Annotated in this window: 47 protein-coding genes, 10 tRNA genes, 1 other RNA gene and 3 pseudogenes (1 of these 61 only partly in view); 30 read left to right on the top strand and 31 right to left on the bottom strand. The window is 70.1% G+C overall.

The window, feature by feature from the left end:
* The 6 genes from ACFYWS_RS37690 to ACFYWS_RS37665 all read right to left on the bottom strand — a co-directional run.
* Nucleotides 1-824, bottom strand: partial view of a PP2C family protein-serine/threonine phosphatase gene (locus ACFYWS_RS37690; RefSeq protein WP_389284017.1) — the 5' portion only. 238 nt of this gene lie to the left of the window's left edge; the window shows 824 of its 1,062 coding nt (coding positions 1-824); it begins with the start codon at nt 822-824; the stop codon falls past the left edge of the window.
* 245 nt (nt 825-1,069) lie between these two features.
* Nucleotides 1,070-1,143: transfer RNA gene (locus ACFYWS_RS37685), tRNA-Met, on the bottom strand.
* 62 nt (nt 1,144-1,205) lie between these two features.
* Nucleotides 1,206-2,429 carry an alginate lyase family protein gene (locus tag ACFYWS_RS37680; protein WP_389284016.1) on the bottom strand — a complete coding sequence of 408 codons (1,224 nt, stop codon included), beginning with the start codon at nt 2,427-2,429 and terminating at the stop codon, nt 1,206-1,208.
* A 219-nt stretch (nt 2,430-2,648) separates the two neighbouring features.
* Entirely contained in the window at nt 2,649-3,539 is an 891-nt protein-coding gene (locus tag ACFYWS_RS37675; RefSeq protein ID WP_389284014.1) for a hypothetical protein, read from the bottom strand.
* Nucleotides 3,536-3,874, bottom strand: coding sequence for a PadR family transcriptional regulator (locus ACFYWS_RS37670; RefSeq protein ID WP_389284012.1), 339 nt, complete (start codon nt 3,872-3,874; stop codon nt 3,536-3,538). Before ACFYWS_RS37670 ends, ACFYWS_RS37675 begins: the two co-directional genes overlap by 4 nt.
* A 53-nt stretch (nt 3,875-3,927) precedes the next feature.
* The gene (locus tag ACFYWS_RS37665) at nt 3,928-4,335 is read right to left on the bottom strand and encodes an arsenate reductase ArsC (protein WP_389284011.1); all 408 of its coding nucleotides are present in this window, start codon (nt 4,333-4,335) and stop codon (nt 3,928-3,930) included.
* 129 nt (nt 4,336-4,464) lie between these two features.
* Here ACFYWS_RS37665 and ACFYWS_RS37660 point away from each other — a divergent pair, with 129 nt between their 5' ends.
* A complete protein-coding gene (locus ACFYWS_RS37660; RefSeq protein WP_389284009.1) occupies nt 4,465-4,773 on the top strand; it encodes an ArsR/SmtB family transcription factor in 309 nt (102 codons plus the stop codon).
* Nucleotides 4,770-5,867, top strand: a complete 1,098-nt coding sequence (arsB, locus tag ACFYWS_RS37655; protein WP_389284007.1) for an ACR3 family arsenite efflux transporter — start codon at nt 4,770-4,772, stop codon at nt 5,865-5,867. Before ACFYWS_RS37660 ends, arsB begins: the two co-directional genes overlap by 4 nt.
* A gap of 7 nt (nt 5,868-5,874) precedes the next feature.
* Here arsB and ACFYWS_RS37650 read toward each other — a convergent pair whose 3' ends face one another.
* Nucleotides 5,875-6,255, bottom strand: coding sequence for an ArsR/SmtB family transcription factor (locus ACFYWS_RS37650; protein WP_389284005.1), 381 nt, complete (start codon nt 6,253-6,255; stop codon nt 5,875-5,877).
* Nucleotides 6,256-6,338: 83 nt separating this feature from the next.
* Here ACFYWS_RS37650 and ACFYWS_RS37645 point away from each other — a divergent pair, with 83 nt between their 5' ends.
* The 10 genes and pseudogenes from ACFYWS_RS37645 to ACFYWS_RS37600 all read left to right on the top strand — a co-directional run bounded on the left by ACFYWS_RS37645 (nt 6,339) and on the right by ACFYWS_RS37600 (nt 15,170).
* A complete protein-coding gene (locus ACFYWS_RS37645) occupies nt 6,339-7,688 on the top strand; it encodes an FAD-dependent oxidoreductase (RefSeq protein WP_389284003.1) in 1,350 nt (449 codons plus the stop codon).
* A gap of 151 nt (nt 7,689-7,839) precedes the next feature.
* On the top strand, nt 7,840-9,150 hold the full coding sequence (locus ACFYWS_RS37640) for a DUF1254 domain-containing protein (RefSeq protein WP_389284002.1): 1,311 nt from the start codon (nt 7,840-7,842) through the stop codon (nt 9,148-9,150).
* Between the two features lie 18 nt (nt 9,151-9,168).
* On the top strand, nt 9,169-10,515 hold the full coding sequence (locus ACFYWS_RS37635; protein ID WP_389284000.1) for a DUF1254 domain-containing protein: 1,347 nt from the start codon (nt 9,169-9,171) through the stop codon (nt 10,513-10,515).
* Between the two features lies 1 nt (nt 10,516).
* On the top strand, nt 10,517-11,197 hold the full coding sequence (locus tag ACFYWS_RS37630; protein ID WP_389283998.1) for a GAP family protein: 681 nt from the start codon (nt 10,517-10,519) through the stop codon (nt 11,195-11,197).
* A 32-nt stretch (nt 11,198-11,229) separates the two neighbouring features.
* Nucleotides 11,230-12,921, top strand: a complete 1,692-nt coding sequence (locus tag ACFYWS_RS37625) for a SulP family inorganic anion transporter (RefSeq protein ID WP_389283996.1) — start codon at nt 11,230-11,232, stop codon at nt 12,919-12,921.
* Nucleotides 12,922-12,991: 70 nt separating this feature from the next.
* Nucleotides 12,992-13,096: pseudogene (locus ACFYWS_RS37620) on the top strand (alkyl sulfatase dimerization domain-containing protein); the annotation flags it as partial.
* Between the two features lie 55 nt (nt 13,097-13,151).
* A pseudogene (locus ACFYWS_RS37615) lies at nt 13,152-13,499 on the top strand (hypothetical protein); the annotation flags it as partial.
* 25 nt (nt 13,500-13,524) lie between these two features.
* Nucleotides 13,525-14,028, top strand: coding sequence for a hypothetical protein (locus ACFYWS_RS37610; RefSeq protein ID WP_389283994.1), 504 nt, complete (start codon nt 13,525-13,527; stop codon nt 14,026-14,028).
* A 33-nt stretch (nt 14,029-14,061) separates the two neighbouring features.
* Nucleotides 14,062-14,880, top strand: coding sequence for a hypothetical protein (locus ACFYWS_RS37605; protein WP_389283992.1), 819 nt, complete (start codon nt 14,062-14,064; stop codon nt 14,878-14,880).
* Between the two features lie 74 nt (nt 14,881-14,954).
* Nucleotides 14,955-15,170, top strand: a complete 216-nt coding sequence (locus ACFYWS_RS37600; RefSeq protein ID WP_389283991.1) for a hypothetical protein — start codon at nt 14,955-14,957, stop codon at nt 15,168-15,170.
* Between the two features lie 4 nt (nt 15,171-15,174).
* On the opposite strand, the gene ACFYWS_RS37595 is transcribed toward ACFYWS_RS37600, so the two are convergent.
* The 3 genes from ACFYWS_RS37595 to ACFYWS_RS37585 form a co-directional block, all read right to left on the bottom strand.
* Nucleotides 15,175-15,462, bottom strand: coding sequence for a hypothetical protein (locus tag ACFYWS_RS37595; protein ID WP_389283990.1), 288 nt, complete (start codon nt 15,460-15,462; stop codon nt 15,175-15,177).
* Nucleotides 15,463-15,469: 7 nt separating this feature from the next.
* Nucleotides 15,470-15,934, bottom strand: coding sequence for a hypothetical protein (locus ACFYWS_RS37590; protein ID WP_389283988.1), 465 nt, complete (start codon nt 15,932-15,934; stop codon nt 15,470-15,472).
* Nucleotides 15,935-16,079: 145 nt separating this feature from the next.
* Entirely contained in the window at nt 16,080-16,481 is a 402-nt protein-coding gene (locus ACFYWS_RS37585) for a hypothetical protein (RefSeq protein WP_389283987.1), read from the bottom strand.
* A gap of 17 nt (nt 16,482-16,498) precedes the next feature.
* Between ACFYWS_RS37585 and ACFYWS_RS37580 the strand changes: the two are divergent.
* Nucleotides 16,499-16,979: pseudogene (locus tag ACFYWS_RS37580) on the top strand (site-specific integrase); the annotation flags it as partial.
* A gap of 34 nt (nt 16,980-17,013) precedes the next feature.
* Here the strand turns inward: ACFYWS_RS37580 and ACFYWS_RS37575 are convergent.
* The 5 genes from ACFYWS_RS37575 to ACFYWS_RS37555 all read right to left on the bottom strand — a co-directional run bounded on the left by ACFYWS_RS37575 (nt 17,014) and on the right by ACFYWS_RS37555 (nt 22,368).
* A tRNA-Lys gene (locus ACFYWS_RS37575) sits at nt 17,014-17,086 on the bottom strand.
* A 99-nt stretch (nt 17,087-17,185) separates the two neighbouring features.
* A complete protein-coding gene (locus ACFYWS_RS37570) occupies nt 17,186-18,682 on the bottom strand; it encodes an amino acid permease (RefSeq protein WP_389283986.1) in 1,497 nt (498 codons plus the stop codon).
* A 141-nt stretch (nt 18,683-18,823) separates the two neighbouring features.
* Nucleotides 18,824-21,073, bottom strand: coding sequence for a DEAD/DEAH box helicase (locus ACFYWS_RS37565; protein WP_389283984.1), 2,250 nt, complete (start codon nt 21,071-21,073; stop codon nt 18,824-18,826).
* Nucleotides 21,074-21,305: 232 nt separating this feature from the next.
* The gene (locus tag ACFYWS_RS37560) at nt 21,306-21,854 is read right to left on the bottom strand and encodes a hypothetical protein (RefSeq protein WP_389283983.1); all 549 of its coding nucleotides are present in this window, start codon (nt 21,852-21,854) and stop codon (nt 21,306-21,308) included.
* Between the two features lie 163 nt (nt 21,855-22,017).
* Nucleotides 22,018-22,368, bottom strand: a complete 351-nt coding sequence (locus tag ACFYWS_RS37555; RefSeq protein WP_389283982.1) for a metallopeptidase family protein — start codon at nt 22,366-22,368, stop codon at nt 22,018-22,020.
* A 58-nt stretch (nt 22,369-22,426) separates the two neighbouring features.
* Between ACFYWS_RS37555 and ACFYWS_RS37550 the strand changes: the two genes are divergently transcribed.
* From ACFYWS_RS37550 to ACFYWS_RS37535, 4 genes are all read left to right on the top strand, one after another.
* Nucleotides 22,427-24,016, top strand: coding sequence for a metallophosphoesterase (locus ACFYWS_RS37550; protein ID WP_389283980.1), 1,590 nt, complete (start codon nt 22,427-22,429; stop codon nt 24,014-24,016).
* Between the two features lie 80 nt (nt 24,017-24,096).
* Nucleotides 24,097-24,169: transfer RNA gene (locus ACFYWS_RS37545), tRNA-Glu, on the top strand.
* A gap of 51 nt (nt 24,170-24,220) precedes the next feature.
* Nucleotides 24,221-24,295 (top strand) — tRNA-Asp (locus ACFYWS_RS37540).
* Nucleotides 24,296-24,318: 23 nt separating this feature from the next.
* Nucleotides 24,319-24,392 (top strand) — tRNA-Phe (locus ACFYWS_RS37535).
* A 71-nt stretch (nt 24,393-24,463) separates the two neighbouring features.
* Here ACFYWS_RS37535 and ACFYWS_RS37530 read toward each other — a convergent pair.
* On the bottom strand, nt 24,464-25,552 hold the full coding sequence (locus ACFYWS_RS37530) for an ABC transporter permease (protein ID WP_389284039.1): 1,089 nt from the start codon (nt 25,550-25,552) through the stop codon (nt 24,464-24,466).
* Between the two features lie 128 nt (nt 25,553-25,680).
* On the opposite strand from ACFYWS_RS37530, the gene hrpA reads away from it, so the two are divergent.
* Both hrpA and ACFYWS_RS37520 read left to right on the top strand, forming a co-directional pair.
* Entirely contained in the window at nt 25,681-29,712 is a 4,032-nt protein-coding gene (gene hrpA / locus ACFYWS_RS37525; RefSeq protein WP_389283978.1) for an ATP-dependent RNA helicase HrpA, read from the top strand.
* Nucleotides 29,713-29,806: 94 nt separating this feature from the next.
* Nucleotides 29,807-29,881 (top strand) — tRNA-Asp (locus ACFYWS_RS37520).
* 650 nt (nt 29,882-30,531) lie between these two features.
* On the opposite strand, the gene bldC is transcribed toward ACFYWS_RS37520, so the two are convergent.
* Together bldC and ACFYWS_RS37510 are read right to left on the bottom strand one after the other, a co-directional pair.
* On the bottom strand, nt 30,532-30,738 hold the full coding sequence (gene bldC, locus ACFYWS_RS37515; protein ID WP_003949541.1) for a developmental transcriptional regulator BldC: 207 nt from the start codon (nt 30,736-30,738) through the stop codon (nt 30,532-30,534).
* A gap of 487 nt (nt 30,739-31,225) precedes the next feature.
* On the bottom strand, nt 31,226-32,098 hold the full coding sequence (locus ACFYWS_RS37510; protein WP_389283977.1) for a hypothetical protein: 873 nt from the start codon (nt 32,096-32,098) through the stop codon (nt 31,226-31,228).
* Between the two features lie 234 nt (nt 32,099-32,332).
* Between ACFYWS_RS37510 and ACFYWS_RS37505 the strand changes: the two genes are divergently transcribed.
* Both ACFYWS_RS37505 and ACFYWS_RS37500 read left to right on the top strand, forming a co-directional pair.
* Nucleotides 32,333-33,454, top strand: coding sequence for a Leu/Phe/Val dehydrogenase (locus ACFYWS_RS37505; protein ID WP_389283975.1), 1,122 nt, complete (start codon nt 32,333-32,335; stop codon nt 33,452-33,454).
* 263 nt (nt 33,455-33,717) lie between these two features.
* Nucleotides 33,718-33,981: a DUF3073 domain-containing protein gene (locus ACFYWS_RS37500; protein ID WP_389283973.1), complete on the top strand. Its 264-nt coding sequence runs from the start codon at nt 33,718-33,720 to the stop codon at nt 33,979-33,981.
* A 129-nt stretch (nt 33,982-34,110) separates the two neighbouring features.
* Here ACFYWS_RS37500 and purM read toward each other — a convergent pair whose 3' ends face one another.
* From purM to purS, 7 genes are all read right to left on the bottom strand, one after another.
* Nucleotides 34,111-35,184, bottom strand: a complete 1,074-nt coding sequence (purM, locus tag ACFYWS_RS37495; RefSeq protein ID WP_389283972.1) for a phosphoribosylformylglycinamidine cyclo-ligase — start codon at nt 35,182-35,184, stop codon at nt 34,111-34,113.
* A gap of 33 nt (nt 35,185-35,217) precedes the next feature.
* Nucleotides 35,218-36,744, bottom strand: coding sequence for an amidophosphoribosyltransferase (gene purF / locus ACFYWS_RS37490; protein ID WP_389283971.1), 1,527 nt, complete (start codon nt 36,742-36,744; stop codon nt 35,218-35,220).
* 84 nt (nt 36,745-36,828) lie between these two features.
* Entirely contained in the window at nt 36,829-37,677 is an 849-nt protein-coding gene (locus ACFYWS_RS37485) for an META domain-containing protein (RefSeq protein WP_389283970.1), read from the bottom strand.
* A gap of 58 nt (nt 37,678-37,735) precedes the next feature.
* A complete protein-coding gene (locus ACFYWS_RS37480; protein ID WP_389283969.1) occupies nt 37,736-38,530 on the bottom strand; it encodes a sterol carrier family protein in 795 nt (264 codons plus the stop codon).
* Nucleotides 38,531-39,020: 490 nt separating this feature from the next.
* Nucleotides 39,021-41,270, bottom strand: coding sequence for a phosphoribosylformylglycinamidine synthase subunit PurL (gene purL / locus ACFYWS_RS37475; RefSeq protein WP_389283968.1), 2,250 nt, complete (start codon nt 41,268-41,270; stop codon nt 39,021-39,023).
* Complete coding sequence (purQ, locus tag ACFYWS_RS37470) at nt 41,267-41,950, bottom strand: phosphoribosylformylglycinamidine synthase subunit PurQ (protein ID WP_389283966.1); 684 nt, start codon at nt 41,948-41,950, stop codon at nt 41,267-41,269. The genes purL and purQ overlap by 4 nt, the downstream gene beginning before the upstream one ends.
* Nucleotides 41,947-42,219, bottom strand: coding sequence for a phosphoribosylformylglycinamidine synthase subunit PurS (gene purS, locus ACFYWS_RS37465; RefSeq protein ID WP_266712288.1), 273 nt, complete (start codon nt 42,217-42,219; stop codon nt 41,947-41,949). Before purS ends, purQ begins: the two co-directional genes overlap by 4 nt.
* Before the next feature lie 285 nt (nt 42,220-42,504).
* Here purS and ACFYWS_RS37460 point away from each other — a divergent pair, with 285 nt between their 5' ends.
* From ACFYWS_RS37460 to ACFYWS_RS37425, 8 genes are all read left to right on the top strand, one after another.
* Nucleotides 42,505-42,825, top strand: coding sequence for an Lsr2 family protein (locus ACFYWS_RS37460; RefSeq protein ID WP_389283965.1), 321 nt, complete (start codon nt 42,505-42,507; stop codon nt 42,823-42,825).
* Nucleotides 42,826-42,957: 132 nt separating this feature from the next.
* Nucleotides 42,958-43,029: transfer RNA gene (locus ACFYWS_RS37455), tRNA-Gly, on the top strand.
* Nucleotides 43,030-43,081: 52 nt separating this feature from the next.
* A tRNA-Gly gene (locus ACFYWS_RS37450) sits at nt 43,082-43,154 on the top strand.
* A 128-nt stretch (nt 43,155-43,282) separates the two neighbouring features.
* Nucleotides 43,283-44,260: an ABC transporter ATP-binding protein gene (locus tag ACFYWS_RS37445; RefSeq protein WP_389283963.1), complete on the top strand. Its 978-nt coding sequence runs from the start codon at nt 43,283-43,285 to the stop codon at nt 44,258-44,260.
* Nucleotides 44,257-45,042, top strand: coding sequence for an ABC transporter permease (locus ACFYWS_RS37440; protein ID WP_389283961.1), 786 nt, complete (start codon nt 44,257-44,259; stop codon nt 45,040-45,042). Before ACFYWS_RS37445 ends, ACFYWS_RS37440 begins: the two co-directional genes overlap by 4 nt.
* Nucleotides 45,043-45,053: 11 nt before the next feature.
* Nucleotides 45,054-46,316, top strand: coding sequence for a sensor histidine kinase (locus ACFYWS_RS37435; protein ID WP_389283959.1), 1,263 nt, complete (start codon nt 45,054-45,056; stop codon nt 46,314-46,316).
* Complete coding sequence (locus ACFYWS_RS37430; RefSeq protein ID WP_389283957.1) at nt 46,313-46,921, top strand: response regulator; 609 nt, start codon at nt 46,313-46,315, stop codon at nt 46,919-46,921. Before ACFYWS_RS37435 ends, ACFYWS_RS37430 begins: the two co-directional genes overlap by 4 nt.
* 44 nt (nt 46,922-46,965) lie before the next feature.
* Nucleotides 46,966-47,041: transfer RNA gene (locus ACFYWS_RS37425), tRNA-Gly, on the top strand.
* Nucleotides 47,042-47,100: 59 nt separating this feature from the next.
* On the opposite strand, the gene ACFYWS_RS37420 is transcribed toward ACFYWS_RS37425, so the two are convergent.
* The 6 genes from ACFYWS_RS37420 to ffs form a co-directional block, all read right to left on the bottom strand.
* Nucleotides 47,101-48,006 carry a phosphoribosylaminoimidazolesuccinocarboxamide synthase gene (locus tag ACFYWS_RS37420; RefSeq protein ID WP_389283955.1) on the bottom strand — a complete coding sequence of 302 codons (906 nt, stop codon included), beginning with the start codon at nt 48,004-48,006 and terminating at the stop codon, nt 47,101-47,103.
* Between the two features lie 98 nt (nt 48,007-48,104).
* Nucleotides 48,105-49,592: a N,N-dimethylformamidase beta subunit family domain-containing protein gene (locus ACFYWS_RS37415; RefSeq protein ID WP_389284037.1), complete on the bottom strand. Its 1,488-nt coding sequence runs from the start codon at nt 49,590-49,592 to the stop codon at nt 48,105-48,107.
* 220 nt (nt 49,593-49,812) lie between these two features.
* On the bottom strand, nt 49,813-51,882 hold the full coding sequence (locus ACFYWS_RS37410; RefSeq protein WP_389283954.1) for a hypothetical protein: 2,070 nt from the start codon (nt 51,880-51,882) through the stop codon (nt 49,813-49,815).
* Between the two features lie 307 nt (nt 51,883-52,189).
* Nucleotides 52,190-53,449, bottom strand: a complete 1,260-nt coding sequence (gene purD / locus ACFYWS_RS37405) for a phosphoribosylamine--glycine ligase (RefSeq protein ID WP_389283952.1) — start codon at nt 53,447-53,449, stop codon at nt 52,190-52,192.
* Between the two features lie 102 nt (nt 53,450-53,551).
* Nucleotides 53,552-55,783, bottom strand: a complete 2,232-nt coding sequence (locus ACFYWS_RS37400; RefSeq protein ID WP_389283950.1) for a DNA polymerase III subunit gamma and tau — start codon at nt 55,781-55,783, stop codon at nt 53,552-53,554.
* Nucleotides 55,784-55,849: 66 nt separating this feature from the next.
* Nucleotides 55,850-55,948: signal recognition particle sRNA small type (gene ffs / locus ACFYWS_RS37395), an RNA gene on the bottom strand.
* A gap of 120 nt (nt 55,949-56,068) precedes the next feature.
* Between ffs and ACFYWS_RS37390 the strand changes: the two genes are divergently transcribed.
* Nucleotides 56,069-56,156: transfer RNA gene (locus ACFYWS_RS37390), tRNA-Ser, on the top strand.
* Nucleotides 56,157-56,583 lie beyond the last annotated feature (427 nt).

The raw sequence follows: 56,583 nt of genomic DNA, 5'->3' as shown, positions 1-56,583 counted from the left end.
CAGCTGCCGAGTTCGCCCATGCCGAGCGGCAGCGCCGCCTCGCACGGGTCGAGCGCGCGTACGGTGCCGTCGCCGAGCAGCAGCAGCGGGCTGGGGTGGCCGCGGTTGAGGACACGGACGAGCTCGACGCCGTGCGGGATCTCGGCGAGCACCGCGGTGGTGAAGCCCTCGAAGTCGTCGATGCCGCTGCGCCGGGTCCCCTCGCGGGCCAGCGCCCGCTCCAGCCGTTGGGCGACCGCCTCAAGGGAACCCTCCTGCTCGGCGGCCTCCCGGAACGCGCCGATGACGACGGCGACCGCGGCGACCGCGCCCATGCCCTTGCCGCGCACGTCACCGACGATGATCCGGATGCCGTGCGGGGTGTCCTGGACCGCGTACAGATCGCCGCCGATGAACGCGCCGGCCTGCGCCGCCTCGTAGCGCGCCGCGATCACGAGGCCGCCGAGCCGCCGGGCCGGCTCGGGCAGCACCGCCAGCTGTGCGGCCTGCGCGATCTCCCGGGCGGAGGCCAGCTGCTCGTAACTCCGGTACACGATCCGGTTGAGCACACAGGCCAGGAGGCAGACGGTGGCCACGGTGACGACCTCGGTGACGAAGACGGAGTCGAGGTTCTCCGTGAAGCGCAGGTGCACGGCGGTGATCACACCGATCGACACCACGCCCGTCAGGATCGTCGCGCCGAGCGAGAAGAAGGGGGCGGCCACCAGCGGCGCCGCACTGAACAAGGGGGCGCCGGGGAAGCCGCTGGGGGTGACGTACTCGTAGACCGCGCCGCCGATGACGAGCAGCAGGGGCAGCAGCCGCAGGAAGAGGCGGGTGCTCACGGCCTCGGAGCCGTGCCGCCTCCGTCTCCCGCCGGTGCCTCCTGTTCGCTGCCCCACCACTCGTCTCCTGCCGTTCCCTGCCAGCTTCCGGCGTCTCACCAAGAGTTCCCGCACGGGGGCGCGGTGGCGAGCAGGGGTGGGCCGTACGAGTGGGGAACGTGACGTGCGGCACAGCCGTGTCGCGGCCGTTCGGCATAAAAAAACCGAGGCCGGAATCTCGATGAGATTCCGGCCTCGGTCTTCAGTAGCGGGGACAGGATTTGAACCTGCGACCTCTGGGTTATGAGCCCAGCGAGCTACCGAGCTGCTCCACCCCGCGCCGTTGTGTTCACAACTCTACGCCATCAGGGGGAGTGAACGCGAATCGCTTCGCGTGACGGCTCACGCGGCGGCGTGCGTGAGCGTCTCCCACGCCACGAACAGGTCGTCCGTCCCCTCCGGCCGCTGCTTTTGGGTGAGCTTCTCGGTCTGCGGGAGGTCCATCTTCAGCCGCCCCTGAAGGTGCTGGAGGCCCACCTCCGTGTCGGGCCCCATGTCCCGCTGCACCTTCCCGCCGCACAGCCAGGACGGGGCCTTGGTGCCCAGCTGGTACTTGGAGTGCAGTTCGAGCGCGGCGGCGAGCCGCTCCTTCACCTCGCCGTACAGGTCGACGCCCTGGTGCCAGGCGGTCTCGGCCATGTGGGAGGTGGCGGCGAGGGAGTAGCTGGCGTGCTTGAAGTTGCGGCAGGTCTCCTGCGCGAGCCCGTCCTTGAAGGTCTTCTGCCCGAACCAGTACGTCCGCAGTTCCTTCGGGGTGTCGATGTCGCTGCCCTTCGGTTTCACCGGCAGCTTCCCGTCGGACGACAGATAGAAGTACGCGGGGACGCGGGCGCGGAAGTGCCCGACGGCCTCGTCGAAGGCGCTCTGGTCGTTGAGGTGGACGGCCAGGCTCATCGCCGCGTCGGCCATCACCAGGTCCCAGTTGCCGTTGAAGTCGGCGGAGCCGCCCCGCACTTCGGGCAGATAGACCTCGCGCAGCATCCGCTGGAACTTCAGCTCCTGCCCGTCCGGCCAGTCCTTGTACGTGTACTGCATCAGCTCGGCGGCCTTCGCCCAGGACGTGCCGGCCCAGGCGGCCTGGAGCCCCGCGTTGTCCGCGGTGTGCCCGGTGACCTTGTCCGCCCAGGCGTTCATGATCTGGACGGCCTTGGCGGCGTGGGCCTTGTCGCGGGTGACGTTCCACAGCAGGGCCTGCGTATAGGCGGCGATGGCGTCCTCCCGCTCCTCGACGCAGCCCTGTCCGGCCTTGGCGTCGAAGGGGCACTCCACGGTCGCGTACGGCTTGGCCTTGTAGTCGAGGTCGGCGTACTTGCTGTCGCTCATCTCCTTGTACGCGGAGATCCACGGCTCCTGCTTACGGGCCACGTGGTCGCGGACCGCGGCCAGTTGGCCCTTGCCGACCAAGACGCCGGGGTGTGCGAAGGGGCCGCCGGAGGGCCGGTGCTCGGGGTGCGCGCCCACGTCGGAGTCGGTCCGCGTTGTCCCGCCGCACGCGCTCGCGGCCGCCACCAGCAGGGGTACGAGGCCCCCCAGAAGAACGCGTCGCGTCCGTACGCCCGCTGCCATGCAACACCTCCGGTCGGATCACTGGCAGCCTGACGCCTACAGGTGGCCTCCGCAGGATCTGTTGCGCCGGTCGGGAACGGGGGCGTGCCCCTCCTTCCCGGACGTACGCCCGGGAAGGGGCGCTCGCGGTGGACGCCGAGCGGAGCCCAGGTGATCTGCCGGTCGAGGTGACGAACGGCGCCGGCCGCACCGAGGAGATCGGCGCGGCCGCCTGTTCCTCTACGCCGCCGGGGTCACCGTGCCGGGCCGGCCTCCGCGGCGCAGTCGGAGGACCACGGCTGCGGCGGCGAGCGCTCCGAGGGCCATGAGGATCTCGTCGCCCTGCGCGTACCCGGAGAAGTACAGGGTCGCGAGGAACGGCGCTGCGGCGCCGGCGAGCCGGGCCGTGGTGCGGAGCCGGGCGAAGGACCGGCGGCCCACCAGGAACAGGGCCGCGGCGGCCGGAATTCCCAGCCGCCAGGGCAGGAGCAGACCGATTCCGAGCGGGTCGATCACGGTGACCGCGGCTACCAGGAGGACCGCCCACACCACCAGGGCGAGCACCCCTGCCGTCCGGCGCACGCGGGGCGCCGGGCGCAGATCGGGCGGACAGAGCAGGGGAAGCGCCGCGACCAGGACGGGTACGACCAGGAAGCCCACGAGGTCCCATCGCGCATGGGCCGGCATCCCTGTCATGTGGAGGAACGCGCCCGAACTGCCCACCGCCCCCACGATCGAGCACAGCAGCCCGAAGCGGTACCACCCGGCGAGCGCGACCACCGCACCGATCAAGGTCAGCAGGTAGCAGCCGTTCATGACGGTCGCGAGCGCCCCCACGCCCTCGGCGCCGATGACGTACCAATCGGCGGCGCTTTCAACGAGGTTGAACGCGGCGTACGCGCCCGTCGCGGCCAGACCGAAGGGGGCGACGGCGGCGAAGAACCGCCCGGCCGGGCGGGACGAGCCGATGCCCAGGCGCAGCCGAAGGGCGTGCGCGGCGATGTCGGCCGCTTCGCGGAGGCGGGCGCGGCGCCCGGCTCCCTCGGTCGCCTCGCCGTACGACTCGGCGATCTCGTCGCCGAAGTCGCGGCGGAAGCTCACGGGATACAGGCGCAGCAGTACCGGATTCACGCGGTGGCCTCCTTGCCCGCGACGCCCAGACGCCGGGTGGCCTCGCGCGCCGTGGCCGCGAGCCGCTCGGCTTCGACGGCGAGCGCGGCACGGCCGGGAGAGGTCAACGTGTAGCTGCGGCGCAGCCGGCTGTCGACGACCTCCTCCTTGTGCACTTCGATCAGTTCCTGCTGCAGCAGGCGCTCCAGCGCCCCGTACAGCGTGCCGGTCCGCATCTTCACGCGGCCGCCGGAGATCGCCTCCACCTCGCGCGCGATCGCGTAGCCGTGGCGTGGCTCGTCTGCGAGCGCGGTGAGGACAAGCAGGGTCGGTTCCTGCATCACACGGTCAGTCATGAAAGCAGCATACTCCGTTCACCGACATATGACGGAGTAGGTAGAGCGGTGCGTCAGGACCCCGGGGCGATCTCGGCGATCAGCCCCTCGACCCTCACCTTGATCTCGTCGCGGATGGGGCGGACGGCCTCGACGCCCTGACCGGCCGGGTCCTCCAACTGCCAGTCGAGGTAGCGCTTGCCGGGGAAGACGGGGCAGGCGTCGCCGCAGCCCATGGTGATGCAGACGTCCGACTCCTTCACCGCATCCACGGTCAGGACCTTCGGGCTCTCGGCGGAGATGTCGATGCCGACCTCGGCCATGGCCTCGACGGCGGCCGGGTTCACTTCCCTGCCAGGGCTGGAACCGGCCGAGCGGACCTCGACACGGTCGCCCGCCAGGTGGGCCAGCCAGGCGGCGGCCATCTGGGAGCGACCGGCGTTGTGGACACAGACGAAGAGCACAGAGGGCTTGTCGGTCATCAGAAGTCTCTCTTGATCTTGTGAGCGCCGCCGAAATCTCGCGAGCGCGGCCGAACGGCGAAGTCGGGGGGCCGACCAGGCATCGGCACCCGGTGCCATCAGCGGCCACTGATGTGAGAATATCAGCGCATGATGACGTCAGTCGAGACTGACCTGATCCGAGTCCTCGCCGACCCGCTCAGGCTCCAGATCGTGAACCTGCTCTCCCACGAGACGCTGTGCACCACGCACCTGGTGGAGGAGACCGGCGCCCGCCAGACGAACCTCTCCAACCACCTGAGAGTCCTGCGCGAGGCCGGGGTCGTCGAGACCGAGCCGTGCGGCCGCTACACGTACTACAAGCTGCGCCCGGACGTCATCGCCCGGCTCGCCGACCAGTTCGCCGACCTGGCCGAGTCCGCCCGCACCGCCGCCGACAACAAGAGGGCCTGTTCGTGACCCGCACCGAAGCACCCGCCACCACGACGGCCGAGGACTCCTCGATCGTCGCGAAACTCTCCACCCTCGACCGCTACCTCGCCGTCTGGATCCTGCTCGCGATGGGCATCGGCCTGGGCCTCGGCCGCCTGATCCCCGGCCTGAACGACGCGCTGTCGAAAGTCGAGATCGGCGGCATCTCCCTGCCGATCGCCATCGGCCTGCTCGTGATGATGTACCCGGTGCTCGCGAAGGTCCGCTACGACAAGCTGGACACGGTCACCGGCGACAAGAAGCTCATGGTCTCGTCGCTGGTCATCAACTGGATCGTCGGCCCGGCCGTGATGTTCGCGCTGGCCTGGATCTTCCTTCCCGACCTGCCGGAGTACCGCACAGGACTCATCATCGTCGGCCTGGCCCGCTGCATCGCCATGGTCATCATCTGGAACGACCTGGCGTGCGGCGACCGCGAGGCCGCCGCCGTCCTGGTCGCGCTCAACTCCGTCTTCCAGGTCATCGCGTTCAGCCTGCTCGGCTGGTTCTACCTCGACCTGCTGCCGCAGTGGCTCGGCCTCGGCGACGGCCAGGGCCTCGACGTCCCCGTATGGCACGTCGCCCTGAACGTCATCGTCTTCCTCGACATCCCGCTCGTCGCCGGATTCCTCACCCGCCGTATCGGCGAGAAGAAGATGGGCCGCGAGACGTACGAGTCCAACTTCCTCCCGAAGATCGGCCCTTGGGCCCTCTACGGCCTGCTCTTCACGATCGTCATCCTCTTCGCGCTCCAGGGCGACGCGATCACCTCGCAGCCGCTGGACGTCGTCCGGATCGCACTGCCGCTGCTGGTCTACTTCGCGGTGATGTTCTTCGGGAGCTTCCTGCTGGGCAAGGCGATCGGCCTGTCCTACGAGCGCACCACCACGCTCGCGTTCACGGCCGCGGGCAACAACTTCGAGCTGGCCATCGCCGTCGCCATCGCCACCTTCGGCGTCACGTCCGGACAGGCACTGGCCGGGGTCGTCGGCCCGCTGATCGAGGTGCCGGTCCTGATCGGGCTCGTCTACGTGGCGCTGGCCTGGCGCAAGAAGTTCGCGACGCCCGGGGACACGGCCTAGCCGGGGCCTAACCGCGCAGATCGAGCATGGCCGACATGGCCGCCACCACCGAGGGCGCGACGCTGTAGTACACCCAGGTGCCGCGCCGCTCGGAGGTGAGCAGCCCGGCGTCCTTCAGCTTCTTCAGGTGGTGGGAGACGGTCGGCTGCGAGACGCCGACGTCCGAGATGTCGCACACGCACGCCTCGCCGCCCGCGTACGAGGCCACCTTGGAGAACAGCCGTAGCCGCACCGGGTCCGACAGTGCCTTGAACATCGCGGCCATCTTCTCGGCGTCGGCCACGGACAGCTCGCCCGCGGTGATCGGCGGGCAGCACGGCACGACCGGCTCCGGCCCCGCACCGTCCGACTCCAGGACCGTCAGCTCCACCGTCTGAGAATTCGACATACGTCTATGTTGACGCCTGTCGATACAGGAGGCAAGCTCTTCTGTATCGACATCAATCGAATCAGCCGAGGAGAGTCGCCGCCATGACCACACCCGCCACCACCCGCACCGAGGACCTCCCCGTCGTCGTCATCGGGGCCGGCCCCATCGGTCTGGCCGCGGCTGCCCACCTCGTCGACCGGGGTATCCAGCCGCTCGTCCTCGAAGCCGGGCCGACAGCAGGCGCCACCGTGCGCGAGTGGGCCCACGTCCGCCTCTTCTCCACCTGGGGCGAGGTCGTCGACCCGGCCGCCGAGAAGCTCCTCGCGCCGACCGGCTGGACCCGCCCCGACCCGGACACCTACCCCTCCGGCGGCGACTGGGCGAACGACTACCTCCAGCCCCTCGCCGACGCCCTCGGCGACAAGATCCGCACCGGCGCCACCGTCACCGGCGTCTCCCGCTCCGGCCGCGACCGCGTGGTCGACGCCGACCGCGCGGCCCAGCCCTTCGTCGTCCACATCACCCACGCCGACGGCCGCGAGGAGCGCGTCTTCGCCCGCGCCGTCATCGACGCCTCCGGCACCTGGACCACCCCGTCCCCGGCAGGCGGCAGCGGCCTGCCCGCGCTCGGCGAGAAGGCGGCCTCCGACCACATCACGTACCGCGTCCCGGACCTCAACACCCCGTCCGTACGCGCCCGTTACGTGGGCAGGCGCACCGCGATCATCGGCTCCGGCGCCTCCGCCTTCACCGCCCTCGCCCACCTCGCCGACCTGGCCAAGTCCGAGGACGGCGCGGACACCAAGGGCGTGTGGATCCTGCGGCGCGGCATCTCCGGCTCGACCTTCGGCGGCGGCGAGGCCGACGAGCTGCCCGCCCGCGGCGCCCTCGGCCTGGCTGCGAAGGCCGCCGTCGACGAAGGGCACGCGGACGCGGTCACCGGCTTCCGCACGGAGGCCGTGGAGCGGACGGCCGAGGGGCGCCTGGTCCTGATCGCCGAGGACGGCCGCCGCCTCGACCCGGTCGACGAGATCATCGTGCTGACCGGCTTCCGCCCCGACCTGTCCTTCCTCTCCGAACTCCGCCTGAACCTCGACGAACGCCTCCAGGCCCCCGTCGAACTGGCCCCCCTGATCGACCCCAACCAGCACTCCTGCGGCACCGTCTACCCGCACGGCCACCGCGAGCTGTCCCACCCGGAACAGGGCGTCTACCTGGTCGGCATGAAGTCCTACGGCCGCGCGCCGACCTTCCTCGCGATGACCGGCTACGAGCAGGTCCGCTCGGTCGTCGCCGCACTCGCCGGAGACACGGACTCCGCCGACCGCGTCGAACTCACCCTCCCCGAAACCGGCGTCTGCGGCGGCGCGGGCCTCTTCGACACCCCCGACGCCAACCGGGCCGAGGGCGGCGGCTGCTGCGCTCCGGCTCCCGCCTCCGGGGGCTGCTGAGCGCCGACCGAAACCCACCACCCTGTGGGGCTCGAACCCACAACCACTGACATTTCCATGTCGGACGACCGGCCACCCCTTCATGGTGGAGATGCGGCATACACCCACTGGTGCGAAGTTGATTGCACCAGTCCATCGGGAAGCGGGTTGTATGCATCTGTCACCGGAAGAGGCGCGCGCGACCGCGACCGAGAGCTGGATATGGGGCTTCGCCCTGTTGGAGAACTACCGGACGCTGTATCCGCAGGCGATCGACGCCGACGACCCCCGGTACGTGGGCGGGTTCGGTCACTTCCGGCACTACTCGCGGCCCTTCACCCCGGCCAACACGGACGTAGTGACCCCGAACAACGACACCCCGTACTCGTGGGCCTGGCTGGACCTGCGGGCCGAGCCCTGGGTGGTGTCTGTACCGGCCGTGGACCGGTACTACGTGCTGCCCTTCCATGACCTGGACACGTCGTACGTGGGTTATGTCGGGGCACGTACGACGGGACAAGAAGCGGGTGACTACCTCGTCGCGGGGCCCGGCTGGAGCGGCGCGGTACCGGACGGGATCGCCGGGGTCCTGCGGGCCGACACCTTCCTGGTCGGGATCCTGGGGCGCACCTACCTGGCGGGCCCCGACGACGTCGAAGACCTGCAGGCCATCCAGGAGCGGTACGGTCTGCGACCGCTCTCCGCATTCCTCGGCCGGCCGTCGCCGCCCCCGGCGGACGAGCCGGTCTGGCCGGTGTGGCGGGAGGAGGACCTCGCCTCGGTCGAGTTCTTCACGCTGCTCGACTTCCTGCTGCGGTTCTTCCCGGTCCTGGACGGCGAGCGCGGGCTGCGGGACCGGCTCGCGGCGCTCGGGGTGTCCGGCAGCGGCGAGTTCGAGCCGTCGGCCCTGGCGCCGGAGATCCGTACGGCGGTGGAGCAGGGCATCGCGGATGCCCGCGCCCGCCTGGATGCGGCGAAGGCGGACACGGCCGACTCGACCCACTGGTTCGGCACCCGCGCCGAGCACGGCGACGACTACCTGACCCGGGCCGTGGGCGTGGACAAGGGCCTGTACGGTCTGCCGGCCGCCGAAGCCTGGTACGCGGGCTGGCTCCAGGACGACCAGGGCAACCGACCGCCGAACGCCGCCGCACACGACCACACCGTCCACTTCGCGCCCGGCGCCCTGCCGCCCGCCCGGTTCTTCTGGTCGGCCACCATGTACCGGCTGCCCGAGCGCCTGCTGGTCGACAACCCGATCGGCCGCTACTCGATCGGCGACCGCACCCCCGGCCTCGTGTACGACGACGACGGCGGCCTGACCCTGTACGTACAGAAGGACCGCCCCGCCGACCCGAAGCAGGACGCGAACTGGCTGCCCGCTCCCGACGGCCCCTTCACCATCGCCATCCGCGTCTACGGCCCGGACGCCTCGGTCCTCGACGGCACCTGGTCCATGCCCACGCTCAGCGTCCACGCCTGACCGGAGGTACCCGCCGCCATGCCCCGACCGACCGGCCTCACCGCACTGGCCACCGACGCGTACGTCTACGGCTACCCGCTCGTCTTCGACGTGTCGATGATCTCGGCCTCCCTGCACAAGGGTTTCGGCTCCTTGCAGCCCACCCCGTTCAACGAGTTCGGGCACTCGGGCCAACTCGCCACACCGGACGCCCACTTCGTGTCCGTGAACAACGACACCGTGTACTCCATCGCCCCGCTCGACCTGTCCGGCGGGCCGATCCGACTACAGGTGCCAGACACCGACGGGGCGTACTACGTCCTGCAGTTCGTCGACGCGTGGAGCAACAACTTCGCCTACGTCGGCCGGCGCGCCACCGGCACCGCCGAGAGCGCATGGCTGATCACGCCTCCCGGCTGGACGGGACAGGCGCCCGACGACGTGCGCGGCGTGATCGAGGCACCGACCACTGTGGTGTCGATCGTGGGGCGCAACGCCTGCGACGGGCCGGCCGACATGCCCCGCGTCCAGGCCCTGCAGAAGGGGTTCACGCTCGCCGCCCCGCCCACGTCCGGCACCGGGCTGCCCACCCCGGATCCGGACGTCCCACCGGCACTGCGCTTCTTCGAGCAGCTCCGCGTCTGGATGGCCGCCTTCCCGCCCTCCGCACCCGACCGGACGTACCAGGAACGCTTCGCCCCGCTGGGACTGCTGAAGGAAGGTCCGTCGCCGTACGTCGACGCCGACCCCGCCCTCGTACAGGCACTGACCGAAGGGCTCGCGGCCGGCAAGGAACAGGTGGAGGCGGCCACCAAGAAGCCCAGAGGCAGTGAACAACCGCCTGGCTCCTGGGAGTTGAACCCTCACCTCTTCGACTACAACCTCGACCACTTCGGCGTCGGCACCCTCGACTCCCCGCAGTGGAAGCTCGCCGACCGCGAGGCGTCCTATCTCCTGCGGGCTGCCGCGGCCCGCGCCGCGCTGTGGGGCAACCACGGCTACGAGGCGGTGTACGCGCACACCTTCACCGACGCCGACGGCGAGCAGCTCAACGGCGCGCACGCCTACACGCTGCGCTTCGACCAGCCGCCGCCCGTCGACTCGTTCTGGTCGATCACCATGTACGACACCCCCGACTACTTCCTGGTCGGCAACCCCCTGGACCGCTACTCGATCGGCGACCGCACCCCGGGCCTGTCGCACGCCGACGACGGCTCACTGACCCTGCGCATCCAGCACACCGAGCCCGCCGAAGGACCGGCGAACTGGCTGCCCGCGCCGGCCGGGGACTTCCGCCCGATGATCCGCCTCTACACGCCGAAACCGCAGGTCCTGGACGGGAGCTACACCCTCCCCCGTATCGCGAAGACCGGGAAGGCGGACTGACATGGGAGACGCGATCGGCCAGATGCTGGCCTCCGCGGTGGGCATCGCCATCAGCCCGCTCCCTCTCATCGCAGTGATCCTCATGCTGGCCACGCCCAAGGGCCGGGCCAACGGCATTGCTTTCACGGCGGGTTGGGTGTGCTCGCTCGCCGCCCTGGTGACGGTTGTCGTCGTGGCGGGTTCCGGCGCGGACGCCGCCACGGGCGACGGCGAACCGGCCACCTGGACGCTGTGGCTCAAGCTCGCGCTCGGCGTGCTGTTCCTGCTCATGGGCGCCAAGCAGTTCAAGGACCGGCCGAGGGAGGGCCACGAGGCGGAGCCGCCGGGCTGGATGAAGGCGATCGACTCCTTCACGCCGGGCAAGTCGGCCGGGCTCGCCGCCGCGCTCGCCGTCGCCAACCCCAAGAACCTCGTCCTCGCGGTCGGCGGCGCGGTCTCCATCGCCTCCAGTACGGCCTCGCCTGGCGGCAAGACGGTCGCCGCCGTCCTCATGGTCGTCATCGCCTCGCTGTGCACCGCGCTGCCGCTCGGCGTGTACCTCCTGGGCGGTGCCAAGTCCGCCAAAGTACTGGGCGATTGGAAGGCGTGGATGGCCGCCCACAACGCGGCGATCATGACGACGGTGCTCGTCGTCCTCGGCGTGAAGTACATCGGCGACGCCATCAGCGGCCTCTCCGGCTGAGCATGCGGCAACTCATCAAACGGCGCCCCTCCGTGAAGAAGCCTCTGGGCAAACCGACACCGTCCGACGTCAGCTCCGGCTTCGTCACCGGCCTGTTCTCCATCCCCGAGGGCATGGCGTACGCGGCGATCGCCGGGTTCAACCCGGTCGCCGGGCTGTACGCGGGCGTCGTCCCGGCGATCGTCGGCTCGCTGACCTCCCGCACGGTCCTGATGGTCACGACGCTGACCAGCGCCATCGCGCTCACCTCGCAGAGCGTCCTGTCCGACGCCGGGCTCGACCCGAAGAACGCGGGCAACATCGCCACCCTCACCGTCATGGCGGGCATCGTCATGCTGCTGATGGCGGTGCTGCGGCTCGGCGCGGTGATGAGCTTCGTATCGAACGCGGTGATGACCGGCTTCTCCACCGGCATCGCCCTGCAGATCATCACCGGCGTCCTCAAGGACGCCACCGCCTACAAGCCCCAGGGCCACAACCGCCTTTACCAGCTGGGCGACTGGCTCGCGCACATCGGCCAGTGGCAGCTCGCCGCCACCCTCGTCGCGGTCACGACGGTCGCCGTCTGGGCCCTGTCCCGTCTCGTACGCCGCCTGGAAGCCGTCGCGCTACTGATCGCGATGGTGGTGGCGAGCGTCGCCGTGGCCCTGCTCGGCACGGACGTCGAACTGGTCCGCGACATCGCCCACATCCCGGCCGCCCTGCCCGGCCTCTCCGCCCCCGACCTGTCCGCCGTCCCGCACCTGCTCGGCGGCGCCGTCGCCGTCGCCCTGGTCGGCCTCGCCCAGGCCGCGGGCATCGGCCCCTCCGTCCCCAACCCCGACGGCTCCCGCTCCTCCGTCAACGGCGACTTCGCCGCGCAGGGCCTCGCCAACGTGGCGGGCGGCCTCTTCCAGGCACTGCCCTCGGGCGGCTCCCTCTCCCGCACCGGCGTCGCCGTCTCCGCCGGGGCCCGCACCCGCTGGGCAGGCGTCTTCTCCGGCATCCTGCTCGCGCTGATCGTCCTGATCTGCGGCTCGCTCGCCGAACACATCCCGATGCCGGTGATCGGCGGCCTGATCCTGGTCGTCGGCGGCGAACTCATCTGGGGAAAGCGCCAGGACATCCTGCTGGTCCTGCGCACGTCCTGGATGTCGGCAGGCGCGATGATCCTCACCTTCCTCGCCACCACCCAACTCCCCCTCCAGCAGGCCATCATCCTCGGCGCGGTCCTCTCCCTCCTCCTGTACTGCGCCCAGGCCGCCCGCCGCGTCCGCCTCGTCGCCCTCACCCGCGACGGCACCGACTGGCAGACCGGCGAGCCGCCCGCGAGCCTGCCGCCCGGCGAGGTAACCGTCCTCTACTACGACGGCGTCAGCTTCTTCGCCGAGATGAACCGCATCGAGGCGATGCTCCCGCGCCCCGACACCGCCCACCGCGCCGTCCTGATCCTCGTCATGCGAGGCGTCCCCGACGTGCCGTCCTCCTCCGTGGTCAAGGTGCTGCGCCGCTACGTCCACGGCCTCGACGCCCACGGCGGCCGCCTGATCCTGGCCGGCGCCGAACCCGGCCTCGTCCACCTCCTGACCACCACAGGCCTGGCCGACGATCTCGGCCCCGGCGGCATCGTCCCCGCCGAGGGCGCACTCCTCGCCCCGCTGGAACGGGCCGTGGCCGAGGCCGAGTCCTGGATCGCCCGACAACCCGAACCCCCTGCCCACCCCATCGAGCGGAGCGAAAGATGACCACCTACGTCGACGCCATGGGCGGCCCCGAAGCGGCCCCGAAACGGCCCTGACGAAGGCCCGCGAGTACGTGGCCGCGGGCGACCCCCGCTTCGCCGCCACCCTCCTCAACCACATCATCTTCGCGACCACCGACAACACCGAGGCGAAGCAGACCCTGGCCGACGTCTACGACGGCCTCGGCCACGGCGCGGAGAACGGCCCCTGGCGCAACTTCTACCTGACCTCGGCACTTCTACATCGGGGGCGCGAAGGGCATCGACAGCCTCACACTGTTGTGGCTCGCCGGGAACTCGAAGTCGAAGATCACGGTCGTCGCGCCGGGGACGCTGGCGCAGCAGCCGGCCGAGGCCCGGCAGGCGATCGACCGGTGCCGCGAGCGGATCGTCGAGATCGTCGAGCTGGGCGCCGAGGAACTGCACACACCGGCGTACCACGCCCGAAACCGGTGGATGGTCGATCGCTCGGACATGGTGATCGGGTTCCCCAGGGAAGGCACGGAGGGCACGTCCGGAACCTGGCAGACGATCAACTACGGCGCACAGCAGGGTAAACCTCGTCTGATCGTGCCCGTATGACCCGCTCGGCGGGCACTATGAGGAGATGAGCACGCACGACAGTGCCGTCGGCGCCACCACGCTCAAGAGACTCCGGCGGCGCCGCGGTTGGTCCCTGCGCGACACCGCGAACGCCCTGATCGTCACCGCTGCGCAGCTCGGGCAGCCGCTCGATTCCTGCCTCGCCAGCGTGCAGAGATCAGTCGCGCGGTGGGAGAGTGCGACGGCGCCCATCCTGCCGAGTGAGCGCTATCAACTGCTGCTCGCGCACCGGTACGCGCAGGATGCCTCCGGGCAGGCTTCGCTCGGCCCCGGCTCGGACTTCGCCGAGCTGCTCGACGCGCTCGCCCACCTCGGAGAGAGCGAGCAGCACCTCGACGAGCTGCGCACGCTGCTCGTACGCACATCCACAGATGCCGGCGGCGGGCTGCTCGCACTGCTCGGCCCGACGACCGAGGCCGCTCTGTCGGCCGCCCTTGCTGATCCGTCCCGTGTCGACGAGGGGGTGCTCGACGCGATGCGCGTCTCGATCAACCTCGTCAACGGGTAAGTGGGCAGCATCCCGTTCGTACGCCTACAGCTCATGCTCGCGCCGGTCGTCGAGTCGTGCCGACGTCTGCTCGACGAGGCCGCGGCAGTCCCCGACGTGTTCGTGCCTGATCTTCAAACGGCCGCCGCACAGGCGTACACCCTCGCCGGACGGTTCGCGTTCGAGACCCGCGACGATCAGGCATCGCAATCGCTCTACTCCGCAGCCACGACAGCGGCCGGTGCGATCGGGGCTCCGTGGCGACGGGCCATGGTGCACATGAGTCACGCGCTCGTCACGCTGTACTCGACCCCCGGGCTCGATCCCGCGAAGGCACTCGTCGACGCCGCGGTGCGTGACGCACGAGCCGGTGAGAGCGTGACCGTTCGCGCCCGTGCCCATGCTCTGCAGGCAGAAATCGCGGCCCGGGCCGGGTCGGGCAAGCACGCGAAAGCTGCGCTCGCGCTCGCCTGGTACGACATGGAGAGCAGCCGCGACGGCGACCCGGCGGCAGCGACGACGAGCTTCTCGCCCGCTCACCTGCGAGGCTTCGAGAGCGTGACCTCGCTCTACGTCGGCGACGCGTACCAGGCACACGACTACTTCGCGAAGTCGGCGGCCTCCTTGTCCGCCCCGCGCGAGCGGGTGCAGCGAGCCATTGTGTCGACCGACCAGGCAGCCGCGCGTATCCGCCTCGACGATGCGCAAGCGGCGGCCGCGCTGCTGCACAAGTGCGTCGACGCCGCCGCCTCGACCGGCGGCCGGGTGGCTACCATCCGTCTGCGCCAAGCCCGCCGCGACCTGCGGCCGTGGCGGCGCGAGGACTTCGTCGCCGACCTCGACGACCACCTGTTCGACACTCTCGGCGCATAGCCGCTGCACGCGGACACATCGGATAACGGTGAGCGGCAAGGGCTGTGCGTTTGGAGATCACCGGGCACCGTGGCTTGTCCGCTCAGGTTGAGCGGACGGTTCGCGACGCCCTCGACCACGACTGGGCCGCCCAACACACCACAGCGGGTGCACCCACCCTGCTCGTGCAGCCCGACCCGTACGTCGGGCTGCTCCCCGAACACCTCCTGACCGTGGTCCTCTGGGCCGCCGGTCTCCCCAGCAACCACCAACGGCAGCGGCGGTCACCTGCCGGAGGTGACCAGAAATAGTTGGCTAGTGGCTCTTGTCGAGTTCCTCGTTGACGGCCGAGGCGAAGATGACGCCGGCGAGCCAGGCGTCCTTGTCGGGTCCCTGCGCGGGGATGATCAGACGCCGACGAACCCATGGATCTTGCTGGTTCGGCAGGTCGACGGTGCTTTCTACCCAGACACCGTCCCCGTCCTCCGAGAAGGAGAGATCGCGGAGCGTGGCTCCGCGATCCGTAAGATCGGCGGCCAGGCCGTCGACGACCTCCGACCGGAACTCCTCGAGATAGTCCCCGTATTCGGTGATCAGTGCCATTCCACTCCTAGCAGCCGCAGTCGTAGTAGTAGGCCGTGATGATGCCGACCGGGCGGTGGTCCTTGGACCGGGAGTCCACTCGTTCCGTGAACACCACCTTCATGGCGCCGGCACGGACGTTGCTGAAGGTGTTGCTCTGGAGCTTGCACGTGGTCTTGCTGCCCTTGGACGCGCACTTTCCGCGGTCCAATGTCTTGTCGATGTCGCGTTTCATGTTCGACCAGCTGGAGATCTGGTCGCCGTGCCCGGATTCGATGTGACGCTTACCGAACCCGTCGATGCTCGCTGCGTCCTTCTGCCCTACGCGCAGCGGGAGGTCTTCGCCATCAGGGCCGAAGTGGGTGGAGTACACGCTCCAGTCGATGGGGTTGGGATTAGTGGCTGCCTGCGCCGGCGCGACTGATGCGCCGAAGAAGCCGAGCGCGATTCCCAACGCCGCGATGCCGACACGCTTCTTTGTAGCCGAGAACATCAAACTCCCCGTGGTGATGCTGGTGCTGTTGACCGCCGATCTGGTCAGTGATGCGGCGGCCGGTCGCCGATCATCCTTCTTTCGAGATCAGGTCGGGTCAAGCATGTTGGGGCCCCGCTCGGGTGCGTGTGAGGAGTCCTTCGTGTCACCGCTTGGGGTGTCGGATGGGCTCGGGGCGCACCTGCTGTGCAGCTGTGGTGACGCTGGCAGGCGCTGTGAATCGAGGGCGCATGCCATGGATGCTGCGGGCTTGTGCGGCACGGGCCAGTGGGCTGGGCGCCGAACGGGCGGCAAGACGTTGAATTCGCCAGGTGAGGACCCTGGCCGGGTGCTCGGCATCAGCCAGAGCACGTCGGCCAACGGCCGTGCGCAGAATCTGCTCGGGGATGTGTCCGGCCTCCTCTGCCTGGACGAGCGTTGTGGTGAGCGCGTCGAAAGAGGCATCCTCAACGATCTTCTCGGCGCACTCGGGCACGACCTGGCGGACCAGGTCGATGTGTCGTTCGACCGTGCGCTGGGGCGGTCGTTGCTGGGCGAGCGCCGCCATGGGCCCGGTGCCTCGTACTGCGCGAGCACAAGGCCCGCCAGGACAAGGAACGCAAGAAGTGGGGCCCAGCCTGGCAGAACACCGGCAAGGTCTTCACCCAGGAAGACGGCTCCTGGCTGCACCCCGAGACGCTCTCCGCGACCTTCCGCCGCATCCTCGCCACCACCGACCTGCCGCCCATCACGCTCCGGGCTGCGCCACGTGGCCGCGACGCTCACGCACGGCGGAGGCGGCGACATCCACACGGTGAAGGCAACTCTGCGGCACTCCACCATCGCGCTGACCTCGGACACGTACACGAGCCTGCTGCCGGAACTCGACCGCGAGATCGCGGAGAAGGCGACGGGCCTGATCCCCCGCGCCCGCGTGCCGAAGCCTGCCGCTCCGGAGCCGCCCGTCCGGCCCTCAGCCGACCCGTCCGCTCACGCATCGCTCACGCAATGGCTCGCGAACGAAGAAGCGCCCGAGCCGACCGAAGCCGACCCGAGCGCTAATTAGCAGGTCAGAGGGGGTAACCCCTCCCCCACATCCGTAGACCCTGTGGGACTCGAACCCACAACCAATGGATTAAAAGTCCACTGCTCTGCCAATTGAGCTAAGGGTCCCCACGCCGACCTGAGCCGACGCACCCCCGAGCATAGCCCGACGAGGCCGGGACGCCGATCGGGTATCGGCTTACCGGGCCTCGCGCGCCGGACGGATCGTCAGCGCAGGAACCAGTGCCGGGCCGAGACCGCCCACCAGGTGCCCGCGAAACCGAGGACCACGAGGACCGCGACCGGGGCGTAGTTGAAGGTCTCCCAGGTGACCGGGGAGACCTGGGGCAGCATGAAGAGGATCGTGATGACGACGACCCAGGCCACCGCCACCACACCGATCGGCGTCGACCACCGGCCCAGGTGCCACGGACCCCGCTCGAACGCGTCACCCTTGCGCAGCCGCAGCAGCGTCGGGATGACGTACGCGATGTAGAGGCCGATGACGGCGATCGAGGTCACCGCCGCGTACGCCGTGACGTTGATCAGATAGGGCAGGCCGAGGACCAGGGCTCCTGCAGCAGCCAGCCAGACGGCCGCGACCGGCGTGCGGGTGCGCGGGCTCACCGTGTGCCACACGCGGGAGAACGGCAGGGCGCCGTCGCGCGAGAAGGCGTAGATCATGCGGGAGTTGGCGGTCACGGACGCCATCCCGCAGAACAGCTGAGCCCCGATCACGACGAGCAGGAGCAGCTTGCCCGTCGTCGCTCCCAGCGCGTCCAGAAGGATCTGCGCGGGCGGCGCGCCCGTGGGTGAGTTCAGCGCGCCCTCGTACGACTGGATCGCGAAGGTGAAGCCGAGCAGGAGCACGAAGCCCGCGATCCAGGACGTCCAGATCGAGCGGACGATGCCCTTCGGTCCCGCCGTGGACGCGTCGTGCGTCTCCTCCGTCATGTGCGCCGACGCGTCGTACCCGGTGAAGGTGTACTGCGCCATGAGCAGCCCGATGAGGACGACGTACATGCTGCTGCCCCAGCCGGTGTTGTTCACGAACTCGCCGAAGACGAAGGACGCCGACTGATGGCTGTCCGGCACGAAGGCGAGCGCGCCGACGATCAGCGCGACGCCCAGCACGTGCCACCACACGCTGACACTGTTGAGGAAGGCGACGATGCGTACGCCGAAGGTGTTCAACAAGCCGTGCAGCAGCAGGATCCCGGCGAAGAGGAGGATCGTGCGGCCGGGTGTCACCTCGAAGCCGAACTGGAGGTTCAGGTACGCGCCCAGGAAGGACGCCGCGCCGAAGTCGATGCCGGCGGTCACGGCCACCTGTCCCAACACGTTGAACCAGCCGGTGAACCACGCCCACGCCGCCGCGCTGCGCTCCGGCGCGAGCCGATGCGCCCAGAAATACAGCCCCGCCGACGTCGGATACGCCGAGCAGATCTCGGCCATCGCCAGGCCCACGAAGAGGGTCATCAGGCCGACGCCGACCCAGCCCCAGGTGATGAGCACGGGGCCGCCCGTGTTCATGCCGAACAGGTACAGGGTCAGGCAGCCCGAGAGGACGGAGATGATCGTGAAGGAGACGGCGTAGTTCGAGAAGCCCGACATGCGGCGGGCGAGGACCTGCGTGTAGCCGAGCTGGGCGAGGCGCTCCTCGTCGGAGCCCGCGGCCACGGCCGACTGCTGCCCGTCAGTGGCTCTGCTGGCATCACTTGTCATGCCAGCAGCGATTCCCTCACCGGGGGCGCCGCATGCGGCCGATCAAGGCCCAACTCCCGTACGGGGGACCCAAGATGAGAAAAGGCCGCGGCCCCACCCCCGTGAGGGAGTGGGGCCGCGGCCCTGTTACTTCAGAGAAGGTCAGCCGTTGCGCTTCCAGCGCGGCTTGTCGTCGCGGCGGCCGAAGGAGGAACCGGTGCCGGTGCCCGCGCCACGGTGGTCGTCACGACGGCCGTAGGGACGGTGGCCGGCGGCCGGACGGTCGCCACCCTGGCGGTCACGGTTGAACGGACGGTCGCTGCCCCGGTGACCGCCGGAGGGACGGTCGTCGCGGCGGAAGCCGCCACGGTCGTTGTCACGGCGCTCGAAGGAACGGCCGCCGCGGTCGTCGCGGTTGAATCCGCCCTTGTCGCCGCCACGGTCGTCACGGCGGAAGCCGCCACGGTCCCCGCCACGTTCACCGCCGCGGTCGTCACGACGCTCGAAAGAACGGCCACCACGGTCGCCGCCGTCACGGCGGTCGTCGCGGCGGAAGCCGCCCTTGTCGCCGCCACGGTCGTCACGGCGGAAGCCGCCACGGTCGCCGCCGCGGTCGTCACGACGCTCGAAAGAACGGCCGCCACGGTCGTTGTCGCGACGCTCGAAGGAGCGCCCACCGCGGTCGTTGTCCCGGCGGAAGCCGCCCTTGTCGCCGCCACGGTCGTCGCGACGGAAGCCGCCACGGTCGCCGCCGCGGTCGTCACGACGCTCGAAAGAACGGCCACCCTTGTCGCCGCCACGGTTGTCACGGCGCTCGAAGTTGCCCCGGTCGTCGCGGCGCTGACGCGGCTGGTCCGAGTACGAACGGTCCGAACGCTCGGCGCGCTCCTTCTCCTCGGCGGCAGCGGCCGCCTTGGCGACCTGCTCGGCGGCGGCCTCCTGCGCGGCGGTGACCGCCGCGGCGACGCCCTCCTCGTCCTCGCCGCGGTCACGGGCGGCGCGGGCGGTGAGGCGGTCGGCCTGCTCGCGCAGCTCGGCGGCGCGACGGGTGGCGCGCTCCAGCTGCTTGGTCAGGTCGGTGACCTCGCGCTCGGCCTGCTGCGCGGCGTTGCCCGCGGACTCGGCCTCGACCTCGGTCATGGACCGGGCGCCGGTGATGTCGGCGACCTCCGGGTCGAAGGCGGCGCCGCCCTGGATGATGTGACGCCCGGCGTCGACGCCCGCGTCCTCCATGAGGCGGAAGATCTGGCGGCGCTGGTGCGGCAGCGACAGGGAGACGACCGTGCCGGTGCGGCCGGCACGGGCGGTGCGGCCCGCGCGGTGCAGGTAGTCCTTGTGGTCGCCGGCCGGGTCCACGTTCAGGACCAGGTCGATGTCGTCGACGTGGATGCCGCGGGCGGCGACGTCGGTGGCGACGAGGGCGTTGACGTAGCCCTTCTTGAAGTCCTCCAGGACGCGCGTACGGGCGCCCTGCGTCATGCCGCCGTGCAGCGCGTCGGACTTCACGCCCGAGTCGCGGAGCTGCTCGGCGATGCGGTCGGCGCCCAGCTGGGTGCGGACGAAGATGATGGTGCGGCCCTTGCGGGCGGCGATCGCCGCGGTGACCGGCGCCTTGTCCTTGGGCTTCACGACGAGGATGTGGTGCGACATCGTCGTGACGTTGCCCTGGGCGCTGTCGACCTCGTGGCTGACCGGGTCCTTCAGGTAGCGGGAGACGAGGGTCTTGATCTCGTTCTCCATCGTGGCGGAGAACAGCATGCGCTGGCCGCCGGCCGGGACCTGGTCGAGCAGCTCGGTGACCTCGGGCAGGAAGCCCAGGTCGGACATCTGGTCGGCCTCGTCGAGGACGGCGACCTCGATGTTGCTCAGGTCGCAGGCGCCGCGGTTGATGAGGTCGCGCAGGCGGCCCGGGGTGGCGACGAGGATGTCGACGCCACGCTCCAGGGCGTAGATCTGGTTGCCCATCGACGTACCGCCGCAGACGACCTTCATCTTCAGGCCGACCTGGTCGCCGTACGGCTGCAGGGCGTCCGCGACCTGCATCGCGAGCTCGCGGGTCGGGGTGAGGATGACGGCGCGCGGCTTGTGCTTGTCGCTGCGGGCGCCGGCCAGGCGGGCCATCGTCGGCAGACCGAACGAGAGGGTCTTGCCGGAGCCGGTGCGGCCACGGCCGAGGATGTCCTTGCCTTCCAGGGCGTCCGGGATGGTCGCGGCCTGGATCGGGAACGGGGTGGTCACACCGTTCTGCGCGAGCTTGCGCACGACGGCCTCGGGGAGACCGAGGTCCGCGAAGGTGGTGGTGGGCTCGTCGTTCTCGATGACCTCGACCGTGTCGAGGTCGGTGTTGACCGTGTCGGTGTCGATGTCGTTCTCGACGGCCTGGTCAGCGAAGTTTTCAGTGGAAATGGACATGCGAAATGCGAAACCTTCCGGAGTCTCGGCACGCGCCCGCAACTCCGTGTATTCGCAATTCAGCAAATCGACCGCCTCAATGCGGTCCAGCCACGGCAAGGGAGAGTACGCGCCACGCGGCGCTCTCTTAACGGCGCCGGGCAAATGGGATCAAACGATCTACCACCATACTCACCCCCCACCCCCCGAGGCAAACCGGATCGTTGAGACCCGGCTCACACACCGTCCCCGGTCAGGCGGGGTCCCCGGCCTGCGGCCGCGGTTCGCTGGCCCGCGCCCCCGCGCTCTCCTGGTGCGCCGACGACGAGGGCTCGGCGGTCGGCGGTGACGAGGAGGGGGCGGGGGACGACTTCGTGGGCGAGGGAGTGGTCGTCGCGCTGGGCGGGGTCGGCCGCTGCGAGGGCCGCTGCGACGCGCCGCGGGTCGGCGAGGTGGGCGCCGAGGGCGGGGTGGCGGCCTTCGTGGGCGTGGTGGGGGACGCGGACGAGGGCGCGGCCGGGGCCTTGGTCGAGACGGGCCGCCGCGAGGGCATCTGCGAGGCGTCCCCGACCCGCGCGCCCACGTCCGCCCCGCCGTCCGGGACCTCGGCGCCGCCGCCACCCCCGTCGGGCGCGGCGCCCGAGCCCCGCTGCGGCGGGGAGTGGGTGGGCGCGCCGCCGCCGTCGGCGCCCACGCTCATGCAGCCGGCGGCCGCGGCGACGGCCACCGTGGTCGCGGCCAACCGGCCCAGGCGGAGCACACTGAGCGACAGGGCGCGTTGCGATACGGACAGCTGGCGCACGGGCGGGCACCTCCGGTGCACGAGACGGGGTCACCATGGGTGGGGGGTACCGTCCCCAACTCCCGCCCCCGGCGCGAGGACACGCACCGCGCGAGCACCGCACAAAGCCCCCACAATCAGCGCGGGGGCCTCACCCGTGTCTCACTCGTGCCTCACCCGCGTCTCACCCGTATCCCAGCGCGTGCAGCCGCTCGTCGTCGATCCCGAAGTGGTGCGCGATCTCGTGCACCACGGTCACCTCGGTCTCCGTGACCACGTCCTCCCTCGACTCGCACATCCGCAGCGTCGGCCCCCGGTAGATGGTGATCCGGTCCGGCAGCACCCCCGCGTACCACTCGCCCCGCTCGGTCAGCGGGGTCCCTTCGTACAGCCCGAGCAGCTCGGGGTCCTCGGCGGGCGGCTCGTCCTCCACGAACACGGCCACGTTGTCCATGAGTCGGGTCAGCTCGGGCGGGATCCGGTCGAGCGCTTCAGCAACCAGTTCCTCGAACGTCTCGCGCGTCATCTCCAGCACACGGCCATTGTCCGGTACAACCCGCATATCCACCCGTGCACTTGGGCATACGGCAGCAATGGCCCGCTCGCCAGCCGCCGCCATACGTGGAGTCCGCCGTCGTGCACGGGGCGTTCGCACAGCCCCCTCGGCCCTCCTGCGCCACTACCGCGCCCGGCACCCCCACCCGGTCCTCGAACTGGTCCACCCACCGCACCCCTACGTACGCGCGCTCGGCCTGGTCGCCGTCGTACTGCTCGGCGCCTGGCTCGGCCTGCTGATCGTCGGCAGCGTGCGGACGCCGGTGGGGCCCATGGACACGAAGATGACGCTTCGCCCCTCCTTCACGGGCGGTACGAAGATCAACGTGTCGCCGCTCGGCGCCCTGGAACTGCACTCCCACACGGCGCCGATCCGCCTCGACGTCGACGTGGACCGCCTCGACCCGGCCCGCGCGCAGACCCTCGTCGACCACCCCGAGCGGTTCTCCGGGCTTCAGGACGAGGTCGCGCGCGACGTCGAGCACGGCACGGTCGACCTGGCCCTGCGCTCGTGCGTGGCGGTGGTCGCGGGCGCCACGACGCTCGGCCTCGTGGTCTACCGCCGCCCGCGCCGCGCCCTGGCCGCGGGCGGTCTGGCGCTCACCCTGCTCGCGGCCTCCGGCGGTACGGCGTACGCGACGTGGAACCCGGAGTCGGTCCTGGAGCCGAAGTTCTCCGGGCTGCTCTCCTCGGCGCCCTCCGTGGTCGGCAGCGCCCGCTCGATCGTGACCGAATTCGACGCGTACCAAAAGGAGTTGGCACTCCTGGTCACGAACGTCACCAAGCTGTACGACGCGACGTCCACGCTCCCGACGTACCAGCCGGACCCCTCGACGATCCGCGTCCTGCACGTGTCGGACATCCACCTCAACCCGGCCTCGTGGAAGATCATCGCCTCGCTCGTGGAGCAGTACAAGATCTCCGCGATCGTCGACACCGGCGACACGATGGACCACGGCTCGAAGGCCGAGAACGCGTTCCTGGACCCCATCAAGAACCTCGGCGCGCCCTACGTCTGGATCCGCGGCAACCACGACTCGAAGAACGCGACGCAGAAGTACCTCGCCGACCGGGGGCGCTTCAAGAACGTCCGCGTCCTCGACGAAGGGAGGGCCGTCACGGTCGCGGGCCTGCGCTTCGCGGGGATGGGCGACCCGCAGTACACCCCGGACCGCGCGACGCAGGCGCAGGGCGACCCGGCCGAGCGCCTGTCGGGCATCCGGCTCGCCTCGGCGCTGCGTGATCAGCGGGCGGCGGGCACCCCGGTCGACATCGCGCTCGCCCATGAGCCGGCCGCGGCCCGCGAGGTGGACGGCGAGGTGCCGCTCGTCCTGGCGGGGCACATCCACCGCCAGGAGATGAAGGTGCTCCCGCTCGGCACCCGGCTACGCGTCGAGGGCTCGACCGGCGGCAGCGGTCTGCGCGCGGTCGACAACGAGAACGGCCACCCCGACCCGGTGGAGGCGTCCGTCCTCTATCTGGACCGCACGACGAAGCGCCTGCAGGCCTGGGACGAAGTCCGCCTGGGCGGTCTGGGGCTGACGAAGGCGGAGGTCAGCCGCCATCTGCCGCAGGAGAACCAGCCCGGCGCGACCCCCTCGCCGAGCCCCGGGGAGAGCTCCCCGTAAACCGTTTTGGCGATAGCTCCCCGCATCCCATATGCTTCTCACGTCCCCGACGCGCTGCAAAGCGCGCAGGCGGGCCGATAGCCCTCATCGTCTAGCGGCCTAGGACGCCGCCCTTTCAAGGCGGTAGCACGGGTTCGAATCCCGTTGGGGGCACGTACGACCGTGTGAGAGACTTGCTCTTGCTTGTCTCGCACACAACAGCTTGGTCCTGTGGAGCAGTTTGGAGTGCTCGCCACCCTGTCAAGGTGGAGGCCGCGGGTTCAAATCCCGTCAGGACCGCTGAAGTTCCTCGTGAACTTCGTGGCTGGGTAGCTCAGTTGGTACGAGCGATCGCCTGAAAAGCGATAGGTCGCCGGTTCGATCCCGGCCCCAGCCACAGGAACTAGGCCCCGTCTCCGGACGGGGCCTATTGCGTTTCCCGGGCGGTTTTTCCGGTGTTCTCCCTGTTCAGACCGGTGCCGCGTGCAGCGGTCCTGTCCCCCGGCCGCCCGGGTGGCGATGCCGCCAGAACCAGAAGAGGCCGCAGGAGAGCAGGGACCAGCCGGCCAGCACCAGGATCGGGAAGGCGTGCTGGTTGCCCTGGAAGTAGACCGCCGTGTGCTGGGCGTTGTACGAGGCCCCCGGTGGCAGCCACTGGCCGAGGCGGCCGACCACCGTGGGGAGCAGCGGCGGCGCCACCGCGCCGCCGGACGCCGGGTTGCCGAGCAGGACCAGCAGGCCCCAGGTCGGGATCATCGCCCAGCGGTGGAAGAACGTGTTGAACATCGTGAAGACCATGCCGCAGGTGAACATCGTCAGCGCGAGGATCAGCCAGGACTCGACGAAGGGCAGGTCCACCGCGCCGAGCCCCCAGTCCGCGACCGCCGCCACCGCGAACCCGCCGAGCAGCGCGTAGGCGACCGTGAAGGCGATCCGCTCGGCCGGGTTGAGGCCGCGCGCGTGGACGCTGAGCTGGATCGCGCCGACGAAGCCGATGATCACCGCGGCGAGCGTGATGTAGAAGATCGTGAGGCCGCGCGGGTCCCCGCTCTGCAGCGGGTTCACGTCCCGCACCGTCACCGGGGTGCCGGTCGCCTTGCCGACCGGGGGCGCCGCCTCGGCGAAGACCTGGGCGACGGTGACGCCGGAGGCGCCGGAGACGTCCATGTGGACGCGCGAGCCGCCGCCACGTACGTCGAGGACCGCGTAGATCTTCTGGGCGTCGAGGGCGTCGCGGGCCGCGGCCCGGGAGTCGTAGGGCTTGAGGTCCAGCTCCGCGTCGAGCGCCTTCTCCATCGCGCCGAGGAACCGCTGGCCCTGGGACCGGTCGTACGCGCCGGTGACGCCGGTCGGGATGTTGTGCGGCGTCGGGTTCGCCATGGAGTACGTGTACGAGCCGGCGAACAGGGCGGCCGCCGCGGACAGGATCAGGACCAGCACGCAGGCCGGGAAGAACGGCGAGCCCTTGAATCCCTTCCAGCGGTCGGCCCCGCTCAGCGGGCGTCCGTGCGCGCCGTGTGGCGGATGTGCCTTCTCCGGTTCGGGCCCATCGGGCATGTGGGACATATCCGCACGCTAAGCCACACGTCGGCGCTCTACATCCGGACACGGGCCCCGGCCGCCCCGCGCACCGGCCGCAAAACCGGTCGCCACACATTTCCCCGAGGTGAGATCCTGGGGGACGTATGTCTACGCAGCCTGCCCCCGCCGCCGATCAGTTCGCCGCCGTAGCGCGGCGGATCTCCGAGCTGTCCCTGCGCGATGCGCACCGCCTCGGGCGCAGGCTCGAAGGCGCCCGCAAGATCCGTAAGCCGGAGGCCCGCGCCGCCGTCGTCGCGGAGATCGAGGCGGAGGCCGAGAAGGCCGCCGTCCGCACGGACGTCCGTCGCGAGCGTCGCGCGGCCCTCGATGTCACGTATCCCGAGCAGCTCCCGGTCAGCCAGAAGAAGGACGAGATCGGTGAGGCGATCCGCGACCACCAGGTCGTGATCGTCGCCGGTGAGACCGGATCGGGAAAGACCACCCAGATCCCGAAGATCTGTCTCGAACTCGGCCGTGGTGTGCGCGGAATGATCGGGCACACCCAGCCGCGCCGTATCGCCGCCCGTACGGTCGCCGAGCGCGTCGCCGACGAGCTGAACACGCCGCTGGGCGAGGCGGTCGGCTGGAAGGTCCGGTTCACCGACCAGGTCGACCAGGACGGCACGTTCGTCAAGCTCATGACCGACGGCATCCTGCTGGCCGAGATCCAGACGGACCGCGAGCTGCGCGCGTACGACACGATCATCATCGACGAGGCGCACGAGCGGTCCCTGAACATCGACTTCCTGCTCGGCTACCTGGCCCAGCTGCTGCCGAGGCGCCCGGACCTCAAGGTCGTCATCACCTCCGCGACCATCGACCCCGAGCGCTTCTCGCGGCACTTCGGGGACGCCCCGATCGTCGAGGTCAGCGGCCGTACGTATCCGGTGGAGGTGCGGTACCGGCCGCTCCTCGAAGAGGGGGGCGAGGACTCCGACCGCGACCAGATCACCGCGATCACGGACGCCGTCGCCGAGCTTCAGAAGGAAGGACCGGGTGACGTCCTGGTCTTCCTCTCCGGAGAGCGCGAGATCCGTGACACCGCGGACGCGCTGGAGAAGAAGTACGCCCGAGCCGGAGGTGCTGTAGGACAGAGCATCGAGGTGCTCCCGCTGTACGCGCGCCTGTCGCACGGCGAGCAGAACCGCGTCTTCCAGCGCCACACGGGCCGCCGCATCGTGCTCGCCACGAACGTCGCGGAGACCTCCCTGACGGTCCCCGGCATCAAGTACGTGATCGACCCGGGCACGGCCCGTATCTCGCGCTATTCGCACCGTACGAAGGTGCAGCGGCTGCCCATCGAACCCGTCAGCCAGGCCAGCGCCAACCAGCGCAAGGGCCGCTGCGGCCGTACGTCCGACGGCATCTGCATCCGCCTCTACTCCGAGGACGACTTCCTGGCCCGCCCGGAGTTCACGGACGCGGAGATCCTCCGTACGAACCTGGCCTCCGTCATCCTCCAGATGACCTCGGCGGGCCTCGGCGAGATCGAGAAGTTCCCCTTCATCGACCCGCCGGACCACCGCAACATCCGCGACGGCGTCCAACTCCTCCAGGAACTGGGCGCGTTGGACCCCGCCCAGAAGGACGCCCGCAAGCGGCTCACGGACCAGGGCCGCAAGCTCGCCCAGCTCCCCGTCGACCCGCGCCTGGCCCGCATGGTCCTGGAGGCCGACAAGAACGGCTGCGTACGCGAGGTCATGGTGATCGCCGCGGCGCTCTCCATCCAGGACCCGCGCGAGCGCCCCTCCGACAAGCAGGCGCAGGCCGACCAGCAGCACGCCCGCTTCAAGGACGAGACGAGCGACTTCCTCGCCTTCCTCAACCTCTGGAACTACGTACGCGAACAGCAGCGGGAGCTGGGTTCCTCCGCCTTCCGCCGCATGTGCAAGCGCGAGTTCCTGAACTTCCTGCGCATCCGCGAGTGGCAGGACATCTACACGCAGCTGCGGACCGTCGCGAAGCAGATGGGCATCCATCTGGGCGACGCCGAAACCCCCGCGGCAGGCGACTCCATCCACATTTCCCTCCTCTCCGGTTTGCTCTCGCACATCGGCATGAAGGATGTGAAGGAGTCCAAGGAGTCCACGCAGAAGGACCCCAAGCAGGCCGGCCGCGACCGCGGGCGCAACGAGTACATCGGCGCCCGCAGCGCCAAGTTCGCGATCTTCCCCGGCTCGGCCCTCTTCAAGAAACCCCCGCGGTTCGTGATGTCGGCGGAGCTCGTGGAGACCAGCCGCCTGTGGGCCCGCGTCAACGCGAGGATCGAGCCCGAGTGGGTCGAGCCGCTCGCCGAGCACCTGCTCAAGCGCACGTACAGCGAGCCGCACTGGGAGAAGGACCAGGCGGCCGTGATGGCGTACGAGAAGGTCACGCTGTACGGCGTCCCGCTCGTCGCCCAGCGCAAGGTGAACTACGGGCGGATCGACTCCGAGGTCAGCCGCGAGCTGTTCATCCGCAACGCCCTGGTCGAGGGCGACTGGCGCACGCACCACAAGTTCTTCGCCGACAACCGCCGACTCCTCACCGAGGTCGAGGAGTTGGAGCACCGGGCGCGCCGCCGCGACATCGTCGTCGACGACGAGACCCTCTTCGACTTCTACGACCAGCGGGTCCCCGAACACGTCGTGTCCGGCGCCCACTTCGACTCCTGGTGGAAGCAGAAGAAGCGCGAGGAGCCGGAGTTCCTCGACTTCGAGCGCTCGATGCTGATCCGCGAGTCGGCCGAGGCGGTCACGAAGGCCGACTACCCCGACTCCTGGCGTCAGGGCGGGCTGAAGTTCCGGGTGACGTACCAGTTCGAGCCGGGGGCGGACGCGGACGGCGTGACCGTCCACATTCCGCTCCAGGTGCTCAACCAGGTCACCGACGAGGGCTTCGACTGGCAGATCCCCGGCCTGCGCGAGGACGTGGTCGTCGAGCTGATCCGGTCCCTCCCGAAGCCGATCCGGCGCAACTACGTGCCGGCGCCGAACTTCGCGAAGGCGTTCCTGGACCGTGCGGTGCCGCTGCAGGAGCCGCTGCCGGTCACCCTCGCGCGCGAGCTGCAGCAGATGGTCGGCGTCCCGGTGAGCCCGGACGACTTCGACCTGGGCCGCGTACCGGACCACCTGAAGATCACGTTCCGGATCGTCGACGAGCGGCGCAGGGAACTCGCCGAGGACAAGGACCTGGAGGCGCTCAAGCTCCGGCTGAAGCCGAAGGCCCGGCAGGCGATCTCGCAGGCGGCCAAGGCCACGGCCGAGCGCTCCGGCGGCCCGTCCGTGGAGCGCACGGGCCTCACCGACTGGAGCGTCGGCACCCTGTCGAAGGTCTTCGAGACCCGGCGGGCCGGCCAGCCGGTGAAGGCCTACCCGGCCCTGGTCGACGACGGCGACACCGTTTCCGTACGCCTCTTCGACAGCGAGGCCGAGCAGGCGCAGGCCATGTGGAAGGGCACGCGCCGGCTCATCCTGCGCAACATCCCGGTGAACCCCGGCAAGTTCGCCTCGGACAAGCTGAGCAACGCGCAGAAGCTCGCCCTGTCCGCGAACCCGCACGGCTCCGTCCAGGCGCTCTTCGACGACTGCGCGATGGCGGCGGCGGACAAGCTCATCGGCGACTTCGGCGGACCCGCGTGGGACGAGGAGTCGTACCGGAAGCTCTACGACAAGGTGCGCGCGGAGATCGTCGACACCACGGTGCGGGCGGTCGGCCAGGTGCAGCAGGTCCTGGCGGCCTGGCAGGCCTGCGAGCGCCGCCTGAAGTCCACGAAGAGCGTGGTGCTGCTGCCCAACCTCCAGGATGTGCGCGCCCAGTTGAACGAACTGGTGAAGCCCGGCTTCGTCACGGCCACCGGACTGCGGCGGCTGCCCGACCTGATGCGCTATCTCGTCGCGGCCGACCGCCGGCTCCAGCAGATGCCGACCAGCGTCCAGCGGGACACCACCCGCATGGAGAAGGTCCACGAGATGCGGGACGAGTACCTGTGGCTGCTCGAGCAGATGCCGCAGGGGCGGCCCGTGCCGCAGGAGGTGCTCGACATCCGCTGGATGATCGAGGAGCTGCGGGTCAGCTATTTCGCCCATGCGCTGGGCACGGCGTACCCCGTCTCGGACAAGCGGATCGTGAAGGCGATCGACGCGCAGGTTCCGTGACCGGGCGACCGCACACGGTGAGTTCGACCGCACGGCCTGCGCTGCTGTAGAGTCCTGTCTCGCAGCGCAACGCAGTACAGCGCAGCGAAAACCTGGTCCTGTGGAGCAGTTTGGAGTGCTCGCCACCCTGTCAAGGTGGAGGCCGCGGGTTCAAATCCCGTCAGGACCGCAGTAAAGAAGAACCCCCGCACCGTACGGTGCGGGGGTTCTTTCGTTTCCACGGCCCCACACACGGCCGCTGAGTACCCGTCACCTCCCGCGGCGCCTCAGGGGCCCGCCAGGAAGGCCCCTGAGGCGCCGCGGGAGCGCCCGTGAGGCCGGTGAGGACGAAAGACCCTCGAAGGGGTGACCAAAGGCGGCCCTGCGCGCCCTCAACTGGTGGCAGCCTAGGGAGAGTCGATGAAGCGGGCAGGAGCGCACACCGACGCCGGCGCCCAATAGCGCAAGGGCGTCACCTGCAACAAGCGACGGGGCGTGTGACGGGTGTCACCGAAGTTGTTTTGGAAACACCGTTTCTTACCCCCTTCCTACAACGGCTCAATTTAATATGTGCAATTGCACCACCCTCGACAGGTGGCCACAGGGGCACACACGAACCCCCACCGCACACCGGCCCGCGCGCACAAAAAAGATCGCGCTGGACCCGGCGGAGTCCAGCGCGATCGAACGACGCTTGCGTGAGGCTGTTGAGATGACGCCTCTGCGGTCTTCATAAGAAGGAGCCCTGTTGGGGCAGGACCCGCGTCGGGTGGAGCTATGGGTGGGTGTCTGACGGGTTGGGGGACCCGGAACACCCGGTTTGCTGCGTTATGCGGTGCCTCAGGCCTCGCTGCGCTGCTGCGGGATCCCCGCAAGCAGTGCGCGGACCTCGGCCTCGCGGTAACGGCGGTGTCCGCCGAGCGTGCGAATCGACGTGAGCTTGCCAGCCTTCGCCCAGCGCGTGACCGTCTTGGGGTCGACGCGGAACATCGTGGCGACCTCAGCGGGGGTCAGCAGCGGCTCGGCATCAGGGGTGCGAGCGGTCATGAGCGGCCTCCTCGGAGAACCGATCGTTCTCGGTTCATTCCTCTAAATTCTGCACCTTGACCCGCGTTGCCCGAAATGGCGGACGCGAGTCGAGTCGGTTATAGGACGAACGGCTTGTCCTCGGCACTACAACTACACCATCCGTCCAGCCACGTCGGCCAAACCGATGGAATTGCCCTCCCAGGTGTTCATCAGCGACGGAAGCCGATGGACCGTGCCATAGCGGACAGTCACGCCACAGTGACGATCAGTCACAGAGCGATCAGGAGCCATCAGACCCCCCAACGGCAGTGCAATGCTGAGTTATCCGTCCATGGTTGGACTTAGATGGACGGAAGGAGCCCTCCCCGGGCTCCTTGTCCTATTTTGGCACGAGGAGGGGTGATGGGCGCAAGGTCACCGTAAGTGCTGTCCATCACGCTTGAGACAAAAGCCCGGATCAGGACGTAGGTCCCGAAGGTCTGTGTGAGCGGCCTCACTTGGGGATTCAGTTCGCGAACTGACGGTCCCGCGCCGACCTCCAGCGTTCCACAAGCCTCGCGTACGCCTCTCCCGCACCGTCCTCGTCACCGACGCGCAGCGCCGCGATGCCCTCGGCGACATCCGCCGCCGAGTGGTCCTCCTCAAGGAAGTCGTGCGGCAGGGAGTGCACGAGCCCGCCGTAGTCGAGCTCGACGTACGAACGGGGGTGGAACTCCTCCAGCCAGCGCCCCACATCCAGCAGGCCGTCGATCAGAGGGCTCTCTTCGACCGAGTCCTTCAGCGCCTTCAGACCCCGCGCGACCCGGCGCCTCGCCTGCACCATCGGCGTGCGATAGCGAAGCCGCGGGACGCCGACGCCCTCCGCCGCGTCCTCGTCGCTCTTCTGCTCGTACTCGCGCTCGTCGTCCGACACGAGCACGAACCAGTTGATCGGCACCTGCCACGTGGACGTACGGACCCAGGGCCGGGCGTCGGGGTTGCGCTCCAGCCAGCGCTCGTAATCGGCGACCGACTGCCGGCGCACCACCGGGGGGATCGCCGCGTCCAGGACCGCGGCCGGCAGCTCGCCCGGCGACTCGCTCGACAACACGTCCAGGGCCTGCCAGCCGCGCAGCCGAGTGCGCCACGGACAGACGCACACCACCCCGTCGACCACGATCACGAACGCGTCGTCGCTCTCGTGCACCGGCACGGGCACCGGCGGCGTGGGCAGCAGATCGGCCAGCGAACGACGCAGTTCGTCCTGGTAGGAGGGGAGACTCTCGCGTTTCGCGTAGCGCTCCCAATGGCCGCGCTCGGGCTGCGGAAAGGCTGCGAGGGGTTCGTACACGCGCAGATACGCCGCATACGGGACGGTCACCGAGGACACCTTGGACACGGCTGCTCCCTCCCCCACCCACCGGCTGGAAAACACTGCAAATCGTCCCACGTGACGACGCGACGGGATTCGGCCGTACTTCCGGCGCCCACGAGCGCGCGAGGGTGATCCTTGGCACTGCGGCCGTGGCGGGCCCCCGCACGCTCTAATCTCTTGCCCACAAGCACCGTCGGAAGGCCCGCCACCCGCACGGGATTCCGCCCAACCGCCGCTATGTACTTGGGAGTCACCACAGTGACCGATGTGACCGGCGACGCTGTCACCATCTCTGGCACCTCCGGCGCCTCTGGCGTTCTGCACACCCTCTTCCACTCGGAACAAGGTGGCCACGAACAGGTCGTCCTCTGCCAGGACCGCGCCAGCGGCCTCAAAGCCGTCATCGCCCTCCACAACACCGCCCTGGGCCCGGCCCTCGGCGGCACGCGCTTCTATCCGTACGCCTCCGAGGAGGAAGCGGTCGCCGACGCGCTGAACCTCGCGCGCGGCATGTCCTACAAGAACGCCATGGCCGGGCTCGACCACGGCGGCGGCAAGGCCGTGATCATCGGCGACCCGCACACGGTGAAGAGCGAGCAGCTGCTGCTCGCCTACGGCCGGTTCGTGGCCTCGCTCGGCGGCCGGTACGTCACCGCGTGCGACGTCGGTACGTACGTCGCCGACATGGACGTCGTGGCACGCGAGTGCCGCTGGACCACCGGGCGCTCCCCCGAGAACGGCGGCGCGGGCGACTCCTCCGTGCTCACCGCCTTCGGTGTCTTCCAGGGCATGCGGGCCAGCGCCCAGCACCTGTGGGGCGACCCCACGCTGCGCGGCCGCAAGGTCGGCATCGCCGGTGTGGGCAAGGTGGGGCACCACCTCGTCGAGCACCTCCTTCAGGACGGCGCCGAGGTCGTGGTGACCGACGTCCGCGAGGAGTCCGTGCGGCAGATCACCGACCGGCACCCCGAGGTCGCGGTCGCCGCCGACACCGAGGCCCTGATCCGCGTGGAGGGGCTCGACATCTACGCGCCCTGCGCCCTGGGCGGCGCACTGAACGACGACTCCGTGCCGGTACTGACCGCGAAGGTGGTGTGCGGCGCGGCCAACAACCAGCTCGCGCACCCGGGCGTCGAGAAGGACCTCGCGGACCGCGGGATCCTCTACGCGCCGGACTACGTGGTGAACGCGGGCGGCGTCATCCAGGTCGCCGACGAGCTGCACGGCTTCGACTTCGACCGGTGCAGGGCGAAGGCCGCGAAGATCTTCGACACGACGCTTTCCATCTTTGCCCGTGCGAAGACGGATGGGATTCCGCCGGCCGCGGCGGCCGACCGGATCGCCGAGCAGCGGATGGCCGAGGCCCGCGGGCGGGGCTGATGAGGTCCTGCACGTAACGAGCATCACGCCCCTCGGCGGGTCGCTCGTCAGGAAGAGGTTAAAATCGCAGCTGACCAGCGAGGAAAGGGCTCCTGGCTGGTCCTGCGCGCAGGCGCGTCCTGCGGGCGACGTACCGTATGGGCGTGGGCTCAGGTACCGTGGAAGCCCTACGGACCGGTCTCCCTGCGGGGAGTCCGTTCTAGATCATGTACGCGTGTCAAGACTCTGGGGCCATGAAGCCCCATCACCGAGGGGGTCGAGCCATGGGGCGCGGCCGGGCCAAGGCCAAGCAGACGAAGGTCGCCCGCCAGCTGAAGTACAACAGCGGCGGGACTGACCTGTCGCGTCTGGCCAACGAGCTAGGCGCATCCACGTCGGATCCAGTATCGAATCAGCCGCCGAACGGCGAGCCTTTCGAGGATGACGACGAGGAAGACGACCCGTACGCCCGCTATGCGGATACGTACGACGAGGACGAGGACGAGGACGGCCAGTCCGGTCCATCGTCACAGCGCCGCGGCGCTTGACCTCGTAACACGTCAGCGGCGTCGCAGTCGCTGCACTTCACCCGGTCCGGGGTGGTCACCACGCCGGACCGGGTTTTGTGCTGTCCGTACAGCTGCCCGTACAAGGGGGCGGGGGCGCCCCCACGGGGACTACTTGGCGTAGTCCCCGGTGAGCTCGGCGCCCGTGGTGTGCTCGCCGCGGGCCACGATCTCGCCGGCCACCCAGGAGTCCACTCCGCGGTCGGCCAGGGTCGCCAGGGCGACCTCCACCGACTCCTGCGGCACGATCGCCATCATGCCGACGCCCATGTTCAGCGTCTTCTCCAGCTCCAGGCGCTCGACCTGACCCTTCTTCCCGACCAGGTCGAAGATCGGGTCCGGGGTCCACGTGGAGCGGTCGACGGTGGCGTGCAGGCCGTCGGGGATCACGCGGGCCAGGTTCGCCGCGAGGCCGCCGCCCGTGATGTGGCTGAAGGCGTGGACCTCGGCGGTGCTGATGAGCGAGAGGCAGTCCAGGGAGTAGATCTTCGTCGGCTCCAGGAGCTCCTCGCCGAGCGTGCGGCCGAGTTCCTCGACGTGCTCGCGCAGGTCCATTCCCGCGCGCTCCAGGAGGACGTGGCGGACCAGCGAGTACCCGTTCGAGTGAAGACCGGAGGACGCCATGGCGATCACCGCGTCACCCTCACGGATGCGATCCGGGCCCAGCAGGTTGTCGTACTCCACAGCGCCCGTGCCGGCGCCCGCGACGTCGAAGTCGTCCGGGCCGAGCAGACCGGGGTGCTCCGCGGTCTCGCCGCCGACGAGGGAGCAGCCCGCGAGGACGCAGCCTTCGGCGATGCCCTTCACGATGCCGGCGACCCGCTCGGGGTGGACCTTGCCGACACAGATGTAGTCGGTCATGAAGAGCGGCTCGGCGCCGCACACCACGATGTCGTCCATGACCATCGCGACGAGGTCGTGGCCGATCGTGTCGTAGACACCCAGCTGGCGGGCGATGTCGACCTTCGTGCCGACGCCGTCGGTGGCCGAGGCGAGCAGCGGACGCTCGTACTTCTTCAGGGCGGAGGCGTCGAAGAGGCCGGCGAAGCCGCCGAGGCCGCCGAGGACCTCGGGGCGCTGCGTCTTCTTCACCCACTCCTTCATCAGCTCTACGGCACGGTCGCCGGCTTCGATGTCGACGCCCGCGGACGCGTAGGAGGCACCGGAGGACTGGGTCTCAGACATTGCCTGGGATCTTTCGGGTTGGCGAATCGGGGTCTACGGGCGACGGATCGCGTCGGACGCAGCCGTGGACGCAGGACCTGCGGCCAGTTCCGTCTCCAGGAGCTGCTTGCCGAGGAGCTCCGGGTCGGGGAGGTCCATCGGGTACTCGCCGTCGAAGCAGGCACGGCAGAGGTTCGGCTTGGCGATGGTGGTCGCCTCGATCATGCCGTCGATGGAGATGTACGAGAGCGAGTCGACCCCGAGCGAGGTGCCGATCTCCTCGACCGTCATGCCGTTGGCGATCAGCTCCGCGCGGGTCGCGAAGTCGATGCCGAAGAAGCAGGGCCACTTGATGGGCGGCGAGGAGATCCGCACGTGGATCTCGGCCGCGCCGGCCTCGCGGAGCATGCGGACCAGGGCGCGCTGGGTGTTGCCGCGCACGATCGAGTCGTCGACGACGACCAGCCGCTTGCCCTTGATGACTTCCTTGAGCGGGTTCAGCTTCAGACGGATGCCGAGCTGGCGGATCGTCTGGGAGGGCTGGATGAACGTTCGGCCGACGTAGGCGTTCTTCACCAGGCCGTTGCCGAACGGGATGCCGGAGGCCTCCGCGTAGCCGACCGCGGCCGGAGTACCGGATTCCGGGGTGGCTATGACGAGGTCCGCGTCCGCCGGGGCTTCCTTGGCGAGCTTGCGGCCCATCTCCACACGGGAGAGGTACACGTTCCGGCCCGCGATGTCCGTGTCGGGACGGGCCAGGTACACGTACTCGAAGACGCAGCCCTTGGGCTTTGCTTCGGCGAAGCGGGACGTTCGCAGGCCGTTCTCGTCGATGGCGACGAACTCGCCCGGCTCGATCTCACGGACGTAAGCGGCGCCACAGATGTCGAGCGCCGCGGACTCCGATGCGACGACCCAGCCGCGCTCCAGGCGGCCGAGGACCAGCGGGCGGATGCCCTGCGGGTCGCGTCCCGCGTACAGCGTGTTCTCGTCCATGAAGACGAGGGAGAAGGCGCCCTTGACCTGAGGCAGCACCTTGGCGGCCGCCTCTTCCACGGTCAGCGGCTTGCCGTCCTCGTCGACCTGGCCCGCGAGCAGGGCCGTCACCAGGTCGGTGTCGTTGGTGGCCGCGACCTGGGTCGCGCGCCCGTTCTCCTTGGGAAGCTCGGCGACCATCTCGGCGAGCTCCGCCGTGTTAACCAGGTTGCCGTTGTGCCCGAGGGCGATCGAACCGTGCGCGGTGGCGCGGAACGTCGGCTGGGCGTTCTCCCATACGGAGGCCCCGGTGGTCGAGTAGCGGGCGTGACCGACCGCGATATGACCTTGCAGGGACCCTAGGGATGTTTCGTCGAAGACCTGGGAGACGAGTCCCATGTCCTTGAAGACGAGGATCTGGGAGCCATTGCTGACCGCGATACCCGCGGATTCCTGGCCCCGATGTTGGAGGGCGTAGAGCCCGAAGTACGTGAGCTTTGCGACCTCTTCGCCCGGAGCCCAGACACCGAAGACGCCACAAGCGTCCTGGGGGCCTTTCTCGCCGGGGAGTAGATCGTGATTGAGTCGACCGTCACCACGTGGCACGTCTTCGAGTGTAGTCGTGATCCCACAGTGGTCCGAATTGGGGACCGGGGCTACGCGGGTTGACCGGGGCGGATGTGACCGAACTCATCGGCCGGGGGAGCTGTCGGCGGCGGTGAACCCGATTCCGGAGCCGTCCGGCTTCTTCAGCGTGAGGGCATCGCCCTGGATGTCGTAGGCCGCCTTGTTCTTCAGGACATCGAGCATGGCCTGCTCGACCTCGCCTGCCGGCCCGATGCAGCCCATACGAGTGCTGGTCAGCGGCCCGAAGGTGATGTGTCCTTCCTTGACGGTGGCCTTCGCGCGGCCCTGGTTGCAGCCGAGGCGGGCGCTGACGTGGCCGTCCTTGTCGAAGACCAGGCGGGCCCTGCCCTGGGCGGCCTTCGGCAGGGATTGGGTGGTGTCGTCGGCGCTCAGGCTGGTGACGTTCCACTTGGTGCCGGCCAGCTCGGCGTCACGCTGTTTGGCGAGGGTGACGGTGTCACCGTTCGCTCGTGTGAGGGTCAGCCGGTCGTTCTTGTCCCCGGCGGCCCTGAGCGTGTTCTTGTCGGCGAGGGCGCGGGCCAGGGTGTCCTCGAAGGCGCTCGCGTCCTTGTCCTCGCAGAGCATCATGGTCCGCTTCGCCTTGCCGAGGTCGACGCTGTCCCCGGTGACCGCCGCCTCGGCGTCGAAGTGGTTGCAGCCGTAGTTGCCGCGCACCCGCTCGTCCGAGACGAACTCGAGGTAGGCGCTGCCCGGGGCCTTCTTCGTCTTCCCGTCCACCGTGACGCTCTGCACGCTCCAGTGGACGCCGGTGATCGGGGCTCCCCCGGCCTTCTGAGCGCCCGGGGCCTTCTCGTCCCCGCAAGCGGTCACGGTGGCCAGTGCGGCGAGCGGCAGGACTGCGGTGCCGATCAGGGCTCGGGTACGGGTACGGGATGTACGTAGCGTGAGCATGGCAATGGGACGTGGCGGGCCGCGTTCCGGTTCCGGCCCGCCACGCGTCCCGTACGCATCACGCCATGATCGGCAGCAGTCCCGCCAGGTCGGCCCGTTCCCCGCTCGCGCTCACCAGTGCGTCCTCGACCGCTGCCGACCAGGTCGTACGCCCCGTGGCCAGCCGGATCCAGGTGAGCGGGTCGGTCTCCACGACGTTCGGCGGGGTGCCGCGGGTGTGCCGGGGGCCCTCGACGCACTGGACGACGGCGAACGGCGGGATCCGGACCTCGGTGGAGGCACCGGGGGCCTTGGTGGCGAGGGCGTCGGCGAGGATCCGGGTGCAGGCGGCCAGGGCCTGGCGGTCGTACGGGATGTCGAGGCCCGGCACGGCGTCGTTCAGGTCGTCGGTGTGGACGATCAGCTCGACGGTGCGGGTGGGGAGGTAGTCCGCGAGCGTCATGTTGCCGGTGCGATTGGCGACGAGTGCGTCGGCGGGGTGGTCCGCGAGGGCTCGTTCGAGGCTCTGTCCGGCCTCGGCGTAGAGCGTGGCGAGGTCGTTGTCCGCCGCGAGCCCCGTCACGTACGTGGCGATGTCCCGCGCGTACGGGGCCGAGGTCATCGGCCAGTCCTGCGGCGCGAGTTGGGCCGTGCCCGGGCCGGCCGCGGCGAGCCCGCGGGCGACGGCGCTCGTCGCCATCGTGATGTGCGCGGCGAGCTCCCGCACGGTCCACTCCCCGAGCCGCGTCGGCCCGGCGAGCTGCTCGGGTGTGAGCGTCCCGACCGCCTTCGCTACGTTTCCGAACTGGACCAGAACGGCGGTGCGAGTCTTGTCGGGGTTGTAGACGCGGGACTTCCTCTTGGCCGGTGGCATGCGGTGAGCCTACGACCACCTCAAGCCCCGCCGGCGATTGAGGCGCGGGGCCCGAGGCAGAGCCCCGACCTTTCCAGCCCCGCCGCCGATAGAGGCGCGGGACCCGGGGCAGAACCCCGACCTCTCCACCCCCGCCGCCGATAGAGGCGCGGGACCCGGGGCAGAACCCCGACCTCTCCAGCCCCGCCGGCGTTTGAGGCGCGGGGCCCGGGGCGGAACCCCGACCTCTCCAGCCCCGCCGGCGATTGAGGCGCGGGGCCCGGGGCGGAACCCCGACCTCTCCAGCCCCGCCGCCGATAGAGGCGCGAGACCCGGGGCAGAACCCCAACCTTCCCAGCCCCGCCGCCGATAGAGGCGCGAGGCCCGGGGCAGAACCCCGACCTCTCCAGCCCCGCCGGCGATTGAGGCGCGGGGTCCGGGGCGGAGCCCCGTGGCGTGGGGTCCGCCCACCGGAACAGGCGGGCGGAACCCACAGGCCACACGCGGAGCGCTACGCCAGCAGCGCCGGGATCGCGCCTTCGTGCGCCTCGCGCAGCTCGTCCAAGGAGAGCGCGAACTCGCCCTGTACGTCGACCACATCGCCGTCCACGACACCGATGCGGGTGACGGGCAGACCGCGCGCCCCGCACATGTCGTTGAAGCGGAGCTCCTCGCTGCGCGGGATCGACACGATCGCCCGCCCCGCCGACTCCGAGAAGAGGAACGTGAACGCGTCAAGACCCTCGGGGACGATCAGGCGCGCGCCCTTCCCCCCGAGCAGCGCCGACTCGACCACGGCCTGGATCAGGCCGCCGTCGGACAGGTCGTGCGCGGCGTCGATCATGCCGTCGCGGGAGGCCGAGATGAGGATCTCGCCGAGCAGCCGCTCGCGCTCCAGGTCGACCTTGGGCGGCAGTCCGCCGAGGTGCTCGTGCACGACCTGCGACCAGGCCGAACCGCCGAACTCCTCCTCGGTGTCGCCCAGCAGGTAGAGGAGCTGGCCCTCTTCCTGGAAGGCGACCGGGGTGCGGCGGGCGACGTCGTCGATCACTCCGAGTACGGCGACGACCGGCGTCGGGTGGATCGCCGCCTCGCCCGTCTGGTTGTAGAGCGAGACGTTGCCGCCGGTCACCGGCGTGCCGAGCTGCAGGCAGCCGTCCGCGAGACCACGGATGGCCTCGGCGAACTGCCACATGACGGCCGGGTCCTCGGGCGAACCGAAGTTCAGGCAGTCGGAGACGGCGAGCGGCTTCGCACCGGTGGTGGCGACATTGCGGTACGCCTCGGCCAGCGCGAGCTGCGCGCCCGTGTACGGGTCGAGCTTCGCGAAGCGGCCGTTGCCGTCGGTCGCGATGGCGACGCCGAGACCGGTCTCCTCGTCGATGCGGATCATGCCCGAGTCCTCGGGCTGCGCGAGCACGGTGTTGCCCTGCACGAAGTGGTCGTACTGCTGGGTGACCCACTTCTTCGACGCCTGGTTCGGCGAGGAGACGAGCTTGAGGACCTGGTCCTTGAGCTCCGCGCCGTTCGCCGGGCGCGGCAGCTTGCCCGCGTCGTCGGCCTGCAGCGCGTCCTGCCAGTCGGGGCGGGCGAGCGGGCGCTCGTAGACCGGGCCGTCGTGCGCGACCGTGCGCGGGTCGACGTCGACGATCTTCTCGCCGTGCCAGAAGATCTCCAGGCGATCGCCGTCGGTCACCTCACCGATGACGGTGGCGATGACGTCCCACTTCTCGCAGATCTCCAGGAAGCGGTCGACCTTCTCGGGCTCGACCACGGCGCACATGCGCTCCTGCGACTCGCTCATGAGGATTTCCTCGGGCGAGAGCGTGGAGTCGCGCAGCGGTACGTCGTCCAGCTCGACGCGCATACCGCCCGAGCCGTTGGACGCCAGCTCGCTGGTGGCGCAGGAGATGCCGGCGGCGCCGAGGTCCTGGATGCCGACGACGAGCTTCTCGGCGAAGGCCTCCAGGGTGCACTCGATGAGAAGCTTCTCCTGGAAGGGGTCGCCGACCTGGACGGCGGGGCGCTTCGACGGCTTCGCGTCATCGAAGGTCTCGCTCGCCAGGATGGAGGCGCCACCGATGCCGTCGCCGCCCGTGCGGGCGCCGTACATGATGACCTTGTTGCCCGCGCCGGACGCCTTCGCGAGGTGGATGTCCTCGTGCCGCATGACGCCGATGGCACCGGCGTTGACCAGCGGGTTTCCCTGGTAGCAGGCGTCGAAGACGAGCTCGCCGCCGATGTTCGGCAGGCCCAGGCAGTTGCCGTAGCCGCCGATGCCGGCGACAACGCCGGGGAGCACGCGCTTGGTGTCGGGGTGGTCGGCGGCGCCCATGCGCAGCGGGTCCACGACCGCGACCGGGCGGGCACCCATCGCGATGATGTCGCGGACGATGCCGCCGACACCCGTGGCCGCGCCCTGGTAGGGCTCGACGTACGACGGGTGGTTGTGCGACTCGACCTTGAAGGTGACGGCGTACCCGTTGCCCACGTCGACGACGCCGGCGTTCTCGCCGATGCCGACGAGCAGCGCGTCGGTCTGCGGCGCCTTCTCGCCGAACTGGCGCAGGTGGACCTTGGAGGACTTGTACGAGCAGTGCTCGGACCACATGACCGAGTACATGGCGAGCTCGGCGCCGGTGGGACGGCGGCCGAGGATCTCCACGACCCGCTCGTACTCGTCCTTCTTCAGGCCGAGTTCGGCCCAGGGCAGCGCGACGTCGGGAGTCTTCGCGGCGTTCTCTGTGGTGTCGAGGCTCATGAGGCGGCGACCAGCTTCTTGAGGATCGAGGTGAAGAACGGGAGGCCGTCGGTGCGGCCGCTCCCGATGAGGGGCTCGACGGCGTGCTCCGGGTGCGGCATCAGACCGACGACGTTGCCCGCCTCGTTCGTGATGCCGGCGATGTCACGGAGCGAACCGTTGGGGTTGACGTCCACGTACCGGAAGGCGACGCGCCCCTCCGCCTCCAACATGTCGAGCGTGCGCTCGTCGGCCACGTAGCGGCCGTCCATGTTCTTCAGCGGGATGTGGATCTCCTGCCCGGCGTCGTAGTCGACGGTCCAGGCGGTGTCCGCGTTCTCCACCCGCAGCTTCTGATCGCGGCAGATGAAGTGCAGGTGGTCGTTGCCGAGCATGGCGCCGGGGAGCAGGTGGGCCTCGGTGAGGACCTGGAATCCGTTACAGATCCCGAGGACGGGGAGGCCCGCCTTCGCCTGGTCGATCAGCGTCTCCATGACGGGCGAGAAACGCGAAATGGCGCCCGCGCGCAGGTAATCGCCGTAGGAGAAACCGCCGGGCAGGACGACCGCGTCGACCTGCTTCAGATCCTTGTCCTTGTGCCAGAGCGCGACAGGCTCGGCACCGGCAAGCCGGATCGCGCGCTGGGTGTCGCGATCATCAAGGGAACCGGGAAAGGTGACGACGCCAATACGAGCGGTCACTTTTCGGCCCCCACCGCGGGCTCTTCCACCTTGACGGTGAAGTTTTCGATCACGGTGTTGGCGAGGAAGGTTTCCGCCAGCTCATGGATACGGGCAAGAGCGGCGTCATCCACCGGCCCGTCCACTTCGAGCTCGAAACGCTTTCCCTGACGTACGTCGGAGATGCCGTCGAAACCGAGGCGCGGCAGCGCACGCTGCACCGCCTGGCCCTGGGGGTCGAGGATCTCCGGCTTGAGCATGACGTCGACTACGACGCGTGCCACTGGCACTCCCGGTGTGTGGGTTGAGCTGGTCCGTTCAGCGTACCTGCCCAAATTTTCTACTCGCGTAGACAGTAGGAAGCTACGAGATGCGGATCACGTTATGGCAACGACATGGGATCCCCACGGAAAATTAAGGGAAAGACTCCGGATAACCACCCCGCGGGACACACCGAGACTTTTAACTGGTCTTCCCACTGCAATGCCCGACAGGGTAAAAAGGAATTGGTAACAGCAAACCTGTCTGCATCACCGCACGTCAAAGCGGGGTGCTGGACGAAGGGACCGATATTCGTGGCGCAGCGTGTCGTGGTCACCCTCTCTGACGACATCGACGGCGGGGAAGCGACGGAAACAGTCGCATTCGGTCTCGACGGCTCGTCGTACGAGATCGACCTCAATCGAGCCAATGCGCATCAGCTCCGCGAGGCGCTGGCCCCCTACCTGGAGGCGGGCCGCAAGCGTTCGGGGAAGACCGGCAAGGCGTACAAGCGCACCGATCTGAGCCCGGACCCGGCGGCCGTCCGCGCCTGGGCCCGCTCCAACCGCTTCGACGTGCCGCCGCGCGGCCGCATCCCGAAGCGGGTCTACGAAGCCTTCGCCGAGGCCAACTGAGCCGGCGGCCCGTACGTCCCCCGCGGTCAGAAGCCCCTCGCGCGAACCGACTTGCGCTGCACCCCCGAGGGTCGGCTAAAGTCTGGAGCACGCCGAGGGGCGAGGCCGCAGGGCCGGGCCTCACGGAGTCATGCGGGTGTAGTTCAGTAGCAGAACATCTCCCTTCCAGGGAGAAGGCGCAGTGTGCAATTCCTGTCACCCGCTCTGCATCGCGTACCGATCACTTCGGTGGGTACGGTAGGCTGATGCAAGCAGTGCGAACGTAGCTCAGTTGGTAGAGCGCAACCTTGCCAAGGTTGAGGTCGCGAGTTCGAACCTCGTCGTTCGCTCAGAGAACGAAAGCCCCGGTCCTCGGACCGGGGCTTTCGTCGTTCCCGGGCCGCCTTCTGACATTTGTCATGCGAGCCGATGACAGCGCGCACTGCCGACGCCCCGTGCCGGGCGGAAGGCTTGAGCCATGACCACTAACGAGCGCGTGATCGACGTCACTGATCTGCGCCGCGTGTACGGGGACGGCACCAAGAGCGCGTACGAAGCGGTGAGCGGAGTCAGCTTCTCCGTGAACCGCGGCGAACTCTTCGCACTCCTCGGCACGAACGGCGCGGGAAAGACCTCCACCGTCGAACTCATCGAAGGACTCGCGGCCCCGGCAGGTGGCCGGGTGCGGGTGCTGGGGCACGACCCGTACAGCGAACGGGAACGGGTGCGGCCGCGGATCGGGGTGATGCTGCAGGACGGCGGATTCCCCAGCGAGCTGACCGCCGCCGAGACCGTGCGAATGTGGGCCGGGTGCACGAGCGGGGCCCGGCCCGCCGCCGAGGCCCTGGAGATGGTGGGGCTCGGCCGCCGCGGCGACGTGCGGGTCAAGCAGCTGTCCGGCGGCGAGAAGCGGCGGCTCGACCTCGCGCTCGCCACGCTCGGCCGGCCCGAGGTGCTCTTCCTCGACGAGCCGACCACCGGGCTCGACGCCGAAGGGCGCCAGGAGACCTGGGAGTTGGTGCGGCGGCTGCGCGCCGAAGGCACCACCGTCCTGCTGACCACGCACTACCTCGAAGAGGCCGAATCGCTCGCCGACCGGCTCGCGATCATGCACGAGGGGCGGATCGCCGCCACGGGCCGCGTCGACGAGGTCGTCGCCTCGCAGCCCTCGCACATCTCCTTCGAACTTCCCGACGGGTACTTCGTGGGCGACCTGCCGCCGCTGGACGCCCTCGGGGTGACCGGGCACGAGGTCGAGGGGCGGCAGGTCCTGCTGCGCACGGACGAGCTTCAGCGGGCCGCGACCGGGGTCCTCGTGTGGGCCAGGGACGCGGGCGTCGAACTGCGGCGGCTCGACGTACGGGGCGCGTCCCTGGAGGAGGCGTTCCTGCGGATCGCACGGGAGGCCAAGGGCACCGCAGGGGAGCCCGACCGGGAGAAGGAGATGGCGGTATGAGTACGGATACGGCAGTGCTGACGACGTCCGCGGGACGGCTCAAGGCGCTCGCGCGGGCCGAGTTCACGCTCATCGGGCGGAGCAAGGGCGTGCTGTTCACGGCGGTGTTCGTGCCGCTCGTCCTGCCCTTCAGCGTCTCCCAGTCGGTGGGCAAGACCGACCTGGAGGGGGCAGGACTCAACCTCGGCACCGTCATGGTGTCCTCGGCGATCGCGTTCTCGCTGCTGTTCGCCGTGTACAGCTCACTGGTGAGCGTGTACGCGTCGCGGCGTGAGGAGCTCGTCCTCAAGCGGCTGCGCACCGGCGAACTGCGCGATCTGGAGATCCTGAGCGGGGCCGCGGTGCCGTCCGTCGTGATCGGGCTCGTACAGTGCACCGCGGTGGCCGTCGTGTGCGCGGTCGCGCTGGACGCGGGGGCGCCCGACGCGCCTCAACTGGTCCTGCTCGGCGTGCTGTTGGGCATTCCGCTGTGTGTCGCGCTGGCCGCCCTCACCACCGTCTTCAGCCGCAGCGTGGAAAGCGCCCAGGTCGCCGCGATGCCCATGCTGCTCGTGTCGATGATCGGCTCCGGCGCCGTCGTGCCGCTCGAGATCCTTCCGGACAAGATGGCCACCGTGTGCGAGCTGCTGCCGCTGACGTCCGCGCTCACCCTCGTACGAGGCGGCTGGAGCGGAACCCTGTCCGGCGGGGAGTCCGTGAAGGTGATCGTCATCGCGGTGGCCTGGATTCTGGTCGCGGTGTTTGCTGTGCAGAAGCGGTTCCGCTGGGAACCCCGGCACTGAGAGGGGCTGACGTGCGGGTTCGTTGGCGGGACCGGAGCAAGGTCGAGCGGGTCGAGTGGCAGACCCGGATCACGTTGCGCTCGGTCAACTGGTTGTTCTTCGCGGCCTGGTCGGTCTCCGGCCTCACGGGAAGCCTGGTGCGCGGCACCGTTCCCTACGCCCTCGGCGGCGTCCTGCTCGCCGTGAACCTGGTGCAGTGCGTGGTCGGCGACCGGCACGCGCTGGCCGGTCTCGACCAGTACCTGGGCCGGAGCCGCGTGCCGCGGGCCCTGACGGCGGCGAGTGCCGCGCTGGCCGTCGTCGCGCTCGGACTCATCGTCGCGCTGAGCGTCACCGGCAGCGTGCGGCACGGCCTGATCGCCATGCCCCTGGTGTTCGCCCCGATGCCGTTCGCCTGCGCCTACGCGCTGACGGTGCCGGTACGGACATTCGCGCGGCGGGCCGCCGTCGCCGTCGTGGTCTGTGTCGCGGCCGCCGCGGTCATCGGCACCTCGCCCGTCTGCCTCGTGGTCGTGGCCCTGCTGATGGCCCTGACCGCCACTCTCGCCATGCTGACCTTCCGGTGCTCCGCCTGGTCCCTCTCCGTCATGTGGGACTCCGAGCGCTCCCGCGAGGTCGAGGCCCGGCTCGCCGTCGCCGAGGAGCGGCTGCGGTTCGGGCGTGACCTGCACGATGTGATGGGGCGCAACCTGTCCGTCGTCGCGCTGAAGAGCGAGCTGGCGGTGCAGTTGGCGCGGCGCGGGCGGACCGAGGACGCCGTGGCGCAGATGACCGAGGTGCAGCGCATCGCGCAGGAGTCGCAGAAGGAGGTCCGTGAGGTCGTACGGGGATATCGCGAGGTCGACCTCACCGTCGAACTGGCCGGTGCACAGGGCGTGTTGAGCGCCGCCGGGATCGACTGCACGGTCACCGGGTCCGCGGCGGGCCTGCCCGGCGAGACGCAGTCGGCGCTCGGCTGGGTGGTGCGGGAGGCCACGACGAACGTGCTGCGGCACGGCGACGCGAAGGCCTGCCGCGTGGATCTTGTGAACCGGGTGGAGGAGGTCGTGTTGACGGTGGAGAACGACGGGGCGGGGCCCGGGGCCGGGAGCGGCCAGGGGTCCGGGCTCGCGGGGCTGCGGGAGCGGTTGGCCGCGGTGGGCGGGGAGTTGGAGGCCGGGATGGTGCGGGACCGGGTGTTTCGGGTGGTGGCCTCCGTGCCCCTGGCGCCTCCCGAAGGGCATGCGGCACGGCAGGAGCAGGAGCAGGAGCAGGAGCAGGAGAGCGTCCGATGAGCGTGCGTGTGCTGCTGGCCGATGACGAGCACCTCATCCGGGGCGCGCTCGCCGCGTTGCTGGCGCTTGAGGACGATCTTGTCGTCGTCGCCGAGGCGGCCGACGGGCCCGAGGCGCTCGCCATGGCGCGGGCGCACCGGCCGGACGTCGCCGTGCTCGACCTGCAGATGCCGGGCGCCGACGGTGTGAGGGTGGCCACATCGATCCGGGACGAACTGCCCGGCTGCCGCACCATGATCGTGACCAGTCACGGCCGTCCGGGGCACCTGAAACGGGCCCTCGCCGCGGGCGTGCGCGCCTTCGTACCGAAGACGGTGAGCGCGCAGCGGCTCGCCGAGATCATCCGCACCGTGCACGCCGGAAACCGCTATGTGGACCCGGAGTTGGCGGCCGACGCGATCTCCGCGGGGGACACGCCGCTGACCGCGCGCGAGGCCGAGGTCCTGGAACTCGCGGCCGACGGTGCGCCCGTGTCGGAGATCGCGGAGCGGGCCGCGCTGTCCCAGGGGACGGTCCGGAACTACCTCTCGTCGGCGGTCTCGAAGCTCGGCGTGGAGAACCGTCACGCGGCGGTGCGTCTCGCGCGCGAACGAGGTTGGGTATAGTTGGCGTCGCGCCACGGCGCAGCGGCACCGCGCAAGCGGCGCTTGCGAACGTAGCTCAGTTGGTAGAGCGCAACCTTGCCAAGGTTGAGGTCGCGAGTTCGAACCTCGTCGTTCGCTCCATTGAGAAAGGCCCCCGGTCCTCGGACCGGGGGCCTTTCTCTTGTCATGCGGTCATGCGGCTACGCGTCCCAGCTCAGGCCGGTCAGCAGCTCGTACGCCTCGATGTACTTGGCGCGGGTCGCCGTCACGACCTCGTCCGGGAGCGCCGGCGGCGGCTGCTCGCTCTTGCGGTCCCAGCCGGAGGCCGGAGAGGTCAGCCAGTCCCGCACGAACTGCTTGTCGTAACTCGGCTGGGCGCGGCCCGGCTGCCACTGGTCGGCGGGCCAGAAGCGCGAGGAGTCGGGTGTCAGCACCTCGTCGGCAAGGATCAGCGAGCCGTCCTTGTCGAAGCCGAACTCGAACTTCGTGTCCGCCAGGATGATGCCGCGCTCGCGCGCGATGTCCCGCGCCCGGCCGTAGACGGCGAGCGTGGCCTGGCGCAGCTGCGCGGCGGTGTCGGCGCCGACCTGGCGGGCCACCTCCTCGTAGCTCACGTTCTCGTCGTGCTCGCCGACCTCCGCCTTGGTGGCCGGGGTGAAGACGGGGGCCGGGAGTTCGGAACCGTCCTCCAGGCCCTCGGGGAGGGCGAGGCCGCAGACCGTACGCGTCTCGTTGTACTCGACCAGGCCCGAGCCGGTGAGGTAGCCACGGGCCACGGCCTCGACCGGGACCATGTCGAGGCTCTTGCAGACAAGCGTGCGGCCGGCCCAGTCGGCGGGGGCGCCCTCGGGCAGCTCCTGCGAGACGACGTGGTTCGGGATCAGGTCCTGGAGCTGGTCGAACCACCACAGGGACAGCTGCGTGAGGACCTTGCCCTTGTCCGGGATCGGGGTGGGCAGCACCCAGTCGTAGGCCGAGATGCGGTCGGTGGCGACCATGACGAGGTCGCCCGCCTCGTTCCGGTACAGGTCACGCACCTTGCCGGTGTGGAGATGCACCAGGCCCGGCACCTGTACTGGCTCGGGCTTTTCGACGAATCCGGACATGGTTCCTCCCCGTGGGTATGTACGAGTACCCCGATTCTCCCGTACGTGGGGGCGGGTTTTGGCCACGGGCCTCGCCGGGGGGTGTGGGTTCGGTCTCGTCAGTCGCGTTTGCAGATGCGGTCGAGGAGATTCGCCGTCGCCCGCTGGATCCGCGGGTCCACGTGGCCGGGGCGGTCAAGCGCCGGGGACCAGGCGAACGTCCCGGACGCGAAGACAAGCGCCCCGGACGGCGACCGGTACAGGGACGTCTCCTGGTGTCTGCGGGCCTTGTCGCTGTCGCGGTACGGGGAGTGCGCGAGCAGGATGCGGTCCTGGTGCTCGGGCAGGGAGGTGCGCGGGAAGTAACGGTCGGCCTCTCCGGCGACCAGCCCTTCTATCTCGTCCCCCTCGTGCGCGCCCGTCGCCTCCCACAGCCAGTGATCCGCGTTCCGCACGATCAGGGGGTGCGGGTCGGGGACCCTGCCCGCGTACTGGATGCCCATCAGCTGCTGCTCCGGCTTGTCGATCTCCCGCCACAGCGTGGGCTTTCCGGGGCCTCTGCGCTTGCGGCAGGTGAGCAGCCGGTCCGGTACGCCGGAGGGGGCCGGGCCCAGCTCGACCTGCCAGTACATGGTGTTGGCCGAGAGGAAGACGAGCGAGGTCCCGGTCGCCCGGGCCAGCTCGGTCGTGCGGCGCATGTTCGCCGACCAGTACTCGTCGTGCCCCGGGAAGACCAGGCCCCGGTAGCGGGTCGGATCGATGCGGCCCGCGTGCAGGTCGCGGGCGTCGGCGTACGCCACGTCGTATCCGTACCGCTCCGCCCAGCGGATGAAGTCGTAGGCGTGCCCCACGTGCAGGGGCAGGCCCGCGCCCGCGTACGGGCGGTCGAAGGAGACCGTGATCGCGGCCTCGCTCTCGCCGAGCAGCCGGCCCTCCTCGTCCCACGCGTGGTACAGGCTGGCGCCCGTCCGCCCGTCCTCCGGGTAGAGGTTGTACGCCTGCCAGGTGACGTCCGGGAGCAGGAGCAGCAGGTCGGCGGGCTCGGCGTCGCGGACCGTGAAGGGGACGTGCGAGCGGTACCCGTCGAGCGTCGTGAGGACGGCGACGTACGCGCCGACCTTCCAGTACGACGGGATCTGCAGCCGCCACGACAGCCACCAGTGGTGGCAGGAGACCGTACGGTCCGCGGTCAGCGGGGGTGGCTGGACGATGCCGGACAGGCGCGGGCTCGTGGTGATCTTGCGGGCGCCGTCGCCCCCGTAGTGGCCGATGCGGTAGACGTCCACGGTGAACTGCTGGGGCGGGTCCACCGTGACGTGGAAGTCGATCGCCTCGCCGGGGGCCGCCGCGCCGGTCGAGGCGAAGCCCTTGATCTGGCGGTGCACGTCGTCGGCGGTGCGGGGGCCGCTGGTGCGGGGGGCCGGGATGCCGGGAGCGCCCGGCTGCGTCACATGGTCGACATACCAGGGGACGACATGTCCGGTGTCGTCGAAATAGTGCTCACTTCCGCGCAGCCAAGGAAGCGGTCCTTGTCCGAACGGGTCCGTGACCGCGTGCGCCAGCGCGCCTGATTCCCAGCGGCTGGTACGCGCGCGGGGCGGGGGCATGTCCTTGCTCGCCGGGTCCTTCGGGTGCCCCTCCCTGTCCGGCCCCATGCCCGCTCCCCTCCCTCGCTCCCCCGAGCCCTCACCCGCGGCTCATGTCCGCGACCGGTCCCAGCACATCACATTACGCACGCACTCCGTCACCGTTCGTCGCGAATTGGCGAGAGTGGAACGATTCCCTCCGGATTTCCGGGAGTTGGGGAGGCAGGGGCGCGGCGGTGCCTCACACGAGGCGCACCGGCTTCTCCGCGCGGATGCCACGGCGGGTCAGCCAGTCCTTGAGCGGCTCCACGTCTCCGTCCTCCACGAGGCTCAGCACGCGGGGCGTCAGATCGGCCGTCCGCTCCCCGTCGACCAGGAGCGACGGGCCGTCCAGCCAGTCCAGGCCCGGCGCCGCGCCGGCCGTGTCCACGGCGGCGCAGCAGACCATCGCGGTGACGTGGTCGGCCAGCAACTCCCGCCCGGTGCGCGGCGGTTGCAGCGGGAACAACGGCAACGCCCCCTCGTCCCACAACGCCCCATCCGGACTGCCCTGCCCCACCGGCGGAACAGCCACGGGCCGCTCACTCTCCTCACGTGCCACCTCGGCGGCGAGGGTGTCGGAGAGGGTGTCGAGGGCCCGCTCATCCGACTCCGCGGCGAGCGGGGCGCCAGGCGAGGCCACATCAGGGCTCTCGGCGCCAGGTGCGGTCACATCACCATCAAGCGCCTCGGTGTTGGGTGCGGTCACATTTGCGGTCACATTTGCGGTCACATCAAGCGCCTCGGCGCCAGGTGCGGCCGCCTCAAGGCTCGCGGCGTTGGGTGCAGCCACATCAAGACTCGCGGCGTTGGGCGCGGCCGCCTCAAGGCTCGCGGCGTCAGGCGCAGCCACATCAAGACTCGCGGCGTGGGGCGCGGCCGCCTCAAGGCTCGCGGCGTTGGGTGCGGCCACATTAAGCCCCTGCGGCGATTGAGCAGCGGGGTCCGGGGCGGAGCCCCGAGGCGTGGGCTCGGGCGACCGGTCCGAGACGGATCCGGAGCGCGGCGCCGCCGAAAGGTGACCCAGGACCCGGGCCAACGTCGGCCCCTCCGCACCCCCGGAGGGAACCTGAACGCCCAAGGTGTCCAGCACCCGGTGCAACCGAGCCGCGTCCATGCGCCACTTGCGGTCCACGACCTCGTCCGGATACTCCTGCCAGTCCACCGGCGCCCAGTCCGGACCACGCTCGGCCGGCCCGCCGTGGAAAAGGCGGGCGGCGAGCAGGGATGCCGCCTCGTCGACGGTGCCGGGCTCTTCGAGCAGGTCGCACGCGGGGCGCTCGCCGAGCCGTGACTCAAAGGTCCCGTTCTGCGCGGCGAGGCGGTCGCGCCGGGACAGCTCGGTCAGCGCGGCGACCACGCCCGCGTCGAGCCGGGCGGGCCAGCGGCCCATCCGCCAGGCCGGCAGCGCGACCCGCGTGAGCAGCCGGTCCCAGCCCGCGTACGCGAGCCCGACCTGCTCCTGGGCGACGATCCGCAGGCCGTAGTCCACCGCCTGGGCACGCTCCGCCGCGGCCGCGGCAACGCCGCGCTCCATCTCGGCGGCGTGCACCCGGCAACCGGTCAGCATCAGCCGCGCGACCCGGCCGACGCCGCCAAGCGCGACGCGGGCCACCGGCCCGCGGCCGCCGCCGGAGGAGACCGCCACCGCCGCGTCGAGGCCACGGATGAAACGCCGGGCCGCCGCTATGTCGGGGTGCGCCGAAGGGCCCGTACCGGCCACGACCGGGGCCAGGACCGCACGCAGCTCGCCCACCCGCATCCACCACAGGAAGGGGGATCCGATGACGAGGACGGGCGCGGCAGGAGCCTTGGGATCGCCGGGGGCGGAGCTCTGATCGCGGCGCACGGGCGGGCCGTGGGCCGGATGCGTACGGTCCTCGAGCCAGCTGTCGCAGTCAGGGGTGAGCGCTATCGCCGAGGGCGCCGGAACATCGAGCCGGTCGGCCAGGTCGCGCACCAGCCGGTACAGATCGGGGGCTGTCTTCTCGGCGATCGGGATCGTCGGGCTGACGGCCGGGCGGGCGCGCGCCACGACGAGGGCGACGGCCGCGGCCGCGAGCAGGACCACGAGGGCGACCGCGCTCACGACGCCGCGCGCGACGTCCCAGCCCCCGCCCGTCAGATGGCCGGTGGTGCCACCCGCGAGCAGCACCACGCAAGCGGCTGCGGGAAGCAGCGCGATGGCCGTCGCCCTGCTGCGGATGCGCAGCACGGCGAGGGCTCGGGAGCGCGCGCTCTGCGCACCCATCTCCACACCCGTACCGGACACGACCGATGTCACCCCCTGCTGCCCTTGCCTGTTGTCCGACCAGGGGCCGAGGCCCGCGGCAGAACTCTGGTGGCGTTGCTCACTCCCCCACAATGGCACCCGCCACTGACATCGCAATGCCGGTGGTCCGTCTGGTTCTGCGCGGCTCGCACGGGTGCCGTAACTCCGTGCGCCGCACCCTAGTTGGGGGTTTCGGCCTCGTCAGCCGGTTGGGCCAGCGGTCACTCGATGGAATGGCTTTGGGCAGAGGTGGGTGACATCGGGGGCCGGGCAGGCGAGGGTGCGGCCTGCCCGGAACCGGTCGCGGTCAGTGGCCGGAAGCCGCCTTCGCGGCGATGTCCGTGCGGTGCTGCGAGCCATCGAGGCCGATGCGGTCCACGGCGGCGTACGCGCGCTCGCGGGCCTGCGTCAGGTCGCCGCCGACCGCGGTGACGGACAGCACGCGGCCGCCCGCGCTGACGACCGCGCCGCTCTCACCGTCGCGCTTGGTGCCTGCGTGCAGCACGTACGCGTTCGGGGCGTCCTGCGCCGCCACCTCGTCGAGCCCGGTGATCGGGTCGCCGGTACGCGGGGTGTCGGGGTAGTTGTGCGAGGCGACGACGACGGTGACGGCCGCGTCCTCGCTCCAGCGCAGCGGTTCGAGGTCGGCGAGCGTGCCGTTGGCCGAAGCCAGCAGGACACCGGCGAGCGGGGTCCTGAGGCGGGCCAGGACGACCTGGGTCTCGGGGTCACCGAAGCGGGCGTTGAACTCGATGACGCGGACGCCGCGGCCGGTGATCGCGAGACCGGCGTAGAGCAGGCCCGAGAACGGAGTGCCGCGCCGCGCCATCTCGTCGACCGTCGGCTGCAGCACCGTGTCGAGGACTTCGCCGACCAGCTTCGGATCGGCCCACGGGAGCGGCGAATAGGCGCCCATTCCGCCGGTGTTGGGGCCCTCGTCGTCGTCGAGCGCGCGCTTGAAGTCCTGGGCGGGCTGCAGCGGGACGACGGTGGTGCCGTCGGTGATCGCGAAGAGGGAGACCTCGGGGCCGTCGAGGAACTCCTCGATGACGACGCGCTCACAGGCCTTCGCGTGGGCGCGGGCCTCCTCGATGTCGTCGGTCACGACGACGCCCTTGCCTGCGGCGAGACCGTCGTCCTTCACGACGTACGGGGCGCCGAACGCGTCGAGCGCCTCGTCGATCTCGGCCGCGTTGGTGCACACGTACGAGCGGGCGGTGGGCACGCCCGCGCCGGCCATGACGTCCTTGGCGAACGCCTTGGAGCCTTCCAGCTGGGCGGCCTCGCCGGACGGGCCGAAGACGGGGATGCCGGCGGCGCGGACCGCGTCGGCGACACCGGCGACCAGGGGCGCCTCGGGGCCGACGACGACGAGCTCGGCCTCCAGCTCCTGGGCGAGGGCGGTGACCGCCGCGCCGTCGAGGGCGTCGACCGCGTGCAGCTCGGCGACCTCGGCGATGCCTGCGTTGCCGGGAGCGCAGTGCAGGGCGGTGACGTCGGGGTCGAGGGACATTGAGCGGCACAGGGCGTGTTCGCGGGCGCCGCTGCCGATGACGAGGACCTTCACGCCGGTCAGCCTATCCGCACGACCGGGGTGGTCTTGTACGCGCTACCCAAGACGGGAGGCGCGGGGGATTGTGCGTTCCTCCATGGGTGCGGGCCCCGCGCGCTACTCGTTCGTGAACTCCTCGACCACCGTCGCGCCCAGTTCGCGGACGATCAGGTCGTGGCCCGACAGGGATTTCTCGTCCAGGTCCGGGTCGTCGTCCTCCGGGATGTCGTCCTCCACCGACACCGAGCGGCGGGGCGGTTCCTGAGGAGCGGGGGCCGGGGCGGGCTCCGCTCTGGGCGGACCGCTCTGAGCGGCCGACGGCTGGGACTGGGCCGGGGGCGCGGGGGCGGGCGCCGGTGCCGGGGCGGGCGCGGGGGCGTATCCGCCTCCGCCGTAGCCACCGCCACCACCTCCGCCACCGCTGTATCCGCCGCCGGGGCCGGGCGGCGGGGGTGCGCCGCCTCCGCCTGACGTGTCGACGACGGCGTCGATCTTCCAGTTCGCCCCGAACTGCTCGGACAGTGCCGCCTTCAGTACGTCCTCGCTGCCGCTGCTCGCGAAATTGTCACGGGCGCCCGCGTTCACGAAGCCGAGCTGGAGTGTGGCGCCGTCGAAGCCCGTGATCTGCGCGTTCTGACTGAGCAGGATCCAGGTGAAGCGGCGCTTGTTCTTGACCGCCTCCAGGATGTTCGGCCAGAGCATGCGGGGGTCCGGGCCACCGGCCGGAGCCGGTGCGGAGGGCGCGGGCGCGGGTGCCGGTGCCGACTGCTGCGGGGCGGGGCCGGGAGCCGGGGCCGGGGCCGCCGCCTGCGGTGCGGCCGGGGCGGGCGGCTGGCCGGAACCCGCGGCCGCGGCCGTGGGCCACCCGCCGGGCCTGCGACCGCCACCGCCACCGCCGCCTGCCGGGGCCGCGGTGGGCCAGGAGCCGGGGGCGGCCGGGGCGGGCTGGGAAGGCTCAGCGGGCGGTGCGGGAGCCGGGGCCGGGGCCGGAGCGGCGGGTGCCTGAGCCGGGCCGGGGCCGCCCTCCGGTCCGCCTCCTCGAACCGCGGCCCGAGCCGCCGCAGGCCCACCACCCGGCTCGACGGGCGGCGCAGCCGCCTGCGCCGGGGCAGAGGCATGCGGCACATGGGCATCGGGCCCGGGAACGTACGCCATGGAAGGCGCGGCACCCTGCCCGCCCGGCGTGAAGACTCCGCCGCGCTCGATGCGGTCGAGGCGGGCCATGACCGAACGTTCGTCGCCGTACGCGGCGGGCAGCAGCACGCGCGCGCAGATCAGCTCGAGCTGGAGCCGCGGGGCGTTGGCGCCGCGCAGCTCGGTCAGGCCCTCGTTGACGAGGTCGGCGGCCCGGCTGAGCTCGGCGGCGCCGAACGTGCTCGCCTGTGCCTGCATCCGCTCCACCACATCGGCGGGGGCGTCGATGAGCCCCTTCTCCGCGGCGTCGGGAACGGCGGCAAGGATCACGAGGTCCCGCAGCCGCTCAAGCAGGTCGGCCACAAAACGCCGCGGGTCGTTGCCACCCTCGATGACCCGGTCCACGACCTCGAAGGCGGCGGCACCGTCACCGGTGGCGAACGCCTCGACGACCGAGTCGAGCAGCGAACTGTCGGTGTACCCGAGCAGTCCGGTCGCCATGGCATACGTCACACCGTCGTCGGCGGCGCCGGCGAGCAGCTGGTCCATGACGGACATGGAGTCACGCACGGAGCCCGCGCCGGCCCGGACAACGAGCGGCAGCACGCCCTCCTCGACGGCCATGGCCTCCTTGCCGCACACCTCGCCCAGGTAGTCGCGCAGCGTCCCCGGCGGCACGAGCCGGAACGGGTAGTGGTGCGTCCTGGACCGGATCGTCCCGATGACCTTCTCGGGCTCGGTGGTCGCGAAGATGAACTTGAGGTGCTCCGGCGGCTCCTCGACGACCTTCAGCAGCGCGTTGAACCCCGCCGATGTGACCATGTGGGCCTCATCGATGATGTAGATCTTGTAGCGGCTGGAGGCGGGCCCGAAGAAGGCCTTCTCCCGCAGATCACGGGCGTCGTCCACACCACCGTGCGAAGCGGCGTCGATCTCGATGACGTCGATCGACCCCCGCCCGTTGCGCGCGAGGTCCTCGCACGACTGGCACTCCCCGCACGGGGTCGGGGTGGGGCCCTGCTCGCAGTTGAGACAGCGGGCCAGGATGCGCGCGCTGGTCGTCTTGCCGCAGCCGCGCGGGCCCGAGAACAGGTACGCGTGATTGACCCGGTTGTTCCGCAGCGCCTGCTGCAGCGGGTCGGTTACATGTTCCTGCCCGATGACCTCGGCGAACGACTCCGGGCGGTAACGGCGGTAGAGCGCGAGAGACGACACGCATACGAGGTTATAGGCGCCCACTGACAACCGGACCCGCCCACGGGTATCGGCGGGCCACCCGGGAACGTAAACGCCCCCCACGCACCCGCCAGAGCCGACCTACCCTTGCTGCCTTCCGGCCCTGGGGGAGTTCAGTCAGATAGCGCCACGTGAGGGGCTGACGCCCACAGTACCCGATCCACCACCGTGGAAAGAACCCGGTGGTCCGACCCCCGATCCGTCGTCGATCTTGATCGTCCACGTGGTCGCGAGCACTCCTTGGCGTCTTGTATTGTTTGCGGCGGAGGATTCGCCTAGTGGCCTAGGGCGCACGCTTGGAAAGCGTGTTGGGGGCAACCCCTCACGAGTTCGAATCTCGTATCCTCCGCCATTGCTCTCACCGGGCAATACGACGAAGGCCCTGACCCGTTTCGACTGGTCAGGGCCTTTTCGCGTGCTGGCCGAAGGCGGGACAGTCGGGCGTCACGCACGGCGAGGCGGTGAGTCCTCCGTGCCCTTCCGTCTCAGTTGCGGTCTGAGGGGCCCCGTCCGAGCTCTCTCCGCCCTCTGCGCTCGCCTCCGGGGCCTGGCCCCAGAGCGCGGCACCGACCTGCAACGTGGTGGGCGGTGCCTGCGGCGCTGCCACTCTTCTGCACCCGCTCGTATCCGTCGTAGCGTTCTCGCTGACGTACTTCTTGGCGATGTTCTGTGCTGACTTCACTTAGACGATGTCTTGATTGGCGCTGGTTCGTTGTCCTGGCATGGAGATAGTTGAACGGCTGGTGCCGGACGAGTTGTGGGAGATCTTCCAGAATGTG

The sequence above is a fragment of the Streptomyces sp. NPDC002795 genome, from assembly GCF_042888725.1.
Lineage (GTDB): Bacteria > Actinomycetota > Actinomycetes > Streptomycetales > Streptomycetaceae > Streptomyces.
Note: the sequence above shows the minus strand (reverse complement) of the source record. Positions and strands in the feature narration are given on the sequence as shown.

Excerpts from the sequence above, each read along its gene's own strand:
- ACFYWS_RS37610 (WP_389283994.1), top strand. The coding sequence starts at position 13,525 with ATGAGCACGCACGACAGTGCCGTCGGCGCCACCACGCTCAAGAGACTC.
- ACFYWS_RS37480 (WP_389283969.1), bottom strand. The coding sequence starts at position 38,530 with ATGCCACCGGCCAAGAGGAAGTCCCGCGTCTACAACCCCGACAAGACT.
- ACFYWS_RS37500 (WP_389283973.1), top strand. The coding sequence starts at position 33,718 with ATGGGGCGCGGCCGGGCCAAGGCCAAGCAGACGAAGGTCGCCCGCCAG.
- ACFYWS_RS37550 (WP_389283980.1), top strand. The coding sequence starts at position 22,427 with ATGGCCCGCTCGCCAGCCGCCGCCATACGTGGAGTCCGCCGTCGTGCA.
- ACFYWS_RS37440 (WP_389283961.1), top strand. The coding sequence starts at position 44,257 with ATGAGTACGGATACGGCAGTGCTGACGACGTCCGCGGGACGGCTCAAG.
- ACFYWS_RS37430 (WP_389283957.1), top strand. The coding sequence starts at position 46,313 with ATGAGCGTGCGTGTGCTGCTGGCCGATGACGAGCACCTCATCCGGGGC.
- hrpA (WP_389283978.1), top strand. The coding sequence starts at position 25,681 with ATGTCTACGCAGCCTGCCCCCGCCGCCGATCAGTTCGCCGCCGTAGCG.
- ACFYWS_RS37605 (WP_389283992.1), top strand. The coding sequence starts at position 14,062 with ATGCTCGCGCCGGTCGTCGAGTCGTGCCGACGTCTGCTCGACGAGGCC.
- ACFYWS_RS37445 (WP_389283963.1), top strand. The coding sequence starts at position 43,283 with ATGACCACTAACGAGCGCGTGATCGACGTCACTGATCTGCGCCGCGTG.
- ACFYWS_RS37485 (WP_389283970.1), bottom strand. The coding sequence starts at position 37,677 with ATGCTCACGCTACGTACATCCCGTACCCGTACCCGAGCCCTGATCGGC.
- ACFYWS_RS37630 (WP_389283998.1), top strand. The coding sequence starts at position 10,517 with ATGGGAGACGCGATCGGCCAGATGCTGGCCTCCGCGGTGGGCATCGCC.
- ACFYWS_RS37590 (WP_389283988.1), bottom strand. The coding sequence starts at position 15,934 with ATGTTCTCGGCTACAAAGAAGCGTGTCGGCATCGCGGCGTTGGGAATC.
- purL (WP_389283968.1), bottom strand. The coding sequence starts at position 41,270 with ATGAGCCTCGACACCACAGAGAACGCCGCGAAGACTCCCGACGTCGCG.
- ACFYWS_RS37640 (WP_389284002.1), top strand. The coding sequence starts at position 7,840 with ATGCATCTGTCACCGGAAGAGGCGCGCGCGACCGCGACCGAGAGCTGG.
- ACFYWS_RS37585 (WP_389283987.1), bottom strand. The coding sequence starts at position 16,481 with ATGGCGGCGCTCGCCCAGCAACGACCGCCCCAGCGCACGGTCGAACGA.
- ACFYWS_RS37530 (WP_389284039.1), bottom strand. The coding sequence starts at position 25,552 with ATGCCCGATGGGCCCGAACCGGAGAAGGCACATCCGCCACACGGCGCG.
- purM (WP_389283972.1), bottom strand. The coding sequence starts at position 35,184 with ATGTCTGAGACCCAGTCCTCCGGTGCCTCCTACGCGTCCGCGGGCGTC.
- ACFYWS_RS37635 (WP_389284000.1), top strand. The coding sequence starts at position 9,169 with ATGCCCCGACCGACCGGCCTCACCGCACTGGCCACCGACGCGTACGTC.
- ACFYWS_RS37670 (WP_389284012.1), bottom strand. The coding sequence starts at position 3,874 with ATGACTGACCGTGTGATGCAGGAACCGACCCTGCTTGTCCTCACCGCG.
- ACFYWS_RS37660 (WP_389284009.1), top strand. The coding sequence starts at position 4,465 with ATGATGACGTCAGTCGAGACTGACCTGATCCGAGTCCTCGCCGACCCG.
- ACFYWS_RS37645 (WP_389284003.1), top strand. The coding sequence starts at position 6,339 with ATGACCACACCCGCCACCACCCGCACCGAGGACCTCCCCGTCGTCGTC.
- ACFYWS_RS37570 (WP_389283986.1), bottom strand. The coding sequence starts at position 18,682 with ATGACAAGTGATGCCAGCAGAGCCACTGACGGGCAGCAGTCGGCCGTG.
- ACFYWS_RS37665 (WP_389284011.1), bottom strand. The coding sequence starts at position 4,335 with ATGACCGACAAGCCCTCTGTGCTCTTCGTCTGTGTCCACAACGCCGGT.
- ACFYWS_RS37415 (WP_389284037.1), bottom strand. The coding sequence starts at position 49,592 with ATGCCCCCGCCCCGCGCGCGTACCAGCCGCTGGGAATCAGGCGCGCTG.
- ACFYWS_RS37420 (WP_389283955.1), bottom strand. The coding sequence starts at position 48,006 with ATGTCCGGATTCGTCGAAAAGCCCGAGCCAGTACAGGTGCCGGGCCTG.
- ACFYWS_RS37565 (WP_389283984.1), bottom strand. The coding sequence starts at position 21,073 with ATGTCCATTTCCACTGAAAACTTCGCTGACCAGGCCGTCGAGAACGAC.
- bldC (WP_003949541.1), bottom strand. The coding sequence starts at position 30,738 with ATGACCGCTCGCACCCCTGATGCCGAGCCGCTGCTGACCCCCGCTGAG.
- ACFYWS_RS37595 (WP_389283990.1), bottom strand. The coding sequence starts at position 15,462 with ATGGCACTGATCACCGAATACGGGGACTATCTCGAGGAGTTCCGGTCG.
- ACFYWS_RS37650 (WP_389284005.1), bottom strand. The coding sequence starts at position 6,255 with ATGTCGAATTCTCAGACGGTGGAGCTGACGGTCCTGGAGTCGGACGGT.
- ACFYWS_RS37680 (WP_389284016.1), bottom strand. The coding sequence starts at position 2,429 with ATGGCAGCGGGCGTACGGACGCGACGCGTTCTTCTGGGGGGCCTCGTA.